This window comes from Streptomyces sp. NPDC029169, from assembly GCF_055563935.1.
In genome coordinates this window covers 93935-142652 of the sequence record NZ_JBVHXA010000022.1, presented here as the reverse complement: position 1 = coordinate 142652, position 48718 = coordinate 93935, and the positions used below count along the sequence as shown (strand labels likewise).

The following is a 48718-nucleotide window of genomic DNA, read 5'->3' as shown; positions in this document are numbered from 1 at the left end:
CACCCACCCCATACGACAACGTCGGCCTTCAAGACCACAACCAGGTCTCGAAGGCCGACGTCACGCACAGGCCCCGGATTTGCCAACAGCATCCCTCGGAAGAGGAGCGGGGCCCGTTCGTCAAGCCGATGGCTGGGCAAGTCAGCTCAGGTCCTGGAAGGACCCCCAGCCGCCGGAGCCGACGACTGTGCCCGCGCCCTGAGCGGTCGGGTAGAAGTACAGCCTGCCGTCGCCGCTGGTGGACCAAATGTCCGAGGTGCCATCTCCGTTGGCATCGGGGACGGACGTGATCAGTGGACGGTTGGTCGTCGTCCAGTTCGTGCCGATGACCGTTGAGGTGGGGCCGGTTCCGAGGCCGTCGCCTTCACGGCTGCCGGGGTAGAAGCGGAGCTCGCCGTTGGTGGTGTTCCGGGCGATCAGGTCGACGTAGCCGTCCTTGTTACGGTCGCCGGGAGCGGCGAGCGTGTAATTGGTCCAGCCGGCGGTACCGACGAGCTTCGGGTCCTTGTAGCTGTCGAGGTAGTGGTTGGCCGACCCGAAATAGAGCCAGAGCAGGCCGCCTTGCTTGACCAGGAGATCGGGGTGCCCGGGGACGTCGATGACGCCGTCGGCATTCGTGTCCAGCGGGCCGTCCACGTCACCGACGGCGAGGATCTCGGAGGCGTCGAACCAGTGGTTGTTGGCCTGGTTGAACACGTCGAGCTTGAACTTGTCGTACTGGCAGGCCTTCGACACGCCGTCGGCTTGCTCGTTGCGCGCGGAGCACGCGTAGCCGAACCCGTTGTTCGGGTGGACCGTCAGGGTCTTCCCGTCGCTCGCGGGGTTGAGCGAGACGAGGTCCTCATAGCCGTCCTGCGTCCAGTCGCCACGGCGCGTGATGTCGGCGCCGTCGAAGGTCTGGTTCGAGGCCACCGTGTTCGGCGCCATGGTGCCCGTGCCATGGCCGCTGTAGAACCACAGGTCACCGTCGGTGCGTACGCCGTAGAGATCGGCGATCCCGTCTCCGTTGAGGTCGCCGGGCTTGTCTGGCGTTCCAGGCCCGTTGGCGTAGAACCAGTAGCGGGTGGTGTCGGAGATGTTGCCGCCCTTGTCGACCGCCCGGATGCTGAGGGCGTGTCTGCCCACGCTGGGGGGCGTGAACTTGAGATCGGCTACGTGGCCGCCCAGGAAGCCGAACGAATGCTTGCGGACGGTCGGGTCCCAGTCGGTCCAGTACTCGAAGGCGGCCACGGGCTCGGTGTCCTTGTTCTGCACCTGGAACGTTCCCTCGGACCGGGCCATGCCGGTGGTCTCCGGCCAGCCGTCCCACCCGTCGGGGAACTGCTCCGAGGTCACGCTAGGCGGGAAGCTCGGCCTTGTGCCGTCGAACTTGAAGATGCAAACGGGGCTCCAGGCACTGGCGAGTTCGCCGTCCTCGGCGCGTGCGTGCCAGGAGAAGCTGCCGGTCCCGGTGATTCCTGCATCCGTGAGGAGTTCCTTCAGCTTCGTCTTGAGGATGGGGAGCCTTGCGCCCCTTCCGGAGGGGACTTGGACTACTTGGTTGACCTCGTTGGTGGGACCACCATGGCCGGTAGGCCACAGGACGAAGCGTGCGTTGACCATGCCGCTGTCGGGGTCGGAGAAGGTTCCATCGAGGGCGAGATCGGTGTTGCCGATTGTCCGGATTAGGGAGCCGTGGCCGATGAGGCAGGACTCGGTGCCCGTGTCCGGAGAGGTGTCAAGGTTGGTGGGAGCGTTGGGGTAGGTGTTGTACTCGGTGGACAGTGTCGCCGTTCCGGCGTCGAACTTCTTCCAGGAGTACACGTCGGCCTCGTCCGTGGCGCGGAGACCGAGCGTGACGTTGTTCCACTTCTTCGTCGCCGCTTCGGTGGCCGCCGAGGTGACGTCGAAGGCGAGGTTGCCGGCCGGACAGCCGGAACCCCAGCCGAGGGATTCGTCGGAGTGGCTCAGCTTCCTTGCCCACATGGTGGAGTTGTCCTGGCTCGTCCAGGTTGTGGACGACGAAATAGTCCCTGTGAGCCAGAGCTCGACCCTTCTATTCTCACAGGACCAGGACCAGGTGTTCTTGATTCTGAAGGTCGATGTCTTGATCTTCTTTCTGGTGTTCCAGAGGTTGTTGGAATCCATGCGGAAGAAGGAGCGGCCGAGGCCGTCGGTGATGTTCTCGTAGCCCACGCGCGCGAGATTGGTTCCGACGCTTCCATCCCCGTTGTGCCAGCCGGCGCCATTGAAGTAGGCCGTGTTCGGGGTCCGCTTGTAGGCGATGGCCCAGGCCTCTCGTGCCCCGCCGATCGCGAAGGTGGGGTCGATGTACACCGGGAAAGCGGTGTCGGCGCCGGTGAGCAGCGGCTGGTCCGGTGCCAGAGTCAGGGAACCCTTGCCAACGGAAAGGCCCATGTCGGCTTCCTTGGCACCGTGCCCGGGCTCGAACCTGTCGGCGGGCGGCGCCGGTGTCCCGCCCCCGGCGGCGGACGTTCGGGCAGCGCCGACCGCAGTGGAGCTGTCCCACATGCGGGGTGTCGGCGCGGTGAAGACCTCCTGGCCGGCTGGGTCGACCGCGGTCAGGTTGCCGTACGAGTCCGCAGAGACCTCCACGCCGTCCGCAGCCATGGAGAACTGAATGCTCTTGAGGGAAGGGTTCGCTGCGGCCTCGGGCGTCTTGACGACGAGGAGCTGGCTGAATCCGGCATTGCCCGCGCGCAGCATCAGGTCGACGCCGGGAAGCACTTCCGGGTACGTCGCGGTGTCGCCTTCGGTCTTCGGCTTCGGCAGGGGGGCCGGCCAGCTGAGTGACAGCTTCCGACCGTCGCGGATGATGCTGACGGCTGGCCCGGTGCCGCCGCCGGAGAACGAGAGCCCGGCCGTGGTGGACTTCGGGCTGATCCGCCCGTCCCCAGTCGGTGCGAGTGCCGTGTCGATAGGGACGAGCTTGTTGTCCTTCCGCGTCCATCGCGGCAGCACGTACTGCTCTTCGGTGTAAGTGCCCGACGGGTTGGCGAAGAGCTGGGACGTCTCGGTGCGGCGAGCCAGGACCTCGACGGGCTTGCCGGTCTCCTTGGCCTTCTTGCTCGCGGTCTCCTCCGGTGGCGGCGGCGGTGAGGCGGTCAGCGCGGGCGCCTCGGCCTCGGCCCCGGCTGCGGTGTGGGGTGCGAGTGCGGTGCCGAACAGGGCGGCTGCCGTGGCGGCCACGATGACGGCGGATCTTCCCGATCTCTTTCTGGTAGTCCGATTCCTCATGATTTCCCCTCCCAGGATTCGGTCGCCACGTAGACTAGATCGTTTTGCGCCTGGATCGCGGAGTCATGCTCGAACCGACCCCCGGTTGGCTTGATTTCCCCTCATGGGCTCGGTGATCGCGGTGGAATTTGCCCCGTTGGTCCGGCGTCGTCCATGCGGCGTGACCGACTATGCGTCAATGTTTTCCGCTCCTGCGGGTTGTGGATGATTCCGCTGTAACTTTCTGTCGGTTAGCGATGTGTATGTGATTCATGTGTTCCATAGGGGTGGGGAGAAGTACACGTGAGTTGGCGGGAAAAGAGCAGAAGTCCTATCGGCAGAAGACGGATCCGAGCAGTCGCCACACTGACCGCGGGTTTCCTGTGTGCAGGTCTGCTTGGGGGGCCGGTGACAGCGGCCGCCGCCGAATGGCTGCCGGGGAAGTCTCGGGAGATCGATCCCGTAAAGGTGGAGCCAATTGCTCCGCATAAGCAGAGTGCTCGCCAGAAGGCGTTGGCTGCGACGGCCTGGCGGACACCCAGCGTGACCTGGCCGGCGCAGGCATCGGCGGACCAGAGCCTCGCCAAGGCGTCCGTTGTGATCCCGAACGCGAAGGCGGGCGCTCAAGCCCCGCCTCTCGTCGATGAGAAGTTGTCGGGCGTGCGCGTGTGGAAGCAGAACGCGACGGCGACCGAGCGGACGCGCGTGAAGGTATTCGGCCGGGACGCAACGCTGCGGCTCGGTGTGGAAGGGGTCGCGCTCTCCGTGCAACCCCTCCAGAAGGCAACCGGTGTGGTGCGCATCGAGGTTGACTATGACGCGTACCGCAACGCTTACGGCGGCGACTGGGCCTCCCGCTTGCGCCTGCGGAAGCTGCCGGCCTGTGCGCTGACCACTCCCAAGGCCCGGGGCTGTGCCGCGGGCACGGAGCTGCCGACGGTCAACGATGTCGAGGCGGGGACGCTCACCGCACCAGTGGCGTTGTCCGCGGTTGCGGGCGAGGCCACCGTCCTGGTGGCCACCGCGGCGGCGTCCGGCTCGTCCGGCGACTTCAAGGCAACCTCGCTCGCCCCGTCCGCGTCCTGGTCAGCCGGCGGTTCCAACGGCGGCTTCTCCTGGAACTACGACATCGATGTCCCGGACGTCCCGGGCGATGTCAGCCCGCAGCTCAAGCTGGGGTATGGCTCGCAGGCCGTCGACGGCCGGACGGCTGCCACCAACAACCAGCCGGGCGGCATCGGCGACGGCTGGTCCATGGAGCCTGGCTACATCGAGCGCCAGTACGTCTCCTGCACAGACGACAAGGTGAACAGCAACAACACCACAGCCAAGGTCGGCGACCTGTGCTGGAAGAAGGACAATGCCGTCCTCAACCTCGGCGGCCAGACCAACCAGCTGATCTGGGACACCGCTGCAAGGACCTGGCACCTGGAGGCGGACGACGGCACCTCGATCGTCAAGCTCACCAGCTCCGCGGGCGACAACTACGGTGACAACAACGGCGACGACAACGGCGAGTACTGGAGGGTGACGACGCCGGACGGCACCCAGTACTACTTCGGCGCCAACCGGATGGACGGCTGGGTCACGGGCAAGACCGAGACCCGTTCCACCTGGACGGTCCCCGTCTACGGCAACCACGAGGGCGAGCCCTGCTACAACGCTGCGTTCAAGGACGCCTGGTGCCAGCAGGCCTGGCGCTGGAACCTGGACGCCGTGGTCGACCCGCACGGTGACGCCATGACGTACTACTGGGGCGAGGAGGCCAACCACTACGGCCGCAACGTGGACCCCAACACGGGCGCCTCCACCGCGACGGCGTACGACCGCAGCGGATACCTGAAGCGCATCGAGTACGGTCTGCGCTCCGCCGGCCTCTACAGCCAGCCGTCCGCGAAGGTCGAGTTCACCAATACCGAGCGCTGCCTCACCGGGTGTACGGTCTTCGACCAGACCAACGCGAAGAATTGGCCGGACGTTCCCTTCGACCAGTACTGCGCATCCGGGACCGAGTGCAAGGACCGCTACTCGCCGTCCTTCTGGACCCGGATGAAGCTGTCCGCCGTCGCCACCTACGTCTGGAGCGCCGGGGCCTACAAGCCGGTCGACAGCTGGGCCCTGGAGCACGACTTCCCGCTGACGGGCGACACCACCGGCTCCGCACCGCTCTGGCTCAAGTCGATCACCCGCAGCGGTCACACCGGCACCGGCACGCTCAAGCTGCCCTCGGTCACCTTCGACCGCGTGGCGATGCCCAACCGCGTCGAGGGCGCGACCACGGGCGGCGCCCCCGACCCGGTCGCGGCCATGTGGCGCTTCCGCGTCTCCGCTATCAACAGCGAGTCGGGCGGCACCATCGGCGTCGGCTACACGCCGCAGGACTGCTCGGCCACGAGCGTCCCGTCGCCGACCTCGAACAACCGGCGCTGCTACCCGGTCAAGTGGTCGCCGCCGGAAGCCCCGGCCGCGAACTATGAGCCTTACCTCGACTGGTTCCACGCCTACGCCGTCAACCTGGTCATCGAGAACGACAACACCGGCGGTTCCCCCGCCAAGCGGACCGAGTACAGCTACCTCGACGGCATGGCTTGGACCAAGGCCAAAGACGACGAGTTCACCAAGGCCGAGCACCTCACGTACAGCGACCGCAAGGGCTTCGGACGGGTCCAGGTCCGGACCGGCGCGTACCCCTTCGAGCGCACGCTCAAGGAGTACCGCTACTTCCGTGGCATCCCCGGCGCCTCGGTCACGGACAGCGAGCAGACCGCTGTCACGGACCACGAGGCCTTCGCGGGGATGACGCGTGAGGAAGCCACGTACAACGGTGAGAACGGCAGGCTGGAGTCGTCGACCAGCTTCACGCCGTGGGTCTCCGCCGCGACCGCGACGGAGACCCGGGCGGAGGGGCTCCCCGCCCGCCACGCCTACATCACCGGAGGGGCGGAGGAGAAGTCCCGCACCGCCGTCGGCCAGAACTGGCGCACCACCGAGACCCACCGCACGTTCGACGCGAACGGTCACGTCCTCACCGAGTCCAGGCTCGGCGACACGGCCAAGTCGGGCGACGAGGAGTGCACCACGACGACCTACGCCTCCGGCGCCCTCCTCGGGCTGCCCGCCGAGGTCAGGACCGTGGCCAAGCCCTGCGGCACCACGCCGAGCCTGCCCGCCGACCTGATCTCCGTCGACCGCCGCTACTACGACGGGGCCACCGCCCTCACCACCGCGCCGGTCAGGGGTGACGTCACCCGCATCGACGAGCAGGACGCGGCGGGCACCGGCTTCCTCACCACGGCGAAGCACACCTACGACCAGCACGGGCGCGAGCTCACCGAGACCGACGCGCTCGGGCAGACCACCACGACCGGATACACCCCGACCACGGGCATCCCCACGTCGATGACGGTGACCAACGCCCTCGGGCACGCCACAGTCACGACGTACGACCCCGTGCGTGGTGTCGTCATCGCGTCCGTCGACCCCAACGGCAAGCGCACGGATGCGGTCCACGACGGCCTCGGCCGTGTGCTCAAGGTGTGGCAGCCCGGCTGGGCAAAGGCCGACCATGCCACGCAGCCGTCCGCGGAGTACGAATACAAGATCTCCGCGACTCAGGCCAACGCGGTCACCACGAAGACCCTCAAGCAGGACGGCACCTACCGCACCACCTACGCCCTGTACGACGGTCTGCTGCGCGAGCGCCAGTCCCAGTCCTCGGCCGTCGGCACGCAACAGGCGCTCATGACGGAGACCCGTTACGACTCGCGGGGCTGGGTCTGGAAGAGCTTCGCGCCGTACTACGCCGACGTCGCCCCGTCGACGACGCTCTATACGGCGAAGGACGCCCACCAGGTCGACAACGTCACGGAGAACGTCTACGACGGCCTGGGCCGGGTCACCGACGCCCTGTCGCTCTTCCGTGGCGACGAGAAGTGGCGAACGACCACGGTCTACGACGGCGACCGGGTCACCGTGACTCCGCCGAAGGGCGGCACGGCCACCACCACCGTCAAGGACGTCCAGGGACGCACCACCGAACTCGTTCAGTACGCGGGTGCCGGGCTGACCCAGCCCCAGTCGACGACCTACACCTACGGGAAGTTCGACGAGCCCACCGCGATCACCGACGCGGCGGGCAACACCTGGACGTACACCTACGACAACCGCGGGCAGAAGACGCAGGTCGACGACCCCGACAAGGGCACGACCGTCCTCACGTACGACGCCAACGGACAGGTCGTCGCAGCCAAGGACGCCCGGAACATCCTGACGACCGTCTACGACAAGCTCGGCCGCAAGACCGAGGTCAAGAACGGCACCACGACGCTCTCCAAGTGGAGCTACGACACCCTCGCCAAGGGGCGGCTCACCAGCAGCACCCGGGTCGCCGGCGGCGCTGAGTACACGACGGCGATCGGCGGGTTCGACGACCGCTACCAGCCGACGTCCACCACCCTGACGGTTCCGACCGCGGCGGGCGGACTCGCCGGCACCTACACCTGGACCTACGGGTACAGCGCGCAGACCGGCGCGCTGCAGTGGACGCTCAACCCGGCGGTCGGAGACATCCCCTCCGAGCGTGTCGTCACCAACTACAACAGTGACGACCAGCCGTACCGCACCACCCGCGCGGGATCCGTACTCGTCGCCAACGTCCAGTACGACGTCTACGGCCGCCCGGTCGGCACCGAGTTCGGCGACGCCCTCGACAAGAAGGTCTTCCGGACCCAGGCGTACGACGAGCACACCGGGCGACTGCTGGAGCGGACGACCGACCGGTTCCTCGCCCCGAGGCGAGTCGACCGCTCCCTGTACGACTACGACCCGGCAGGCAACGTCACCGGGATCACCAGCACCACCGGCCAGGACGCCACCGCGTCAACCGACCGGCAGTGCTTCACCAACGACGCCCTCGGCCGGCTGACCGAGGCGTGGACGGCGGCGACCGCCGACTGTGCGACGGCGCCGTCCGCGACCAGCGTCGGCGGCCCGGACGCCTACTGGCTCACCTACGGCTACGACAAGCTGGGCAACCGCACCGAGCAGAGTGACAGGCTCGGCGGGGTCACGACCACGTACACGCACCCGGCGGCCCAGGCCGACCGGCCGCACGCCGTCCAGCAGGCCACTGTCACCGGCGGTCCTGACAACGGCCGGGTCAGCACCTTCCAGTACGACGCCACCGGCAACACCACCAACCGGACCATCGGCACCAAGGTGCAGGACCTGGCCTGGGACGCCGAAGGCCACCTCGCCACCCTCACCGAGGCCGGCAAGACCACCAGCTACGTCTACGACGCGGACGGCGGCAGGCTCATCGCCAAGAACGCGGACGGCAGCAGCGTGTTGACGCTGCCCAGCGGCGACGAGCTGAAGGTCGCTGCGAGCGGCACCAAGACCGCCACCCGCTACTACAGCCACGGCGGTGAGACCATCGCGGTCCGTATTGGCGCGACCGTCTCCTACCTGATCGGCGACCACCAGGGCACGGCGATGACCGCCATCGACGCCGGCACGCTGGCCGTCACCCACCGCAAGCAGCTCCCCTTCGGCGAGCTGCGCACGGCCCAGTCGGGCGCCTTCGGCACCCGGGGCTTCGTCGGCGGCACGAACGACCCGACGGGCCTGACGCACCTGGGAGCCCGCGAGTACGACCCGTCCACGGGCCGCTTCCTCTCGGTCGACCCGGTCATCGACTTCGACGACCCGGCCCAGATGAACGCCTACGCCTACGCCCACAACAACCCGCTCACGAAGTCGGACCCCGACGGCCTGCGCCCCATCGGCCCGACCGACAGCCCCATCAGCGACTCGTTCTGGGCCAACGACCGAGGTATGAGCGCCGGCTACACCTACAAGAGTGGCAAGTGGGTCTGGTCCCAGACGCCGAGGAAGGACGCCGAATCCCAGCGCCGGTACAAGGCATACCGCGCGAACCCGTCGCACTACATGATCGACGACAGCCATGCGCGCGCCCGCGCGGCCGAGTCTAAGGCACAGATCAAAAAGGCCGCGGACGAGGCAAAAGCCAAGGCCGACGCCGAACGCCGCAAGAAGGAAAGTGTTTGGGGCAGTATTACTAGTGGCCTTGGTAAGGCTTGGGACAACACTGGAGGCAGGGCGGTCTCCTTTGTTTCGGATCACTGGCGGGGAATCGCGCAAATCGGCATAACGGCCGCAGCGGTTCTCGGAGGGGCTTTGTGCATCGCAGCGACTGTAGGTGTTTGTGGTGGGATCATCGCAGGCTATGCGATTGCCGCTGGTATCGGGGCTGCGGGCGGCGCGGCTAGCTATGCCATTGGCGGTGGCGAGCACACTGCGAAGGGGTACGCGCAAGCCTCTGCTGTGGGCGCGGCTAACAATCTCGGTGGCGTTTTCGCTGGCAAGGTCGCTATACGGGTTCATTCGGCCATGCACTACCGCAGCACCTTTTCCGGGATGCTGAAGATCGTATTCACTAAGAAGAAGTACTGGAGGCCGGGAAAGTGATGTGTGATGGGTAGGGATGTGTCATTGAGGGTCAGAGACGTACTCCGACTCCTGACGCGTAGAGGGTCCTTCTACGTTCTGCTGGCGTGCTACGTCGTGCTGGCCGTTCTCGCGAGCCCGCTGGTAGAAAGAAGCCGCTTCTTTCTTGTGATCTTGGCGGTTCTCATCGGAGGTTCGTTTACCTTCTACTTGGGCTCTGTACTCAGACGTGCGGTCGAAGGCGGAGCTCGGTTCGAAGCGAACGAGTAGCCGCATGCGAGATCGTGGCGGCAGGGGGTCTTTCACTGAAGCCAGTGGGCTACCCTCTGCCGCTTGCGACACATGTCTACCAGTTGACCGCTACTCCCTGTGCTCCGAATTCGTGGTCGGTCGTGAGCTCGTCGTTTACTGAGGTTGAACTCGTGATGTCGCTGGGTTGCTCAGGTGGGTCTGACCTCGATTCGTCAGCGGGGTTGGGTCGCTGATCGGTGTGACGGTTCGCCCGTAAATGCAGATCAAAAAGGCTGCGGACGAGGCAAAAGTCAAGGCCGACGCCGAACGCCGAAAGAAAGGCGGCATCTTCGGCAACATTATGAAGGGTGGCCCGGGGGTGAGATTCCCCCGGGCCACCCGACCCCACCAGACGGAAGCCCCTGAAGGCCATCGACCTACGGGGCTTCCGCGTTGTCACGAGGGCAGGCCTCCGGGCTGCCTCAGTGGCTGGATGCGGGGGTCGGGGCGGCTGGCGGTTACGACAAGCTCGGCCGCAAGACCGAGGTGAAACGGCTCCGGCACGCTGGCCAAGTGGCCTTACGACACTCTCGCCAAGGGACAGCTGACCAGCAGCCCCCGCTACGCAAACGGCGCCGAGTACACCACAGCCGTCGGCGGCTACAACGCCGCCGCAGGCGGACTGGCCGGCAGCCACACCTGGACCTGCCCTCCAGGGATGCTCTTACCTCCTGTTCGGATGAGTGCCGCAGAGCCCCAGCCGGAATAGGAAGTTCACTCGGAGCTTGTCAGCCGAGCGAGTCTGGGCGCAGGGCATGGTGCCCGTCGTCCCAGTCCTCTGGGCCATCCACGACATCGAGGTCGTCGTAGGCGGGTGAGGGTAGGCGTGCCCCTCGGCTTACGGCGATGCGGTGGACGTTACCGAGGGCCTCGGTCAGCTGGACGGTCAGGAGGTGGAGTTCGCCGGAGGTCCACTGGAGGCCGGCCAGGATACGCCGTGCGTCCTGGAGGAGGTCGCCGGCCATGCCGAGTTGGGTCGCCTCCATGTTGTCGGCGAGGCGGGAGAGGTATCCGGATCCGTCGCCTGCGAGGTAGCAGGGCTTTCCTTCCGGCCCTGTCCAGGGCAGCAGGCGCGCGCGATCGGTGGGAATCATTACGCGGTCACCTCCATGCCCTCGATCACCCGGGGGTCGATGTCGATGCCGTGCACCGCCAGCCAAAGGGTGCGGCGGCGGGCCCTTTCCCGCTGTGCCTCTCGCTGTTCGTGCGCGATCAGGTACGGGCGGACCAGCCGGGTCTCCTCACCCCGCAGTGGCCGCGTGGCGCGTGTGTTGATGGTGGGGGCGGTGGGCGCGTGGTGGGCCCGTCCTCGATGACAGCCCCGGCCGGGCCGTACAAGCCGCAGCAGCGGCTCGAAGATGTGGGCGATACAGTGCGGCATGTCGACGCTCCTACGAGGCGTTGGCCATGCCCCCGGGCCGTTGACGCGGTCGCGGGGGTCTTCTTAACCCTTGCATCGTGGCGACGTCGAAGGCCGGAACTATCAGGGGTTGCTGATAGCCCAGGCCCCCGCTTGACGTTGCGTCACCCTCGGAGCCACGAGCCGAAGCTTGTGAAGCTCTCCGGCATCCGGCGCCTTGCCGATTCCAGTCCTGCGTACGTCTCGCGCGCCGTGGGGTGGTAGCGCGTCTGCTGCGGCGCCAGCTTCCGGGCGGCGAGCAGGCTCTTGAATGCCGCGTCCGTGCGGCCCGTCCACATCTGGGCCCGCGCCACTTCTGCGTGGTGGTGTGCGAGCCGGGACGCAGGCCAGCCGTCAGGGATCACGGTGTCCTCCGCTGTCTGGACGGCCTCCGCGTACAGGTCGAGTTCGGCCAGGACGCTCACTCGGTGTACGCCGACGTTCGTCGGCCCGAACGAGAGCCAGTGGACCCTCTCGGCGGGCCCGGTCCGAGCCGCCAGGCGGTGTGCCTCGGAGAGGTGAGCCTCTGCGGCGTCGCGGTCCTTCTCCCGGCCTGCGAGCACGGCGGCACCCAGGTGCATCTGCCCGGTGACGACATCGAGAACGCGACCCGCCTCCGCCTGCGCCAGTGTGTCTATGCCCAGCCTGACGAGGCGCTTGCCCGTGCGGTAGTCGCTGGCCCGCAGATAGGCCAGCGCCCGCAGGTACTGCCGCATACCGCCCAGCACCGGGTCGGAAGCGCGCTGTGCGGCCCAGTCCATCCGGTCCAGGGCCACCGTGCACAGGTCGGGGTACCCGAGCTTCGTCGTCACGTCGTAGGCCGTGCGGTATGTGCTGGCCAGCAGCCGCCAATGCCGGTCGTTGGGCGTGGTGTGCGCGGTTGTCGTGGCTTCGTGGATCAGCCCGGGTAGGTCAGCGGCCACCTGCCTGATGTTCGTCGCGCGCACCATCGCGCAGAGCTTCTCGGCGTGCGCCTCCAACTCTTCCACTGGGCGCGGAATCACGTCCGGGTCAGGGCCGAGGTCGTAGATGTTCAACGCCTCGCGAATTGGGTTGATCAGTCCGTCCAACTGGTCCTGGCGCAGCTCCGCCAGGTAGGGCTGTCCGGTCAGCTCGGTCACCGGAACGGAGAGCGCGCGTGCCAGTGCTCCGATCACAGACGGGCTTGCCGGCAGGGCGCCCTGCTCCACCTTTGTCAGTGTGCTGTACGAGACATGTGAGAGATCGGCGAGCTCTCGTTGCGTCAGTCGGCGAACCTTGCGCATATGCGCGATGCGTGCGCCCGTGTGCTCGGCAGTGTGCGGGGGCATACTCGTCTCCGTTCCGCGTCGACACCAGAACCGTACCCCTGCCCAGTTACGGGGGCGCTCACTACAGCCTGCTGAGGGAGGCCGCCCCGAAGAGGACGTCGCGGATTGCCTCGCGGTCGCCGTCCTGGCCCGCCGCAGCCTCCCTTCGGTGGGACGTGTCCCGCGACGAGCAGAAGGCCCCGCTCCTCGGAAGAGGAGCGGGGCCCGTTCGTCTGTTCGTCAGGCGCCGAGGGCGTCGATCAGAACATGAAGCGGTACGTGTTCCAGCCGCCGGAGCCGATCAGGGCACGGGACTTGAACGGGACGGCGGCGTTGCCGGTGCCCGAGTAGCGGTACAGCTTGCCGGACGTGTCACGCGCGATCAGGTCGCTGTAACCGTCCAGGTCCAGGTCGCCCACACCCACGAGGGAGTTGTAGATGCCCCAGCCGCCACCGATCTTGGTGCGGCCGGAGAACGGGGCCTTGTAGTCGCCCGTGCCCTTGTAGAGCCACAGCACGCCGGAGCCGTCGCGCGCGACGATGTCCGCCTTGCCGTCACCGCTGAGGTCGCCGACACCCGCGATCTGGTTGTAGATGTTCCAGCCGGCGCCGACCTTGATACGGCCGGCCAGCTTGCCGTTGCCGTAGCCGAGGTAGATCCACAGCGTGCCGGCCGAGTCGCGAGCGATCAGGTCGGCTGCGGCCGCGCCACCGAGGCTGCCCGGCGACAGGACCTTGTTGTAGATGTTCCAGCCGCCACCGACGGTGATGGCATCGCTGCCCTCGCCGTCCGCGTAGCCCAGGTAGCCGGCTACGTCCCACACCCAGATGTCGTCGGCGACACCGTCGCCGTCGTTGTCGGCCTGCTGGGCGTTCTTGACGCCGTCCCAGCCATCGGTCTGGAACTCGCGCGCCTCGTAACCACCCGAGCTGTTCGGCGCGTAGTAGTAGAGGTTGGAGCCGGAGACGGCGCCCAGCCAGCGGTACTCCGCCTCGGCCGTCGTGGAGGCGATGCTCGCCTTGGGCGCGGGCGCAGGCTTGACCGCGGCGGCGGCCTTCTCCGCGGGCTGCGGGGCGTCGGCCGCGACGGCCGACGTGGTCGTGGCGACCAGGGCCGCGGTTATCGCCGCGACCGTGACACGGGACAGGATGCCCGTGGTGTTCAGGCCAGAAGAATTGGCCACGTAAGACTCCAGTCTCTGGTGGAAACGGGTCCGCCGCGCCCGGTCGAGGGCGCGGCGGGACCACTCATGCCCTTGGATCCTCGCACAGAATCTTCACGGCACAATTGGTTTGTGACAGAACTGTTTCGGTGAAAAGCTCATGTTTGTCTCGTGTCAACGGAGAAGCTCCAGTTCCGCCAACTGCGCCTCCTTGTCGAGGACCAGACGGTAGGTCGTGTACGAGCCCGGTGCCGCGACCGTGAACGCCCGGGTCTGGCGGTCCCAACCGAAGGTCTCCCCGGCCCTTTTGTCCACGTCCGTCCAGGTCTGACCGTCCGTCGAGCCCTGCAACACCCACGCATCAGGCGCCGATTCCGCCGCCGCCGACGTCAGCGTGTACTGCACCACCCGCGTCCTCTCCGCGACCGGCAGCTTGACGGAGGTCAAGGCCGCCGACGTGGCCGAGGTGTTGTCCACGAGCGCGCCCGTGCCCGTCGTCGCGTCCGTGCGCGGGGACGGCGCCTTGCCGTACGGGGTGATCGAGACCGGGCCCGCCTGCGTGCCCGTGCCCCAGGACGAGGGCCTCGGGCCCATGTCGAACTTCAGGGTGCCGCCCCTGGCCAGCAGGTCGTGCGGCAGTGCGGTGGAGTTCCAGTGGACGCCGTTGACCTTCACGCCCTGGACGTACAGGTTCCGTGGGCTGTTCCTGGGGGTCTCGACCACCAGCGTGCGGCCGCCCTCCATCCGTACCGTCGCCTTGGTGAAGAGCGGCGAGCCGATCGCGTACTCCCCGCTGCCCATCACCAGCGGATAGAAGCCCAGCGCGGAGAAGAGATACCAGGCGGACTGCTCGCCGTTGTCCTCGTCGCCGTGGTAGCCCTGCCCGATCTCGCTGCCGGTGTAGAGCCTGGAGAGCACCTCGCGGACCTTCTCCTGCGTCTTCCAGGGCTGCCCCGCCGCGTTGTACATGTACGGAACGTGGTGCGCGACCTGGTTGGAGTGGCCGTACATGCCCATCCGGACGTCGCGGGCCTCGGTCATCTCGTGGATGACGCTGCCGTACGAGCCGACGAACTCCGGGCTCGCCGTTTCCGGTGTCGAGAAGTACGTGTCCAGCTTCTTGGCGAGACCGCCGCGCCCGCCGTACAGCTGCGACAGGCCGCGCGAGTCCTGCGGGGCGGTGAAGGCGTAGCCCCAGCCGTTGGTCTCGGTGTAGTCGTGACCCCAGATCCTCGGGTCGTACCGCTCCGAGGGCACCCGCCAGTCGCCCTTGAGGTCACGGCCCTGGAAGAAGCCGGCCTCGGCGTCGAAGAGGGAGACGTAGCTCTGCGCGCGGGAGAGGAAGTACGCCGCCTCCTCCCGGTAGCGCTTCTTGCCGGTCTTCTTGTGCAGCGCCTGCGCCATCTTCGCGATGCCGTAGTCGTTGAGGTACCCCTCCAGGGACCAGGAGAGGCCCTCGTGGGTCTCCGTCGACGCGTAGCCGAGGAAGGGACTCGTCTCCATGCCCTTCCGGCCCACGCCCCGGCTCGGCGGCACGACCGTGGCGTTCTTCAGCGCCGCCTCGTACGCCGCCTCCGCGTCGAAGTCCACGCCCTTGACGTACGCGTCGGCGAACGCCACGTCCGAGGAGGTGCCGGTCATCAGGTCGGCGTAGCCGGGGGAGGACCAGCGGGAGATCCAGCCGCCGTCCTTGTACTGCTGCACGAAGCCGTCGACCAGCTCACCGGCCTTCTTCGGGGTGAGGAAGGAGTAGGCCGGCCACGTCGTGCGATAGGTGTCCCAGAAGCCGTTGTTGACGTACACCTTCCCGTCCACGACCTTCGCCCCGGTATGGGTGGGGGTGTCCGGGCCCGTCATCGGGGAGAAGGGGCTCGCGTACTTGTACGTCGTACCCACCTTCTCGAAGCCCGAGTTCGGGTACAGGTAGAGGCGGTACAGGCTGGAGTACAGCGTCACCAGCTGGTCGTGGGTCGCGCCCTCGACCTCGACCCGGCCCAGGATCTCGTCCCAGGCGTCCTGCGCCCGCTCCTTCACCTGGTCGAAGCCGGTGCCGGCCGGGAGCTCGTCCGCGAGGTTCGCCTTCGCCTGGTCGACGGAGATCAGCGAGGTCGCGATGCGCAGGGTGACCGTGCGGTCGGCGCCCGCGTCGAAACGGAGCAGCCCCTTGACGCCCTCGGCCGCGGAGGCGGTGACCGGCGCGTCGAAGACGCCGTACACGAACATCCGGGTGGCGCCCGTCGACAGACCGCTCTTGACGTCCGAGAAGCCGGTGAAGGAGCTGTTCGCCGCGTCGAGGGTCAGGCCGCCCTCCGCCGTGACGTTGTCGAGGACGACGCTCGCGTCCTGACCCGGATAGGTGAAGCGCATCAGCGCCGCGTGGTCCGTCGGGGTTATCTCGGCCTTCAGGCCGTTCTCGAAGGTGACGCCGTAGTAGTGCGGGCGGGCCGTCTCCTTCTCGTGGCGGAAGGCGAGCGCCCGCTGGACCCGGTCCGTCGGCGGAGTGCCGGCCGCCGCCGACGGCATCACCTGGAAGGTCTGCCGGTCGCCCATCCAGGGACTCGGCTCATGGCTCGCGGCGAAGGCCTGCACCGTAGGCAGGTTGTCCGCGTTGTTGCCGCGCGCGTACTCGTACAGCCAGCTCTTGGAGGCGGAGTTGGTCACCGGCGTCCAGAAGTTGAAGCCGTGTGGGACGGCGGTCGCCGGGAAGGTGTTGCCGCGCGAGAAGGAGCCGCTGGAGTTCGTGCCCCGGGTGGTCGAGGCGTAGTCGGAGAGCCGGTCGAGGCGCTTCTCCGGCGCCTTCGCCCTGAGCGCGATGTCGTCGATCCAGCCCTGGAACTTCGCCGGACCCTTGGGGGAGTCGTACGCCAGCAGGATCCGGTCCACGGTCTTGCCGGCCGCGACCGTGCCGATCCGCGAGGACACCTGGTTCCACTGGTTGACGTAGAGCCGCCTGGCCGCGCCCTGGCCCTGCGGGGACAGCAGCCCGCCGTGGGAGTCGGTGGCGCGCAGGTCACTCAGATAGGTGCCGTCGGTGAAGGCCAGGTCCACCGACACGTTCGTGGCGGGGTAGGTGAGGTCCGTCTCGGGGAGGGACGGGAAGATCCGGTACGACAGCTCGGTGTCGCGGGCGATCCGGGTGTCCACGTCGAAGATCCTGTTGTACGAGTACGCCCGGCCGTCCGGCTTGTGCGTACCGGCGTAGCGCAGCGCCCGCTTTCCGGTGAAGCCGGCGTTCGCCTTGGCGGTCGGCGAACCGCCGGGGCCCCGGTCGACATGGCTGCGCATGTCCTCGGGCACGGGGGCGGAGGTGTCCCCGTTCGAGAACTGAACGTCCGCCAGCTGGGTGAGACCCGCGCCGGCGTTCTTCGTGATCTCGAGTCGGTAGTGCGCGTACGCCGTGCCGCCCGCGAAGTCGTACGTCTTCGTCTCGAAGCGCTTGGTGAAGCTCTGGGCCTCCCGCGTGTCGAGGACCTTCCACTCCTTGCCGTCCGCCGAGCCCTTGAGCGTCCAGTCACGCGGGTCGCGCTCGGCCGCGTCGTTCGCCGACGTCATGGCGTAGGTGACCACCTTGACCGGCTCGTCGAGGTCGAACTCGATCCAGGCGGTCGGCTCGAAAACCAGCCATTTCGTGCCGGGCTGGAGGTCGACCAGATTCTCCTTGGTCTCTCCGGCGCTCGCGTGCTCCCCGCTGGCCCGCAGCGTGGCGACCTTGTCGGTGACATTGCCCGGTATTCCACTGGCGAAGCCGCCGTCGACCCCCGACGCCCGCTTGGCGCCGTCCACTCCGACATCCACCGCGTTACGCCAGGTGGGCGGAGTTTCGTCCGGTTCGAAGGAGGTGGAGAACTCCTGGGCGGATGTGTCTGTTTGGCCCGGAAGTGCCTGTGCCACCGAGGGCGCGGAGGTCAGTACCAATGCCGTCGACGCGACCAGCGCGGCGGTTCTGAAGCGGGGGTTCCGGGACCGTGATCGGGTGCGAATTCTGTGCTCCATGCCGTGTCGCCGCTCCTGCCACTGGATTTGGACAACGTTGTCAAGCGAATGGCGCAGGCTCCAGTAGGGGGTCAAGTGTCAGAGGGTGTCAAGGGTGTTGACGGCAAGTCGAGGGATGAATCGGCACAGATACGCCGTCATAATCCGCGAGGTCTCAACTAGGGAAAGACTGCCCCGCAAACCTGCTTTCGATCTTGCTCCGAAGAAGGGAAGTGGACTATACCTGTCGGCGTCCGGACCGTCGTACCACTGACCCCGACGGCACGACGCCTGTACGTGTACGACCCAAGCTGCATTCGAATGCGGTGGCGGGGCCCTTCGCCTGTGGCGAGCAGATAACGGGCGACCGGTACACCGCCTGAGTCCTGAATGAAGGCGAGGACTTGAGCATGGGATCCACCTCCGCGCACGACACCTCCGCGCACGACACCTCCGCGCACAACGACGAGGGCCTCGGCCGCCGCGATCTGATCAAGCGCTCCGCCGCTCTCGGTCTGATCACGGTGCCGACGATGGGCTTCCTTTCCGCCTGTGCCACCGGTGGCGGTGGCGGCGAGAAGAGCCCCAAGGCCGCCGGCGGCGAGAAGACCGCGAAGAACCCGCTCGGCGTGAAGCAGGGCGCACCGCTGGAGGCGTTCATCTTCAAGGGCGGCCTGGGCGACCAGTACGCCAAGGACGCGGAGGCCGACTACAAGGCCACCTACGGTGCCGAGGTCAAGCACACCGGCACCCAGCAGGTCGGCCCCAAGCTGACCCCGCGCTTCGCGGGCGGCAACCCGCCGGACGTCATCGACAACTCCGGCGCCGACCACCTGGACATGAACAAGCTCTCCACCCAGGGCCAGCTCCAGGACCTGAACGAGCTCCTCGACGCCGCCTCCATGGACGACCCGGCGAAGAAGATCCGGGACACCATCCACCCGAGCACGATCGAGAAGGGCAAGCACGGCGACAAGTTCGACGTGCTCTACTACGCCTTCACGATCTACGGCACCTGGTACTCGCAGAAGCTGCTCGAGTCCAAGGGCTGGGCGTACCCCAAGACCCTCGACGAGATGGTCACGCTCTGCGGCGAGATCAAGAAGGCCGGTATCGCCCCCTGGACGTACGCCGGCAAGTACCCGTACTACGTCCACTTCAACCTCTTCGCCCAGATCGCCAAGATCGGAGGCATGGAGAAGTGGATCTCGATCGACAACCTCGAGCCCAACGCCTGGACCAGCAACGACGCGGTCAAGGAGGTCGTCGAGCACTACGAGGAGCTGGCAGCCAAGAAGTACTTCCTCGAGGGCAGCCAGGGCCTGACCCACATCCAGTCGCAGACCGCCTGGAACAAGGGCAAGGCCGTCTTCATCCCGAACGGCTCCTGGGTCGAGAACGAGGCCGCCCCGACCACCCCGGCCGACTTCGGCATGGCGGTCGGCGCCCTCTTCGACGGCACCGGCGACAAGATGCCGCACGGCACCCTGCGCGCCGAGCCGAGCGAGCCGTACCTGGTCTCGGCCAAGGGCCAGAACCCGGCCGGCGGCATGGAGCTGCTGCGCATCATGCTCTCCAAGAAGCACGCGCAGAACTTCGCGACCAAGGTGAAGTCCCTGACCTGCGTCATGGACGCCACCGAGGGCATGACGCTCTCGCCCGGTCTCGCCTCCGCCAGCAAGGTCTTCAAGGAGGCCGGCACCAACCTGATCAGCCTTCAGCTGCAGGAGTGGTACCCGGCGCTGACGGACGAGAAGATCGGTGGTCTGACCGGTCAGCTGCTCACGGGTGAGCTGAAAGCTGCCGACTGGATCAAGAAGACCCAGGAGGAGTGCGACAAGGTGGCCAAGGACAGCTCCGTGGCCAAGTTCAAGCGCACCGCCTGACCAGCTGGTTCCGCAGCACCCGCACCATAAAGAGGGGAAGGGCCGGGGAGCACCATGCAACACGGCAAATACCGATTCATCGTGGGCTTCCTGGCCCTGCCTCTGATCATTTACGCACTCTTCGTGATCTCGCCGTTCGTCCAGGCGTTCCAGATCTCCATGACCGACTGGTCCGGGCTCGTGGGCACGGCGCAGTTCGTCGGCCTGGACAACTTCCAGAAACTCTGGGACAGCGACGACTTCTGGAACGCGCTCCGCCACAACATCTACATGCTGGCGCTGGTCCCGGTCGTCACCCTCGGCCTCGGGCTCTTCTTCGCCTTCATGCTCAATGTCGGCGGCCGGCGCAGGAAGAACGAAGTCGTCACCGGTGTGGCCGGTTCCAAGCTGTACAAGTTCGTCTTCTTCTTCCCGCAGGTCATCTCCATCACGATCATCGCGGTCATCTGGTTCAACATCTACAACCCGGACCCGAACGACGGCATGCTCAACTCGCTGCTCGGCGCGGTGGGCCTGGAGGGCCTGCAGAACTCCTGGCTGGGCGAGAAGAGCCTCGCGCTCTGGTGCATCAGCGCGGTCATGGTCTGGGGCCACGTCGGCTTCTACGTCGTGCTCTTCTCCGCGGCGATGGCCTCCATCCCACGGGACATCTACGAAGCGGCCCTGCTCGACGGCGCCAACCGCTTCCACACCTTCTTCAAGATCACCCTGCCGCTGCTGTGGGACACGGTCCAGACCGGCTGGGTGTACATGGGCATCATCGCGCTCGACGCCTTCGCCCTGGTCCAGATCATGTCGGTGAACATGGGCGGACCGGACGGCGCCACGGACGTCATGCCGCTGAGGCTCTATCTGACGGCCTTCCGTGACAGCCAGTTCGGCTACGCCTCCGCCATGGGCATCGCGATGCTCATTGTCACGATGACCTTCGCAGTGCTCACGATGCGCTTCGCGCGCCGTGAGCGGATCGAGTACTAGGGGTACGGCGGATGACGACCGAAGAGATCGAGACGACCGACGAGGTCGAGAAGGTGGCGGGCGAGCCCGCCACCCCCACCGCGAAGCTCGGGCCGACGACCGGCCGCTCCTCCGAGGGTGGCGGCGTCCTCAACGTCTTCTCCCACGGCATCCTGATCGTCTGGGCGCTGATGGTCGGCGTCCCGCTGCTGTGGGTGCTGTGGAGCGCCTTCAAGGACAGCAACGGCATCCTGACCGACCCGTGGGGCCTGCCGACCGTCCTGCACTGGGAGAACTGGTCCAACGCGTGGAACGACGCGAACATGGGCCAGTACTTCATCAACACCGTGATCGTGGTCGGCGGTTCGGTGATCGGCACGATGGTGCTCGGCTCCATGGCCGCGTACGTCCTGGCCCGCTTCACCTTCCCGGGGAACAGGTTCATCTACTACCTGTTCGTCGCCGGCATGTCCTTCCCCGTCTTCATGCTGGTGATCCCGCTCTTCTTCGTGCTGCGGGACTTCCCGGGCAGCTCGCTCCTCGCGACGTACCACGGTCTGATCCTGGTCTACATCGCCTACTCGCTGCCGTTCACCGTCTTCTTCATGACGGCGTTCTTCCGCACCCTGCCGACCTCGGTGGCGGAGGCGGCGATGATCGACGGCGCCTCGCACACCCGGACGTTCTTCCAGGTGATGCTGCCGATGGCCAAGCCCGGCCTGATCAGCATCGGCATCTTCAACTTCCTGGGCCAGTGGAACCAGTACCTGCTGCCGATGGTGCTCAACCAGCAGGAGGACAAGTACGTCCTGACCCAGGGCCTGGCGATGATCGCGCTCCAGCAGGGGTACGAGAACGACTGGGGCGCGCTCATGGCGGGCATGATGATCGCAATGCTGCCCGTCCTGGTCGTGTACACGATCTTCCAGCGCCAGGTCCAGTCCGGCCTGACGGCGGGAGCGCTCAAGTAGCCCGTCCGCGGCCGGTCCGAAGGGCCGCCGGGCGAAGGCTCCGACGGCCCTGCTCCCCGCCTACTTCGCGGACCAGTGCCCGAGGTTGTTCTCACCCGCGTCGGCGGCGCGCCGGAGGGCGTCCGAGCGGCCCACGACGCCGTGCGGCAGGTACGCGGAGCGGACGTCAAGGTCCCAGCCGTGCACCTGGACGGCGAGCGCCGCCAGGGTGAGGGCGTCGAGCGGCAGCAGCGTGCGCGGGGCCGGGTCCGTGCCCACGCTCTCGCGGTGGACGACGAGCCGGGCCGCCAGGGCCTGCTCGAAGGCGCGCCGGTCGTCGTCGAGCAGGACGCGCAGCAGTCGCTGATCCGGTGTCAGCGCCGCGGCCGCGTCCAGCCGCTCGACGGCCTCGGCGCGCTCCTGCGGGTCCGGCTTGCGCAGCGGCACGGTCGGCCAGTCGCGGGGCAGGTGCCCGCCTGCCTCGGTCAGGTAGGGACAGAGCGCCTCCATCGCGGCCAGGTCGGCCGGCTCCGACGTCGGGGTCAGCTTCGAGTACGGGACTCCGTCGCGGATCGCGGGGGCGAAGTCGCCGCGCAGGAGCAGTCCCGTGACCCGCTGCCAGTCCCACACGAGTCCGCTGACCACGACGGCTGCGAACGTGTCCAGCCACGTACGGGCCGTGGGAGCCTCGTCGACGACGTCCTGGAACGCCATCTCCTCGCTGGTCAGCTCCTGGCGGACGAGCGGGAACGTGATCTCCTGATCGCCGTTGGGGTAGCAGCCGAGGCTGATCACGCCGAACGAGCACTCCGCAGCCGTCAGCAGCGCGAGGCGCGAGCCTTCGTCGAGCCCGGGCTCCGTCAGCGAGCGAGCGGCGACGTGATCGAGCAGCTCGTCGCCCATCTCCCGCAGCCGGTCGAGGCGGAAGCTGCCGTAACGCATGCTGTGCCACCGCCCGAAGGTCCGCCCGTGGATGTCGTCGAGCGCCTGGGCTATGCGCCCCTCGCTCACATCGTGATGCGCCACTTCCTGCACGAGTGCCGTCCTTCCAAGATCGATTCGCCGGAAGCGGACGCTATCAGCGGCCTCGGACACCCTTAGTCGTACGTCCGGCTACGCGTACGTCCGGCCCCGCGCGCGACGGTGCGTGGCGCCACGCGGCCGAGGCGTCACACGGAGTGATCGGTGAAGCGTATGAAGAAGCCGCAGGCGCAGGTGGGCACGGAGAGGTGCCCCCGTAGGTACGGTGAAAAGGAGACCGGAGCCGGTATCGCCGCGGGGCTCATCCGAGCCTCCGCTTGCTCAAGGTCTTGACGGGGGACAAGCCGAAAGGCTCATCTTAGAGTTCACAAGTTGGAGCAAGCTGGGGTCTCACAGGCGCGGCCCCGGCCCGGGGGCGGTGATCACACCGTCCGTCGCAGGCGGGAGTGGATGAGTCGATGGAGACTCCGGGGTCGCAGACATCTCTGCACAAGGCCAATCTCGAACGGGTCGTCCGTGCGGTACGCATGGCGGGCTCGCTCACCCAGGCGGAGATCGCCCGGGCGACCGGCCTGTCCGCCGCCACGGTCTCCAACATTGTGCGGGAGCTGAAGGACGGCGGAACCGTCGAGGTCACCCCCACCTCCGCGGGCGGCCGCCGGGCCCGCAGCGTCTCGCTCTCCGGCGACGCCGGCATCGTCATCGGCGTCGACTTCGGCCACACCCATCTGCGCATCGCCGTGGGCAACCTCGCCCACCAGGTGCTCGCCGAGGAGTCCGAGCCACTGGACGTCGACGCCTCCTCCGCCGAGGGCTTCGACCGGGCGGAACGCCTGGTCATGCGGCTGATCGAGGCCACCGGCATCGGCCGCGACAAGGTCGTCGGCGTCGGCCTCGGCGTACCCGGACCGATCGACGTCTCCTCCGGCACCCTCGGTTCCACGTCGATCCTGCCGGGCTGGAGCGGCATCAACCCGGCCGACGAGCTCTCGGGGCGCCTCGGCGTGCCCGTGTACGTCGACAACGACGCCAACCTGGGCGCGCTCGGTGAGCTCGTCTGGGGCAGCGGCCGCGGGGTCAGGGACCTGGCCTACATCAAGGTGGCCAGCGGCGTCGGAGCGGGACTCGTCATCGACGGGCGGGTCTACCGGGGGCCCGGCGGCACGGCGGGCGAGATCGGGCACATCACCCTCGACGAGTCGGGCCCGGTCTGCCGCTGCGGCAACCGCGGCTGCCTGGAGACCTTCGCGGCCGCGCGCTACGTCCTGCCGCTGCTCCAGCCGGGCCACGGCCCCGATCTGACCATGGAACGGGTCGTCCAGCTGGCCCGCGAGGGCGACCCCGGCTGCCGCCGGGTGATCGCCGACGTCGGCCGCCACATCGGCAGCGGCATCGCCAACCTCTGCAACCTGCTCAACCCCAGCCGGGTCGTCCTCGGCGGCGACCTCGCCGAGGCCGGCGAGCTGGTGCTCGCCCCGATCCGCGACTCCGTCTCGCGGTACGCGATCCCCAGCGCCGCCCGCCAGTTGTCGCTGGCGCCCGGGGCGCTCGGCGGCCGCGCCGAAGTGCTCGGCGCGCTGGCTCTCGTACTGAGTGAAATGGGCGATTCGACCCTTCTGGAGAGCACTCCGCCCAGCGCCGTGCGGGCTTCGAGTCCTGCCTTCACTTAGATAACGAATGGCACCGTTGCCATCTCGTTAAGGATTTACTTCTTGACGATGTCTCTGCGGCCGAGTTGACTTCCAGCCACCTCGGCCGCAAAGTCGCGGCCTCGTCAGGGAGGCAACCCCACATGAACGCAGTGACGCGTCGCATCGTCATAGGCACGGCCGCGGTTTCCATGGCCCTCTCCGTCGCCGCCTGTGGCAAGGCGGGCGACAGCGACTCGGGTAGCGGGAACGGCGGCGACAGCAAGACCATCGGTCTGCTGCTGCCGGAGAACAAGACCACGCGTTACGAGACCTTCGACCGCCCCATCATCGAGGCGAAGATCAAGGCTCTCTGCTCGGACTGCGAGGTCAAGTACAACAACGCCGCGCAGGACACCGAGACGCAGAAGAAGCAGTTCGACGCGCTGGTCACGCAGGGCGTGAAGGTCATCATCCTGGACTCGGTCGACTACAAGGCCACCAAGTCCTGGGTCCAGCAGGCCGAGAAGAAGGGCGTCAAGGTCGTCGCGTACGACCGCCTGGCCGAGGGCCCGATCTCCGCCTACGTGTCGTACGACAACGAGAAGATCGGCCGTCTCCAGGGCGAGGGCCTCGTGAAGGCGCTCGGCGACAAGGCCAAGGACGCCAACGTTGTCATGATCAACGGCTCGCCGACCGACCCGAACGCCCCGCTGTTCAAGAAGGGCGCCCACAGTGTCCTCGACACGGGCGTCAAGAAGGTCGTCTACGAGCAGGACATCCCGGACTGGTCCCCGGACGAGGCCAACAAGAAGATGGGTGCCGCCATCGACTCGCTGGGCAAGGACGGCTTCCAGGGCGTCTACTCGGCCAACGACGGCATGGCCGGCGGCATCATCACCGCCCTCTCCAAGCAGGGCGTCAAGGTCCCGGTCGGCGGCCAGGACGCCGAGCTCGCCGGTCTGCAGCGGATCCTGAAGGGCGACCAGGCCTTCACGATCTACAAGCAGATCAAGCCCGAGGCCGAGACCACCGCCGAGATCGCCGTCCGCCTGCTCAAGGGCGAGAAGATCGACGACCTGGTTCCCACCAAGGTCACCAGCCTCACTGGTGAGTTCAAGGACATCCCGGCGAAGCTGTACGACGCCCAGGTCGTGACCAAGGAGAACATCGGCTCCACGATCATCGCCGACGGCGTCTACGAGGCCGAGGCTCTCTGCACCGCCGAGTACAAGGCGGCCTGCGAGGCGGCGGGCATCAAGTAACACCCGCTGCCGGTACGGCCCTTCGGACTCCGCCGACCTCCCGGCGACCTCCCCCGAACGGCCCCCCGGTCCGGTCCGGCGCACCCGCCCCGTTCAACGCCCCGCAAGCGGGGGCGGGGCGCCGGACTCCTCTCACAGCCCCCCTCAGTGCTCTCTCGCACCACCATCCCCGCCGGTCAGGCGGCGAAGGAGATGATTCACGTGTCCGCTACGCCCGTGCTGGCGTTGCGCGGAGTCTCCAAGCGGTTCGGCGCCGTCCAGGTGCTCACCGACGTAGAACTGGAGATCCACGCCGGTGAGGTCGTCGCCCTGGTCGGCGACAACGGCGCCGGCAAGTCGACTCTCGTCAAGACGATCTCGGGTGTCCACCCGATCGACGAGGGCGTGATCGAGTGGGACGGCCGGCCCGTCCAGATCACCAAGCCCCACGACGCCCAGAACCTCGGAGTCGCCACCGTCTACCAGGACCTGGCGCTCTGCGACAACCTCGACGTCGTCGCCAACCTCTTCCTCGGCAGCGAGCTGAGCTCCGGCTCGGTCCTCGACGAGATCGCCATGGAGAAGCGCGCCAAGGAGCTCCTGGACACCCTGTCCATCCGGATTCCTTCGGTCCGCATCCCGGTCGCGGCGCTCTCCGGCGGTCAGCGCCAGGTCGTGGCCATCGCCCGCGCCCTGATCGGCGACCCGAAGATCGTCATCCTGGACGAGCCCACCGCCGCCCTCGGCGTCGAGCAGACCGCACAGGTGCTCGACCTCGTGGAGCGGCTGCGCGAGCGCGGCCACGGAGTCATCCTCATCAGCCACAACATGGCCGACGTCCGCGCCGTCGCGGACCGCGTCGCGGTCCTGCGCCTCGGTCGCAACAACGGCGACTTCAAGGTCGCCGACACCAGCCACGAGACGATCATCGCCGCCATCACCGGTGCCACGGACAACGCCGTGACCCGCCGGCAGGCCCGTACGGCCTCGGCCACGGCCACGAAGGAGGACGCGAAGTGAGCGACCTCGCCAAGACCCCCGAGACCACCCCCGAGGCGCCCGAGGTCACGGAGACCTCCGCCGCCCCCGTCCCCGCCGTCGACCCGCGCCTGCTGGTCCGCGAGGAGGGCATCAAGGGTTACTGGACCGAGTTCACCCGCAAGATCCGCGGCGGCGAACTCGGCTCCCTGCCCGTCGTCCTCGGCCTGATCGTCATCGCGATCGTCTTCCAGGTCCAGAACGAGAACTTCCTCTCCGCGAGCTCCGTCGCCAACATCGCGGTGTACGCCTCCGGCCTCGGCATCATGGCCGTCGGCATCGTCTTCGTCCTGGTCCTGGGCGAGATCGACCTGTCGATGGGCTCGGTGGCCGGTGTCGGCGCGGCCGTCTGGGCCGGATTCCAGGTCAGCAACGGCATGAACGAGTGGCTGTCCATCGTGCTCGCCGTGCTCACCGGCACGCTCATCGGCGCGCTGCACGGCTTCTTCTTCGCCAAGGTCGGCGTCCCGGCCTTCGTGGTCACCCTTGCCGGCTTCCTCGGCTGGATGGGTTTCCAGGAGTGGCTGATGGGCGGCGAGGGATCGATCAACACGCCCTCGGGCAGTGTGGTGGAGAACCTCACCAACTACTTCTTCGCCGACAAGGCCGCCGCGTACGGCCTCGCCCTGGTCGCGGTCCTCGTCTACCTCGCCTCGCTGCTGCGCGACAGCAGCCGCCGCAAGGCCGCGCTCCTGCCGGCCCGCCCGGTCAGCGAGATCGTGCTGCGCACGGCCGTCGTCGCGGTCCTCGTCTTCGTCGTCGCCTTCGTCATGAACGAGCCCGCCGGCGCCCGTGGCCTGCCCCTCGCCCTGGTCCTCTTCCTGGCCGTTCTCGTGATCGCCGACTTCGTCGCCCGCCGCACCCTCTTCGGCCGCAAGGTCTTCGCGGTCGGCGGCTCCGCCGAGGCGGCCCGCCGCGCCGGCATCAACGTCGACGGGATCCGCATCGCCGTCTTCGCGATCTCCGGCACGCTCGCCGCGTTCGGCGGACTCTTCATCGCGAGCCTCTCCGGCGGCGCCACCAAGAGCCTGGGTGGCGGCAACACGCTGATGCTGGTGATCGCGGCCGCCGTCATCGGTGGCACCAGCCTCTTCGGAGGCCGGGGCAAGGTCTGGTCGGCCCTGCTCGGCATGATCGTGATCCAGTCCATCCAGCAGGGACTGAACATGATCGGCATGTCGAACTCCATCCAGAACATGATCACCGGCGCGGTGCTCCTCGCCGCCGTCGTGATCGACTCCGTCTCGCGCCGTACGCAGAAGACGGCGGGCCGCGCGTAACGCCACCGCGTTACCAAGCCCACAGTGTCCGGCGCCGGAGAACCGGTGCCGGGCACTGCTGCGTCTGGCCCTGTGTACCGCCCGAACGCCCAGCGGTGCGTCGGCCACACGGGTGACACGCACCCCGCCGCCCGATGACGACGGCCGGGGGCGGAACATTAGACTCGACAAATCGGCAAGCTCGACCAGCTCAATGGCAAGGAGGCACGGGTGGCATTGCTGACCCGTATCAGGGGACCGCGCGATCTGGACCGGCTCTCCCCGGAACAGCTGGACCAGCTGGCCGAGGAGATCAGGACGTTTCTCGTGGACGCCGTCTCCAAGACCGGTGGCCACCTCGGGCCCAACCTCGGCGTGGTCGAACTGACCATCGCCCTGCACCGCGTCTTCGACTCCCCGAAGGACAAGGTCCTCTTCGACACCGGCCACCAGAGCTACGTCCACAAGCTGCTCACGGGCCGCCAGGACTTCTCGAAGCTGAAGATGAAGGGCGGCCTGTCCGGCTACCCCTCGCAGGCCGAGTCCGAGCACGACATCATCGAGAACTCCCACGCCTCCACGGTCCTCGGCTGGGCCGACGGCCTGGCCAAGGCCAACGAGGTCCTGAAGAAGGACGACCACGTCGTCGCCGTCATCGGTGACGGAGCTCTCACCGGCGGCATGGCCTGGGAGGCGCTGAACAACATCGCCGCCGCCAAGGACCGCCCGCTGGTCATCGTCGTCAACGACAACGAGCGCTCCTACGCCCCGACGATCGGCGGGCTCGCCAACCACCTGGCCACCCTCCGTACGACCGACGGCTACGAGCGTTTCCTGGCCCGCGGCAAGGACATCCTGGAGCGCACCCCCGTCGTCGGGAAGCCGCTCTACGAGACCCTGCACGGCGCCAAGAAGGGCCTGAAGGACTTCATCGCCCCGCAGGGCATGTTCGAGGACCTCGGCCTGAAGTACGTCGGCCCCATCGACGGCCACGACATCGAGGCGCTGGAGTCCGCCCTGACGCGCGCCAAGCGCTTCGGCGGCCCGGTGATCGTCCACTGCCTCACCGAGAAGGGCCGCGGCTACCAGCCCGCCCTCCAGGACGAGGCCGACCGCTTCCACGGCATCGGCCCCATCCACCCCGACACGGGCCTGCCGATCAAGGCCTCGGGCGCCGACTGGACCTCCGTCTTCGGCGAGGAGATGGTCAAGCTCGGCAAGGAGCGCGAGGACATCGTCGCGATCACGGCCGCGATGCTGCAGCCGGTCGGCCTGAAGAAGTTCGCGGACGCCTTCCCGCACCGCATGTACGACGTCGGCATCGCCGAGCAGCACGCCGCCGTCTCCGCGGCGGGCCTCGCCACCGGCGGACTGCACCCCGTCTTCGCGGTCTACGCGACCTTCCTCAACCGCGCCTTCGACCAGGTCCTCATGGACGTGGCCCTGCACAAGTGCGGTGTCACCTTCGTCCTGGACCGGGCCGGCATCACCGGCACCGACGGCGCCTCCCACAACGGCATGTGGGACATGTCCATCCTCCAGGTGGTCCCCGGCCTCCGGCTCGCCGCCCCGCGCGACGCCGAGCAGGTACGGGCCCAGCTGCGGGAGGCCGTCGAGGTCACCGACGCCCCGACCGTGGTCCGCTTCTCCAAGGGCGCCGTCGGCCCCGCCGTACCGGCCCTGCGCCGCATCGGCGGTATGGACGTGCTCCGCGAGCCGGGCACCGACACGCCCGACGTCCTGCTCGTCTCGGTCGGCGCGCTCGCGCCGATGTGCCTGGAGATCGCCGGTCTCCTCGACAAGCAGGGCATCTCCACCACCGTCGTCGACCCCCGCTGGGTCAAGCCGGTCGACGAGGCGCTCGCCCCGCTCGCCGACCAGCACCGGGTCGTCGTGACCGTCGAGGACAACAGCCGCGTCGGCGGTGTCGGTTCGGCCGTCTCCCAGGCCCTGCGCGACGCCGGCGTGGACGTACCGCTGCGCGACTTCGGCATCCCGCCGCGCTTCCTCGACCACGCCTCGCGCGCCGAGGTGATGGCCGAGATCGGTCTGACCGCGCCGGACATCGCCCGTCAGGTCACCGGCCTGGTCTCGCGCCTCGACGGCAGGTATGAGGACAGCGCCCGGGCTGTGGAGCCCGCACGCGACTGACGCAGGCGACACAGCGTCACCATTGGGCCGGTCGGACCACCCCACGGGGTGACCGACCGGCCCATTCGTGTGAATCCCGTTCCGTCGACAGGCGCCACTCCTTCGGGGTCTCGATCATGGGTCTGGAACCGACGGCACGGAGGTACGACGGTGAGCACGGACCAGCAACCACGCGCGAACTCCGGAATGTTCCGGACGAAAACGGTCGAGCAGTCGATCCGTGACACGGAGGAACCGGAGCACGCGCTCAAGAAGTCCCTCTCCGCCTGGGACCTGACGGTCTTCGGCGTCGGCGTCATCATCGGCACGGGCATCTTCGTGCTCACCGGCAAGGTGGCCAAGGAGAACGCCGGACCGGCCACGGCGCTGGCGTTCGTCGCCGCCGGCATCGTCTGCGCGCTCGCGGCCCTCTGCTACGCCGAGTTCGCCTCCACGGTGCCGGTCGCCGGATCGGCGTACACCTTCGCGTACGCCTCCATCGGCGAACTGCCCGCCTGGATCATCGGCTGGGACCTCGTCCTGGAGTTCGCGCTCGGCACGGCCGTCGTCGCGGTCGGCTGGTCCGGCTACGTGCGCTCGCTCATGGACAACGTGGACTGGCATCTACCTGCCGCGCTGAACGGACCGGACGCCGCCGGCGGCACCTTCGACCTCCTGGCCTTCCTGCTGGTCCTGGTGCTGACGGTGATTCTGGTCCTCGGCATGAAGCTCTCGGCCCAGATCACCGCCCTCGTCGTCGCCATCAAGGTGACCGTGGTCATGATCGTGATCATCGCGGGTCTGTTCTTCATCGTCGGCGACAACTACCAGCCGTTCATCCCCGACGCGGTGACGCCGACCGACGGCGCATCGGCCTGGGACGCGCCGCTGATCGAGACGATCTTCAACTACGAACCGACCAACTTCGGCGTCATGGGCATCTTCACCGCCGCCTCCGTCGTCTTCTTCGCCTTCATCGGCTTCGACGTGGTGGCCACGGCCGCCGAGGAGACGAAGTTCCCCCAGCGCGACATGCCGCGCGGCATCCTGGGCTCGCTCTTCATCTGCACCGTGCTCTACGTGGCCGTCGCCCTCGTCGTGACCGGTATGCAGCACTACACCGAACTGTCCGTCAGCGCCCCGCTCGCGGACGCCTTCAAGGCCACCGGGCACCCCTGGTACGCGGGTGTGATCAGCTTCGGCGCGGCCGTCGGCCTCACCACCGTCTGCCTCATCCTGCTGCTCGGCCAGACCCGGGTGTTCTTCGCGATGAGCCGCGACGGGCTGCTGCCTCGGTTCTTCTCCGTCACGCACCCGCGGTTCCGGACCCCGTACCGGCCGACGATCCTGCTCGGTGTGCTCATCGCGATCATCGCGGGCTTCACCAGCATCAACGAGCTCGCGACGCTGGTGAACATCGGCACGCTCTTCGCGTTCGTGATGGTCGCCGTCGGCGTGATGGTCCTGCGCCGCACCCGCCCGGATCTGCACCGCGCGTTCCGCACGCCGTGGGTGCCGCTGCTGCCGATCGCCTCCATCGCCGCGTCGCTCTGGCTGATGCTGAACCTGCCGGGCGAGACCTGGTTCCGCTTCGCGGTCTGGATGGTCATCGGCATCGTCGTGTACTTCCTGTACGGCCGCTCCCACAGCCGCCTCGGCAAGGCCGGCCCGGACGCGCTGTACTAGGGCATCACCGCGCGCGGGCCCACGCACCGGGCCCCGTGCTCGCCCACCCGCCGCCGCAGCTCACGGTCGGCCGTGACCACCAGGCACGGCCGGCCGGCCGCGTCCCGGGCCAGTTCCACGATGAGGTCGTCGCCGCTGCCGGGCGCCTCCTCGACCCGTACCTCGGGCACCGACTCCACGCCGCGGGCCCGGCCCTCCACGACGAGCACGGTCTCGAAAGGCCCGCCCTCCGGCCCGCCCCCGGCCGCGAGCAGGTCGCGCAGCCGCTCGGCGGCGGCGCGACGGTCCCGCCACCAGCCGTCGGGCTTGGAGCCCACCACATTGGCGCCGTCGACGATCAGCAGAGGCAACTCCTGGTCCATGCGGACAGGATGTCACCCGCCGGTCGCGGGGGACTGCTTCGCCGACTCCGCCGCGCGACCGCGGCGCAAGGCGCTCCCGGCACCCACTAAAGTCGACGAACAGCAGTCCGAGCGGACCTGCACATTCCACTGCTGACCTGTCGACCGGAGCGCTGGACCCCATGGCATATCGATCCGAGGACCCGACCCACCGTCCCCACGGGCCGTTCACCGTCCCGACCCTGCGCGGGGGCTGGCTCACCCGTGGCGCGGAGGGCCGCTTCAGCGCGTACCTGCTCCGCGACGGAGAGGTGGTGCGCTGGACCGAGGGCACCGACGGCCGGTGGAGCGGCCCGGTCTCTCTCGGCGGCGACGGACTCCGGCCGATCCTCGCGGTCGGACAGGGCGCCGACCGCTACGTCCACCTCGTGGGGCTGCGCCCGGTGCCCGGCACGGAGGACCACGTCGAGCTGGTCCACTCCACCCAGTACCAGACGGGCCGCCCGAACGTGGAGTGGCGCTCGATCACCCACTCCAACGGCAAGAGCTTCAAGTGGACCGGCAACCCGAGCATCGCGGTCGACGCCGAAGGACGCGCGTACGTCTTCACCAGGAACGGCGGTGGCGGACTCAGCGTGCGGGCCCAGAAGCAGGGCGGCGGCTGGCACCCCTGGTGGGACCTCTTCGGCAACGGCACCGACCCCTCGCCGGTCGCCGTCACCAACGGCGCCGGCCTCGTAGAGCTGTACACGGCGACCGCCAAGGGGCTGCTGCGTTACGTCCAGGAGGAGCCCGGCGCCAAGCCGGTACGGCAGGACGTGGTGCCCGCGGAGGTGACCTTCGGCAGCCTCGCCGCCGTGACCGGCCCCTCCGGCCACGTCACGCTCTTCTACTGCGACAAGGACGGCCGCGTCTGCGTCTGGTCCCCGGGCCGCTTGCCCGAGGCGACCCCCTTCGTCGACGCCGTGGGCACGGGACCGCTCGCCGCGACCCAGTGCCGGATCGACGGCGTCGAATGCACCGTCCTGGCCCAGCAGTCCACCGACGGACGGCTCGCCCTGGCCTCGTACCCCGCCGAGCAGGAGAACGCCGGCGCCAAGTGGACCGAGACGGGCGCCCCCCAGGGCCCCCTCACCACCACCCTTACGCAGGCCCTGGACGGCGGCCTGGTGACCATGACGGTGGCTGACGGCCCCGTACTGCTCACCATGCGCCAGAAGACGTCTGCCGACGGCTTCCAGCTGGGCGGCTGGCACTCTTTGGTGTGATCCGAACGAGAACGTGGAACGGCCCCGGCACCTTCCCAAGGTGCCGGGGCCGTTCCGCGTGCGATCCGGAAGTTACGCCGGGACGCTCGCGACGCCCTGCGCGAGGAACGGCTTGCCGTTCACCCGCTGGGAGACGCCCTCACGGTCCAGGTACGGCGTGATGCCGCCCAGGTGGAAGGGCCAGCCCGCGCCCGTGATCAGGCAGAGGTCGATGTCCTGCGCCTCGGCGACGACACCCTCCTCCAGCATCAGGCCGATCTCCTCCGCCACCGCGTCCAGGACGCGGGCCCGCACCTGCTCCTCGGTCAGGACGACATCGCCCTGCTTCAGGAGCGCGGCGACCTCGGGGTCGAGCTCCGGCTTGCCGGAGTCGTACACGTAGAAGCCGCGCTTGCCGGCCTCGACGACCGCCTTCAGGTTCGGGGAGACCTTGAAGCGCTCCGGGAAGGCGCGGTTCAGGGTCTCGGATACGTGAAGTCCGATGGCCGGGCCGACGAGCTCCAGGAGGACCAGCGGGGACATCGGCAGACCGAGCGGCTCGACGCCCTTCTCGGCCGTCTCGACCGGGGTGCCCTCGTCGATGACGTTCTGGATCTCGCCCATGAAGCGGGTCAGGATGCGGTTCACGACGAACGCCGGGGCGTCCTTGGTGAGGACCGCGGTCTTCTTCAGCTTCTTCGCGACACCGAACGCGGTGGCGAGGGAGGCGTCGTCCGTCTGCTCGCCGCGCACGATCTCCAGGAGCGGGAGGATCGCGACCGGGTTGAAGAAGTGGAAGCCGACCACGCGCTCCGGGTGCTGGAGCTTCGAGGCCATCTCCGAGACGGACAGCGAGGAGGTGTTGGTGGCGAGGATCGCGTGCGCCGGGGCGACCGCCTCGACCTCCGCGAACACCTGCTGCTTGACGCCCATCTCCTCGAACACGGCCTCGATGATGAAGTCCGCGTCCGCGAAGCCCTCGGCCTTGTCCAGGACACCGGAGACCAGGCCCTTCAGGCGGTTGGCCTTGTCCTGGTTGATCCGGCCCTTGCCGAGCAGCTTCTCGATCTCGGCGTGGACGTAGCCGACACCCTTGTCGACGCGCTCCTGGTCGATGTCGGTCAGGACGACCGGCACCTCCAGGCGGCGCAGGAAGAGCAGGGCCAGCTGAGAGGCCATCAGACCCGCGCCGACGACACCGACCTTGGTGACCGGGCGGGCCAGCGACTTGTCCGGGGCACCGGCCGGCCGCTTGGCGCGCTTCTGCACCAGGTTGAAGGCGTAGATGCCGGAGCGCAGCTCGCCGCCCATGATGAGGTCGGCCAGCGCCTGGTCCTCGGCGTCGAAACCGGCCTGGAGGTCGCCGTCCTTGGCCGCCTCGATGATGTCCAGGGCGCGGTACGCGGCCGGGGCCGCGCCGTGCACCTTGGAGTCGGCGACGAACCGGCCCTTGGCGACGGCCTGGTCCCAGGCCTCGCCGCGGTCGACCTCGGGACGCTCGACGGTGACGTCGCCCTTGAGGACGGAGGCCGTCCAGATCAGCGACTGCTCCAGGAAGTCCGCGCCCTCGAAGATCGCGTCGGCGATGCCGAGCTCGAAGACCTGCTTGCCCTTGAGCTGCTTGTTCTGGTTCAGCGAGTTCTCGATGATGACCGAGACGGCCTTCTCCGCGCCGATCAGGTTCGGCAGGATGGCGCAGCCGCCCCAGCCGGGGACCAGACCGAGGAAGACCTCGGGCAGCGAGAAGGCCGGCAGGGCCTTCGACACGGTGCGGTAGGTGCAGTGCAGACCGACCTCGACACCGCCGCCCATCGCCGCGCCGTTGTAGTACGCGAAGGTCGGCACGGCGAGCGACGAGAGCCGCTTGAAGACGTCGTGGCCGCCCTTGCCGATGGCGAGCGCGTCCTCGTGGCGCTTCAGCAGCTCGACGCCCTTGAGGTCGGCGCCGACGGCGAAGATGAACGGCTTGCCGGTGAGACCGACGCCGACGATCTCACCGTTGGCGGCCTCGGCCTCGACCTGGTCGATCGCGGTGTTGAGGTTCGCCAGCGACTGCGGACCGAAGGTGGTCGGCTTGGTGTGGTCGAAGCCGTTGTCCAGCGTGATCAGCGCGAACCGGCCCGCACCCGCGGGCAGTTCGAAGTGCCGTACGTGCGCGGTGGTGACGACCTCGTCCGGGAAGAGCTCGGCGGCGCCCTTCAGAAGCTCGGCGGTGGTGCTCACTTGCCCTCCCAGTGGGGGTTTTCCCAGATGACCGTGGCGCCCATGCCGAAGCCGACGCACATGGTGTTGAGGCCGTACCGGACCTGCGGGTTCTCCTCGAACTGGCGGGCCAGCTGCGTCATCAGACGCACGCCGGAGGAGGCCAGCGGGTGACCGTACGCGATCGCGCCGCCGTACTGGTTGACGCGCGCGTCGTCGTCGGCGATGCCGTAGTGCTCCAGGAACGCCAGGACCTGGACCGCGAAGGCCTCGTTGATCTCGAAGAGGTCGATGTCCTCGATCGAGAGACCGGCCTTGGCCAGCGCTTTCTCGGTCGCCGGGATCGGGCCGTAGCCCATGACCTCGGGCTCGACGCCGGCGAAGGCGTACGAGACGAGACGCATCTTCACCGGGAGGTTGTTCTCCCGGGCGAAGTCCTCGGAGGCGATGATCGAGGCGGTGGCGCCGTCGTTGAGACCGGCCGCGTTACCGGCGGTGACGTTGCCGTGGACGCGGAACGGCGTCTTCAGGTTGGCCAGCGACTCCAGGGTGGTGCCCGGGCGCATCGGCTCGTCGGCGGTGACCAGGCCCCAGCCTGTCTCGCCGGCCTCGGCGTTGGTGCGGCGGACCGAGATCGGCACCAGGTCCTGCTGGATCTTGCCGTCGGCGTACGCCTTGGCGGCCTTCTCCTGCGAGCGCACGGCGTACTCGTCGGCGCGCTGCTTGGTGATGCTCGGGTAGCGGTCGTGCAGGTTCTCGGCGGTCATGCCCATGAACAGGGCGGACTCGTCGACCAGCTTCTCGCTGACGAACCGAGGGTTCGGGTCGACGCCCTCGCCCATGGGGTGACGGCCCATGTGCTCGACACCGCCGGCGATGACGGCGTCGTACGCGCCGAAGGCGATGGACCCGGCGACGCTCGTCACGGCGGTGAGGGCACCGGCGCACATGCGGTCGATGGAGTAGCCCGGGACGGACTGCGGCAGCCCGGCGAGGATGCCGGCGGTGCGGCCGAGGGTCAGACCCTGGTCACCGATCTGCGTGGTCGCGGCGATGGCGACCTCGTCGATCTTCGCGGGGTCGAGGCCGGGGTTGCGGCGCAGCAGCTCCCGGATGGCCTTCACGACGAGATCGTCGGCGCGGGTCTCGTGGTAGATGCCCTTCGGGCCCGCCTTGCCGAACGGGGTGCGGACGCCGTCGACGAAGACGACGTCCCTGACGGTACGAGGCACGATGGCTCTCCTCCAGGGTGCGGGATGGCACTGCTGCGGCACGCGACTAAGCGCGCGCTTGCTCCCCCCATGCTACTTGCGGGTAACCAAGCTGCCCAGCCCCTGGGGCGGGAGCGGCGAAGGTCACACCTCGCGCACCGCACCGGACCGTGCGCGCGCCCCCTCCGTGCGCCCGTCCGATCGGAGGGTCCCACAACTCGATGGGCCCAGTCCCGCAGCCGTGCCGTGGCGACGGGCGCACGGCGAGCCGAGGCTGGCCGGGCCGGGGCGCGAGCCCCCGGACCGAGCGCACAGAACGGATTCCCATGGCAGCGATCATCACCAAGGACCACGAGGTCACCCACACGTCCACCGTCCCCGCGAACAAGGGCGAAATCGTCAAGCTCTTCGTGCGGGAGCGGGACGGTACGCCCCTGGGGCATCTACCGGAGCGCAAGGCCGTTCTCATGCTGCACGGCCGGAGCACTCCGGTGCTCGCGGGCTTCGACCTCCAGCACGCCTCCTACAGCTGGGCGGAGCACCTGGCCAAGGCCGGCTACGACGTCTTCATGATGGACCTCCAGGGCTCCGGACGGTCGCCACGCCCCAAGATGGACGACCCGCGCAACGTCAACCCCGCCAACCAGAACCTGCTGAAGCCGAGACCACCGGGATTCACCCCGGGAACGCCGAACTACGCGTTCCAGCTGAGCAACTCGAACAGCGACCGGGACGAACTGAACACCGTCGTGGAGTACATCCGCACCGAGCGCAAGGTGGACAAGGTCGCCTTCGTCGGCTGGTCCGCGGCAGCGGTCACCATGGGGCCGTACGCGGTGAACAATCCCGCCAAGGTGGAGAGTCTGTTCCTGCTGGCGCCGATGTTCCCTCCCAACGGCACGTCGACCCCGCCGAGCCCGCTGCCGCAGCCAGGCTTCCCGACCTTCCTCGGCACGAGATGGGGTCTCGAGTCGGGGTGGAACACGGAACTTCGCTGCGAGGGCCAGCGCGAACCCGGCATGGTCGAGAAGGTGTGGGCCGCGATCATGGAGAGTGAACCGGTAGGCAGGACATGGGGACCGCCGGAGGGCCTCAACCGGATCCGGAACTTCGTCCGGTGGGGCTGGAACAAGACGACGGCGGCGCAGGGCGGTGTCCTCGGCGGAAGCGTGCCCGTGCTGATCGTGTACGGGGAGCACGACTCCCAGGTGAACACGTCACCGCCCAACCCCAACCCGGAACTCAATTTCTCGGTACCCGCGCTCTACAACGCCATCGCGGGCGCCCACAAGGTGATGGTCAAGCTGGCGTGCGCGGGGCATTCGGTGGTGTGGGAGCTGCAGCACAAGAACGTGCACAACCTCTCGAAGCACTGGCTCAAGCAGCTCAAGGTCGACGGCAAGACCCAGGGCGTCTTCGACATGAACACGAACGGCGACATCAGCCCGGCCCCGTAGGACGGCGAAGCCCCCGGCCGCGGCGGGGCGGTCGGGGGCCTACGTCGTGCGTGCCGGGCTCAGGTCAGGCGGTCTGCCGGTTGGCCGGTTTGCCGGCAGCTCAGGCGGTTGCCAGCAGCGCCGTCACCAGGAGCGGGGTCACCAGCTCCACCTGCCACGGCCGGGCGCCGTAACCCGTGAGCACGGCCGAGACCGCCTCCGGGGTGCCCGGGGCCGGCGGCTCCCAGCAGACCCGGCGGACCGTGTCCGGGGTGATCAGGTTCTCCTGGGGGAGGTTCAGCTCCTCCGCGAGGGCGGAGACCGCCGTGCGGGCCGCAGAGAGGCGGGCGGCCGCCGCCGGGTCCTTGTCCGCCCAGGCACGCGGCGGGGGCGGGCCCGCGACCTGCTGGCCGGGCTGGGGGAGCTCGCTGTCCGGGAGGGCCTTCGCCCGGTCCACGGCCGCCTGCCACTGCTCCAGCTGGCGCCGGCCCATGCGGTGGCCGAAGCCCGGCAGCGCGGTGAGCGCCGCGAGGTTCGCCGGCACCGCGAGCGCGGCCTCCACGATCGCCGCGTCGCTCAGCACCTTGCCCGGCGAGACGTCCCGCCGCTGGGCGATCCGGTCCCGGGCCGTCCACAGCTCCCGTACGACCGCCATCTGGCGACGGCGCCGCACCTTGTGCATGCCGGAGGTCCGCCGCCACGGGTCCTTGCGCGGCGGCGCGGGCGGGGCCGAGGCGATCGCGTCGAACTCCTGCAGGGCCCACTCCAGCTTGCCCTGCCGGTCGAGCTCCTTCTCCAGCGCGTCACGCAGGTCGACGAGAAGCTCGACGTCCAGCGCGGCGTACCGCAGCCAGGGCTCGGGCAGCGGGCGGGTGGACCAGTCCACCGCGGAGTGCCCCTTCTCCAGGGCGTAGCCGAGCACGGACTCGACCATCGCCCCGAGCCCGACCCGCGGGAAGCCCGCGAGCCGGCCGGCCAGCTCGGTGTCGAACAGCCGGGTCGGCAGCATGCCTATGTCCCGCAGGCACGGCAGATCCTGGGTCGCCGCGTGCAGGATCCACTCGCTGCCGGCGAGCGCCTCGCCGAGCCCCGAGAGGTCGGGGCACCCCACCGGGTCGATGAGCGCGGAGCCCGCGCCCTCGCGGCGGAGCTGGACGAGATAGGCGCGCTGGCCGTAGCGGTACCCGGAGGCCCGCTCGGCATCGACGGCGACGGGCCCCCGGCCCGCGGCGAACGCGGCGATCACCTCGGCGAGCGCCTCATCGGTCTCGACGACGGGCGGAATGCCCTCGCGGGGCTCCAGCAAGGGGATCGGCAGCCCATTCGCAGGAACATCGTCGTCCGGAGGGGCGCCCCCGGTGGTTCGCAGTGCTGTGTCTGCTGCGGTCTCTTGGGCGTCGGTCACGTGTCAAGGGTATCTGCCCGTACGACGCCCTGACCTGCACCTTCGGGAGATGAGGTGTCTGACCTGCGGAAACGTCTCTCAATGACTCTCATCGTTTCGCAGCTCTTGCCATTCGCAAGTGCCCTGAATGTGCCCTCGAACGGCGTCCCCCACACTGGACCTGTACCGCCGAAAGTTGTGATCAGCATGGTCATGAACAGTGAGACCACCAATCCCCTGCGCGAGGACCTGGACGCGGACGACGTCATCGCGGCGTACACGATGATCATCGCGGCCATGGTCGGAGACGCACAGACCTACGACCAGATCAACGGCGACAACGGAGAGAACCTGATTCCCGCGCTGGTCAAGGTGGCGGGATCCCTGATGTTCGAGGCGTACACGCCGCTGGTCGAGACCCTTCGCTCGGGAACACCGGAAGTAGCGTTCGGGGACGAGGGTGATCAAAGTGCCTGACGGGGGTGTGGTGAAGACCGCCCCGGGTCATGACACTCCGACCCCTTTGCCTCACTCTTCCCGGGTCACGCGGGCGTGGTCCGTGAACACCCGCCGGAAGAGACCATGCCCCGTGAGGCCCGTGTGTTGCAGCGCCCAGTCCTGCGCGGTCTCCTGTTTGGCATGAGGGCCGGACTCCTCGCCACAGCCCGCCGTCATGCAGAACGCCTCGTACGTGATTCCGCCCTCTGGCGCGTGTCTGATCGTGTGCAGCATGAACCGCAGGACTCGGGTCACGACACGCTCCCTCGGTGCGGGTGGCTGCGTACCGTCCGGGCAGCGGCGAAGCGGGCAGAGGCGTCACCGCGTCTGCGCGCGGCCTCAAGCGCCCCCATTGCCTCGGCGCACTCGATGCAGCCTTCCACCGGATTCGCCGCGTACAGCCAGTCATCCAGCGGCAGCTCAACGGGTGCCGTGGAGTATCGCGTGGGCTCACTCATGAACGAGACGCTAAGGACGGCGGCCTGGGGCGACCACGCCATGTTCTCCGATGTTCGCGCCCACCGGAGGGCTGGTCTCTGATGTTCTCGCGTCGCTCTCGAAACGCCGGTCCACGCGAGCCGGGTCTCGTGAATGCTGTGGGGGACCAGCTCCGGAGGGGAAGGACGCGATCGATGGCGCGGCAACTGCGGTTCAACGGCACGGGCTCGGGTGGCGGGGGCTGCCCCTCGATCCACGAGGACCTGGACAGTGGCGAGATCATCGTCCACGGGCCGCCCCTCACCGACCAGAAGGACGTCAGCCAGCTCCAGCACATCAACGACGGCGAGGTCGCGGTCGTCGTACCGCGCGAACTGCTCGTCGACTTCGGGCCCAAGGAGGTAACCCGAGTGCCCCGCATCATCGACCTGGACGCGTTCGGGAAGCTCTTCGAGACGTTCGAGCACACGGCGTGGCGGCTGGAGACCCGTAGGCGGTTCGCTTCCGACGAAGCCACCGACACCTGGGCGCAGTTCTCCGCCAGCCTGCCGATCGAGTGGGACTACGAAGACGACTGGTGCACGAACGTCCGCGCCCAGACCGCCCAGGGCAAGCGGTTCGAGCGGGTACGGATCATCGACAACCCGCCTACCCCGGGACAGCTCTACCTCCTCGACAACGCCAAGCGGAACTGCGCCGTCGGCGAAGACATCCGCAACCTGTGGCGAGCCGACGCCGACCGGCTGCGGCTGCCCGCCGAAGACTTCTGGATCTTCGACACGCGGCTGGTCGCCCTGCTCAACTTCGACGACGCCGACAACCTCGTCGACGTCGAACTGATCACCGAACCCGTCGAGGTCAACCGCTACGCTCAAGTCCGGGACGCGGCCTGGCACTACGCAGTCCCTTACGAGAGGTTCACGGCAGACCTGACTGCCTAGGACAGAGCACGAAGTAGCGTTGACCGGTGAGCACAGACTTCCAGCAGGCGAGGGCTGCCCTCGGGGCGAGACTCCGCGACCTCTGTATGTCCGCCCCTCAAAGTCGGCTCACCGGCACGACGCTGGCCCAGCGCCTCGGCTGGCCGCACTCGAAGGTCTACAAGCTGGAGGGCGGACGCCAGACTGCGACCGCCGGCGACCTGATCGCATGGGCTGAAGCGACCGGGCAGCCGGAGGCCGCCGACGAACTGCTGTCCCGTCTGAAGGGGATGGAGTCCCAGATCCGTTCGTGGCGGCGCCAGCTGTCCTCCGGGCACAAGCCCGTCCAGGACGCGCTCACCGCCGAGCATGATCGGACCACCACCCTGAGGATCTGGGAGAACTGCCTCATCGCAGGCATGCTCCAGACCCCCGACTACGCACGTGCGGTCTTCACCAGGCATGCGGACTTCATGCAGTCCCCCCGGGACACAGAAGCGGCCGTGCGTGCCCGGATCCGCCGCCAGGAAGCGCTCTACACCCCCGGCAAGCGGTACAAGATCATGATGTGGGAAGGCGCGCTGCGTGCCCTCGTCTGCCCGCCCGTCGTGCTCGCCGCCCAGCTTGACCGGCTCCTCGGCGTCATCGGCCTGGACACGGTGACGTTGCCATCGTTCCGTTCGACGCAGCCCTGAAGATCCAGCCGGCCAACGGATTCTGGATCTACGACGAGAGGCTCGTGATCGTCGAGGACTGGCACGCGGAACTGTGGATCGACGACCACGACGCCATCGCCACCTACGTGCGAGCGTGGCGGACACTGAAGGAGTCAGCCGTGTTCGGCGCCGATGCCCAGCGGGTCATCCACGAGGCCCGGCAATGCCTTTAACCCCTTCCACGGCGACTCTGGGCGCGTTCACAATGCCGGACGCCGTCCCGGACGGGTCGACCGCCTGCTGGCGTAGCTCTTGATGGCACTCTCCGACCAGAGCCTGACGCCGCCCTCGAACTCGTACAAAGGGCTGGGGAAATCGTCCCGCTCTCGAAACAGCTGGTGGACGCGCTGCCTCTGGACGCCAAGGATCTCGGCAGCCTCATTGACAGACACGAGCTGAGGGAGGTTCGAGGTCTCGGCACGCCTCTGAAGCTCGGCCAGCGTCGCCACCTCCCAGGATGCGACGCGCGCACGTCGTACACGCTTGAGAACCCGGGCCTCAATCTCGCTCACAACTGCGGCCAGCTTCTCAGGCCCTCCATCGTCACTCGCCACAGCAACTCGGAACTGCTCGGCACTGGGGTTATTGGAGACGAAACACTCGCCCCCCACTCCATGCCAGTCGTCGCGGATCTCGGCAGCCGTCTCGGGAGTGAGCTGACCAGCGAACACGACCTCTACATTCCACTCGTTCACTGCTGATCCTTTCGGCGGCGGCGCATGGAGCGCTGCTCCGACTTGCTGGGAGGCGGCCATGGGAGCCCCACGCCTCTAAGGGCTGAGACTAGGTTGTTCCAGCGTCTCTGGCTGGAGGGGGTAGCCGGGTAGTCAGCGATGTAATTGCCCTCTGGGTCGAAGAACCGTGTGTACCCCTTGGCATCTTTAGGGCAATCCCACCCTTGATCCTCTGCCCACTTCACGAGTTTCTTCAGGTCACTGTCCACAGTGCGCCTTTCCTTGACAGCCGTCAAGGTTTGAGTGCGGATCACCAGTGATCAATAGCCTCCACCATGGACGCCCGCCCGGTCTCGCTGTGCTGACCTCTTCGGGCGATTAGCGAGTGGAAGATCATTCCCAAAAATTTCGCCCGGGGAGAGAAACGGTCGAGACGGGGGGTCGACCGCCTGCCACGCGAACACGTCCCGCACCCCCCCCGGGGTCTCCCTGACGCAAGCCTTGTGCCACTCAGCTGAGCTGCTGGGTCCACCCGCCCTCGCTGAGTCTTGTCGACCCCCGGCCTGGCGACAGCAACGGGGACGCCTTGGTCCCCGGCCACGCGACGCGAGGCGGCCACTGGCCGAGGACGGAAACCGACGGCTGGAGGGCAGGACTCCTGCAACAATCAAGCCATGGACGAGGGGTGGGCGACCGTCGTTGGCGCGGTGACGGGCTTGGTGGGCGCCGCCATGGGCGCGGTGTTCGGATACTTCAGCGGGAAAGCACAGGCGCGCGGAACGGTCGAGGGCGTACAGCTACAGCTGGTCGGCCAACGGGCCGATTCACTTTGGCAGGCTGAGATCGATGCCTGCGCTCAATTCGTGGACTCTTGCAATCGAGGGTTGTTCAAGCTAGGTCAGCTGCTCGCCACAGCAGAGTTGGATCACGAACAGGAGCAACATCTAAGCACTGCTTTTGGCGTTAGTTCTCGCGACGAGCTTATGAGGGAGCTGCGAGAGCTTCAGGATGAGTGCACCTTGCGTGAGGTGACGTTGCGGCTACGTATGACGTCGACGGAAGCCGAGGGTGCCAGGACCGTCGGCCATGCGCTGACCGTGGCGTGCGACAGGACATATCGCTGGAGCGCTGCACGAACAGGTCAGACCAACGACGAGCTGGATCGGCGTCGAGACGCTACAGAGAAGGTGGTCGAGTACAGAGAGCTGCTGAGGCGGTTCACCACCATTGCACAGGAGCGCTTCTCACAGCCACATCCTGCGTCTGTCATGGCTACGCAGCGACGACGAGGGCTCGGCGGGATTCGGCGTCGGGCCTGACGGGCGCAGGGCCCGTTGCCGCAGAACCTCCTACCCTTCGCCGGGCGAGTCGGGCAGAGCACGCCACTGTTCGAGCGGGATACCTTCCCGCGTCGGGGCCTCCATCGTGTCGTCCATCGCTTCCTCGGCTGCCTGGGCGTTCTCGGCAGCGGCGTCCACGAGGACCTCGAAGCCGCCCATCTGGACCGCACTCCGGTGTCGACGACAAAGGCCGAGGCTGGAACAGCTGCACGTCCGCACGCAGGTGGGGCGATGAATGCGACCTGCCCGTTGTCGGAACCACAGCGCGAGACGTCCCGGTTCGCGCAACCGGGCCTGACGCCCGACTGGGTTCTGGAGGAAGGCGAACCCGACTGGTATTCGGAAGGTGATCAAGATGGCGATAGTGGTTGATCGGTGGCACCTGTCCCGGCCCTCTCGGGACGGCAAGCCGTGTGCGGAGCATTTGAGCCGCACGCGTGTGTTCGTGCCCAGCGCAGACCACGGGAAGGGCAAGCGATGGCAGGTCCGGTATCGCGATGCCAACGGTGAGCAGCGCAAGGAGAGCTTTGCCAGGAAACCAGACGCGGACGCCCGGGCCGCAGCCATCGAGACGGATCTGAATCGGGGGCGAGTACATCGACCGCAAGGCTGGGCGGGAGACGTTCCGCGCCTTAGCCGAGCGGTGGCGGACGTCGGCAGTCCACCGCCCGTCGACTGCGGCCAGCGTTCGGCAGCGGCCCGAGACGCACATCTACCCCGTGCTCGGCGACCGGCCGATAGCCGAGATTCGTCCGTCCGAGATTCAGGCCTGGATCAAGGGGCGGTCGGAAGTTCTCGCGCCGGTGAGCCTCCGCAACACGTACGCCATCGTCAAGACGGTCATGAGGTCGGCGGTGCTGGACGGTGTGATCCGGTCGTCCCCGTGCGACGGCGTGAGGTTGCCTTCCCGTCGGCAGCCCGAGATCGTCCCGCCCAGTGATCTTGCGGTTCGGGCGCTGATCGATGCGGCGCCGACGATGCGGGAACGGGCTCTCGTGCTACTCGCAGCTTCTTCCGGACTCAGGCAGGGTGAGCTGTTCGGCCTAGAGGTGCAGCACGTCGACTTCCTGCGGCGTGAAGTCCACGTGGAGCAGCAGCTCGTCAACGTCACTGGCAAGGGCACGGCAGGGCTCCACATCGGCCCACCCAAGACGCATGAGGCCCGGCGGGCTGTGCCGCTCGCGAAGGCGCCGTGGAGGCCGTAGCGGCCTGCCTCGCGCAGTTCCCGGCGGGAGACGTGGCTGTGATGGATCGCACAGACCTTCGCAAGCCGGTGGAGCGGATAGTGCGACTGATCTTCCCGAACGCTGAAGGGCGGCCCATCCAGCGCTCCCCGTGGGCTCGAACGTGGGCGGGTATGGTTCGACGCGCGAACGCAGCCCTCGAAGCCTCCGGCGTCGACGATCGGGTACCGCCGGGAACGACGCTGCATGACCTGCGGCACTACTACGCGAGCGTGCTGATCAAGCACTGCAAGTCCGTGAAGACAGTCCAGAAGCGCCTGGGGCACTCCAAGCCCAGCATCACGCTCGACACCTACACCCACCTGTGGCAGGACGACGAGGACACCACGCGCGCTGCCGGGGAGACAGTACTCGGTGATGTGCCCCCGATGTGCCCTGTGAGGGAGGCTGGTTAGCTCGTTCGCAGGTCAGGGGCTGTCTGGAACAGATCAAGGGTATCTCGGAAAGTGATCACGATGACCCGCAAGGTGCGCCATCTGCCGCCCCGGACCCAGCCGGGTGCGGCGGGGCCGGACCGGATGTCATGCAGCCCTGGCGCCCCGGACGAGCAGGGTCCCAGGGCGAACGGCAAGCGCCTGTCGACGGAACGTTCCGTCGACAGGCGCCGGTCTTTCGTCAACCGCGCGGGGGGCCCGTTCGGGGACTGTGGGGGCTTGGCGGGGTCAGTGGATGATCCCGGTGCGGAGGGCCACCGCGACCATGCCTGCGCGGTCGCCGGTGCCCAGCTTGCGGGCGATGCGGGCCAGGTGGCTCTTCACGGTGAGGGCCGACAGGCCCATGGAGACGCCGATCGCCTTGTTCGACTGGCCCTCGGCCACGAGGCGGAGCACCTCGACCTCGCGACCGGAGAGCTCGCGGTAGCCGCCCGGGTGGCTCGGGGCACCCGGGGGGCGGCGGTGGCCGAGGCGGGCGGCCGCGGAGCCGATGGGGGCGGCTCCGGGGCGGGTGGGGTGCCCGATGTTGGTCCGCGTACCAGTGACGACGTAGCCCTTGACGCCACCGGCCAGCGCGTTGCGCACCGCGCCGATGTCGTCGGCCGCGGAGAGGGCGAGGCCGTTGGGCCAGCCCGCCGCGCGGGTCTCGGACAGCAGCGTGAGGCCGCTTCCGTCGGGGAGGTGGACGTCGGCCACGCAGATGTCGCGGGGGTTGCCGACGCGGGGACGGGCCTCCGCGATGGACGACGCCTCGATGACGTCGCGTACGCCGAGGGCCCACAGGTGGCGGGTGACGGTGGAGCGGACGCGCGGGTCGGCCACGACGACCATGGCCGTCGGCTTGTTCGGGCGGTAGGCGACCAGGCTTGCGGGCTGCTCGAGGAGAACGGACACACGGCCTCCTGGGGAGATGCGGGACGGAGCCGGCTCGGGGAAGAAGCCGGGGGCGAACCCGTGCGGTGAAGGGGTCATTCACCTCTTCGGCAGCTCTGCCGCCCGCCTTTAGGGAAAGATCACGATTTGCTGAGTAACAATTCGGGCAATTCGGACGCGTGATCGATCATCCTACGAGTGAGCCTCCGTCCGGGCGACGCAGGCGGCTCTCCCTAAGGCTGCTGAGGACCCCTGCGCTGCGGCAGCGAGACGATCCCCGCGCCCGAGATCGTCCCCGCCCCGGGGTCGGGCGGCGACGGCGGCAGACCCGCGATCTGGCACAGCAGATCGCACCAGGCCTCCAGGTGCGCCCCCGTGTCCGGCGCCCCCGCGAGCCCCTCCGCCGGCGTCCAGGACGCCCGGATCTCGATCTGCGTCGCCGGGCGGCGCTCCGCGAGCCCCCCGAAGTAGTGGGAGCCCGCCATCGTGACGGTCCCGCTCGCCTCCCCGTACGCGAGCCCGCGCGCCTCCAGCGCGCCGGTCAGCCAGGACCAGCAGACCTCCGGAAGCAGCGGGTCCGCCGCCATCTCGGGCTCCAGCTCCGCCCGGACGAGCGTCACCAGCCGGAACGTGCCCTTCCAGGCGTCGTGCCCGGCCGGGTCGTGCAGCAGCACGAGCCGGCCGTCGGCCAGATCCTCCTCGCCGTCGACGACGGCCGCCTCCAGCGCGTACGCGTACGGGGCCAGGCGCTGCGGCGGCCTGGTCGGATCGATCTCCAGCTCGGGCCGCACCCGCGCCGCCCGCAGGGCGTCGACCGCCCGCCGGAAGGCGGGTGGCACCGCGTTCGCCTCCGTGTCGTCCGTACCTCCGTCACCGTCGGAATGATCGGAAAAATGTCCCTGAGCCGCAGCCATGCGGGGAAGAGTAGGCGGAACGGGGGCCTCGCGCAGGGAGGGACACCCGGCCCGGGCGAGCGGCTTCCCGCCACATGCGAAGATTCTGGTCGTGAGTGCCAATGACAGCCCCGTGGGCCAGCAGACGAATCAGCAGTCGCGGACGCACGACTCCGCGTTCCTCAAGGCGTGCCGGCGCGAGCCCGTGCCGCACACGCCGGTCTGGTTCATGCGGCAGGCGGGGCGCTCGCTGCCCGAGTACCTGAAGGTCCGCGAGGGCATCCCGATGCTCGAGTCCTGCATGCGGCCCGAGCTGGTCACCGAGATCACGCTGCAGCCGGTACGCCGCCACAAGGTGGACGCGGCGATCTACTTCAGCGACATCGTGGTCCCGCTCAAGGCCATCGGCATCGACCTCGACATCAAGCCCGGCGTCGGCCCGGTCGTCGCCGACCCGATCCGCACCCGCGCCGACCTCGACCGGCTGCGCGACCTGACCCCCGAGGACGTCCACTACGTCACCGAGGCCATCGGGATGCTCACCGGCGAGCTGGGCTCCACCCCGCTCATCGGTTTCGCCGGCGCGCCTTTCACCCTCGCGAGCTACCTCGTCGAGGGCGGCCCGTCCCGCAACCACGAGCACACCAAGGCGCTCATGTACGGCGACCCCCAGCTGTGGGCCGATCTGCTCGACCGCCTCGCCGAGATCACCTCGGCCTTCCTGAAGGTCCAGATCGAGGCCGGCGCCTCCGCCGTCCAGCTCTTCGACTCCTGGGTGGGTGCCCTGGCCCCCGCCGACTACCGCCGTTCGGTGATGCCCGCCTCCACGAAGGTCTTCGACGCGGTCGCCTCGTACGGCGTCCCGCGCATCCACTTCGGTGTCGGTACGGGTGAGCTGCTCGGCCTCATGGGCGAGGCGGGCGCCGACGTGGTCGGCGTCGACTGGCGCGTCCCGCTGGACGAGGCCGCCCGGCGCGTCGGCCCCGGCAAGGCGCTCCAGGGCAACCTGGACCCGGCCGTGCTGTTCTCCACCCCGGAGGCCGTCGAGGCCAAGACGGACGAGGTCCTGGCCGCCGCGAGAGGCCTTGAGGGGCACGTCTTCAACCTCGGCCACGGGGTGCTGCCGACGACCGACCCGGACGCGCTGACGCGGCTGGTGGAGTACGTCCACACCAGGACCGCTGTCTGAGCCGTGGGCTCATGCGCCGCTGTGGGGGGGGGGGGGGGGGGGGGGGGGGGGGGGGGGGGGGGGGGGAGGGGGGGGGGGGGGGGAGGGGGTGGGGGGGGGGGGGGGGGGGGTGACCGCACCC

General features: G+C 68.3%; 35 protein-coding genes and 1 pseudogene. 19 read left to right on the top strand and 17 right to left on the bottom strand.

Features of this window, described 5'->3' with window-relative positions:
* Nucleotides 1–141: 141 nt before the first annotated feature.
* Nucleotides 142–3189, bottom strand: coding sequence for an FG-GAP repeat domain-containing protein (locus ACZ4VI_RS31905; protein ID WP_468004927.1), 3048 nt, complete (start codon nucleotides 3187–3189; stop codon nucleotides 142–144).
* A 570-nt stretch (nucleotides 3190–3759) separates the two neighbouring features.
* Here ACZ4VI_RS31905 and ACZ4VI_RS31900 point away from each other — a divergent pair.
* The gene (locus ACZ4VI_RS31900; RefSeq protein ID WP_468004925.1) at nucleotides 3760–9705 is read left to right on the top strand and encodes an RHS repeat domain-containing protein; all 5946 of its coding nucleotides are present in this window, start codon (nucleotides 3760–3762) and stop codon (nucleotides 9703–9705) included.
* 998 nt (nucleotides 9706–10703) lie between these two features.
* Here the strand turns inward: ACZ4VI_RS31900 and ACZ4VI_RS31895 are convergent.
* The 5 genes from ACZ4VI_RS31895 to ACZ4VI_RS31875 all read right to left on the bottom strand — a co-directional run bounded on the left by ACZ4VI_RS31895 (nucleotide 10704) and on the right by ACZ4VI_RS31875 (nucleotide 17819).
* The gene (locus tag ACZ4VI_RS31895; protein WP_468004923.1) at nucleotides 10704–11069 is read right to left on the bottom strand and encodes a hypothetical protein; all 366 of its coding nucleotides are present in this window, start codon (nucleotides 11067–11069) and stop codon (nucleotides 10704–10706) included.
* Nucleotides 11069–11356 (bottom strand): hypothetical protein, encoded by a 288-nt coding sequence (locus tag ACZ4VI_RS31890; protein ID WP_468004921.1) that lies wholly within the window; start codon nucleotides 11354–11356, stop codon nucleotides 11069–11071. Before ACZ4VI_RS31890 ends, ACZ4VI_RS31895 begins: the two co-directional genes overlap by 1 nt.
* Nucleotides 11357–11499: 143 nt before the next feature.
* Nucleotides 11500–12684 (bottom strand): helix-turn-helix domain-containing protein, encoded by a 1185-nt coding sequence (locus ACZ4VI_RS31885; RefSeq protein WP_468004919.1) that lies wholly within the window; start codon nucleotides 12682–12684, stop codon nucleotides 11500–11502.
* A 239-nt stretch (nucleotides 12685–12923) separates the two neighbouring features.
* Nucleotides 12924–13847, bottom strand: a complete 924-nt coding sequence (locus tag ACZ4VI_RS31880; RefSeq protein WP_468004918.1) for an FG-GAP repeat domain-containing protein — start codon at nucleotides 13845–13847, stop codon at nucleotides 12924–12926.
* A 153-nt stretch (nucleotides 13848–14000) separates the two neighbouring features.
* Nucleotides 14001–17819, bottom strand: coding sequence for a GH92 family glycosyl hydrolase (locus ACZ4VI_RS31875; protein WP_468004916.1), 3819 nt, complete (start codon nucleotides 17817–17819; stop codon nucleotides 14001–14003).
* Between the two features lie 389 nt (nucleotides 17820–18208).
* On the opposite strand from ACZ4VI_RS31875, the gene ngcE reads away from it, so the two are divergent.
* The 3 genes from ngcE to ACZ4VI_RS31860 are packed head-to-tail and all read left to right on the top strand — an operon-like array spanning nucleotide 18209 to nucleotide 21612.
* The gene (gene ngcE / locus ACZ4VI_RS31870) at nucleotides 18209–19684 is read left to right on the top strand and encodes an N-acetylglucosamine/diacetylchitobiose ABC transporter substrate-binding protein (protein ID WP_468004914.1); all 1476 of its coding nucleotides are present in this window, start codon (nucleotides 18209–18211) and stop codon (nucleotides 19682–19684) included.
* Nucleotides 19685–19738: 54 nt separating this feature from the next.
* Nucleotides 19739–20662: a carbohydrate ABC transporter permease gene (locus ACZ4VI_RS31865; protein WP_468004912.1), complete on the top strand. Its 924-nt coding sequence runs from the start codon at nucleotides 19739–19741 to the stop codon at nucleotides 20660–20662.
* Between the two features lie 26 nt (nucleotides 20663–20688).
* Complete coding sequence (locus ACZ4VI_RS31860; protein ID WP_468004944.1) at nucleotides 20689–21612, top strand: carbohydrate ABC transporter permease; 924 nt, start codon at nucleotides 20689–20691, stop codon at nucleotides 21610–21612.
* 60 nt (nucleotides 21613–21672) lie between these two features.
* On the opposite strand, the gene ACZ4VI_RS31855 is transcribed toward ACZ4VI_RS31860, so the two are convergent.
* Nucleotides 21673–22626: an immunity 49 family protein gene (locus ACZ4VI_RS31855; RefSeq protein WP_468004910.1), complete on the bottom strand. Its 954-nt coding sequence runs from the start codon at nucleotides 22624–22626 to the stop codon at nucleotides 21673–21675.
* A 404-nt stretch (nucleotides 22627–23030) separates the two neighbouring features.
* Here ACZ4VI_RS31855 and ACZ4VI_RS31850 point away from each other — a divergent pair, with 404 nt between their 5' ends.
* From ACZ4VI_RS31850 to ACZ4VI_RS31825, 6 genes are all read left to right on the top strand, one after another.
* A complete protein-coding gene (locus tag ACZ4VI_RS31850; protein WP_468004908.1) occupies nucleotides 23031–24242 on the top strand; it encodes an ROK family transcriptional regulator in 1212 nt (403 codons plus the stop codon).
* A 122-nt stretch (nucleotides 24243–24364) separates the two neighbouring features.
* A complete protein-coding gene (locus tag ACZ4VI_RS31845) occupies nucleotides 24365–25465 on the top strand; it encodes a substrate-binding domain-containing protein (RefSeq protein WP_468004906.1) in 1101 nt (366 codons plus the stop codon).
* 192 nt (nucleotides 25466–25657) lie between these two features.
* Nucleotides 25658–26464, top strand: a complete 807-nt coding sequence (locus ACZ4VI_RS31840; RefSeq protein ID WP_468004904.1) for an ATP-binding cassette domain-containing protein — start codon at nucleotides 25658–25660, stop codon at nucleotides 26462–26464.
* Nucleotides 26461–27762: a sugar ABC transporter permease gene (locus tag ACZ4VI_RS31835; protein WP_468004902.1), complete on the top strand. Its 1302-nt coding sequence runs from the start codon at nucleotides 26461–26463 to the stop codon at nucleotides 27760–27762. The genes ACZ4VI_RS31840 and ACZ4VI_RS31835 overlap by 4 nt, the downstream gene beginning before the upstream one ends.
* Before the next feature lie 210 nt (nucleotides 27763–27972).
* Nucleotides 27973–29892 carry a 1-deoxy-D-xylulose-5-phosphate synthase gene (gene dxs / locus ACZ4VI_RS31830; protein WP_468004900.1) on the top strand — a complete coding sequence of 640 codons (1920 nt, stop codon included), beginning with the start codon at nucleotides 27973–27975 and terminating at the stop codon, nucleotides 29890–29892.
* 186 nt (nucleotides 29893–30078) lie between these two features.
* Nucleotides 30079–31557 carry an amino acid permease gene (locus ACZ4VI_RS31825; protein WP_468004942.1) on the top strand — a complete coding sequence of 493 codons (1479 nt, stop codon included), beginning with the start codon at nucleotides 30079–30081 and terminating at the stop codon, nucleotides 31555–31557.
* Here ACZ4VI_RS31825 and ACZ4VI_RS31820 read toward each other — a convergent pair.
* Nucleotides 31554–31919 (bottom strand): NTP pyrophosphohydrolase, encoded by a 366-nt coding sequence (locus tag ACZ4VI_RS31820; protein WP_468004899.1) that lies wholly within the window; start codon nucleotides 31917–31919, stop codon nucleotides 31554–31556. The two genes, ACZ4VI_RS31825 and ACZ4VI_RS31820, sit on opposite strands and share 4 nt — an antisense overlap.
* Nucleotides 31920–32080: 161 nt before the next feature.
* Between ACZ4VI_RS31820 and ACZ4VI_RS31815 the strand changes: the two genes are divergently transcribed.
* Entirely contained in the window at nucleotides 32081–33166 is a 1086-nt protein-coding gene (locus ACZ4VI_RS31815) for a PLL family lectin (protein WP_468004897.1), read from the top strand.
* 72 nt (nucleotides 33167–33238) lie between these two features.
* On the opposite strand, the gene ACZ4VI_RS31810 is transcribed toward ACZ4VI_RS31815, so the two are convergent.
* Nucleotides 33239–35368, bottom strand: coding sequence for a 3-hydroxyacyl-CoA dehydrogenase NAD-binding domain-containing protein (locus tag ACZ4VI_RS31810; RefSeq protein WP_468004895.1), 2130 nt, complete (start codon nucleotides 35366–35368; stop codon nucleotides 33239–33241).
* Nucleotides 35365–36579: a thiolase family protein gene (locus tag ACZ4VI_RS31805; RefSeq protein ID WP_385152838.1), complete on the bottom strand. Its 1215-nt coding sequence runs from the start codon at nucleotides 36577–36579 to the stop codon at nucleotides 35365–35367. Before ACZ4VI_RS31805 ends, ACZ4VI_RS31810 begins: the two co-directional genes overlap by 4 nt.
* A 389-nt stretch (nucleotides 36580–36968) precedes the next feature.
* Between ACZ4VI_RS31805 and ACZ4VI_RS31800 the strand changes: the two genes are divergently transcribed.
* Nucleotides 36969–38015, top strand: a complete 1047-nt coding sequence (locus ACZ4VI_RS31800) for an alpha/beta fold hydrolase (RefSeq protein WP_468004940.1) — start codon at nucleotides 36969–36971, stop codon at nucleotides 38013–38015.
* 100 nt (nucleotides 38016–38115) lie between these two features.
* Here ACZ4VI_RS31800 and ACZ4VI_RS31795 read toward each other — a convergent pair whose 3' ends face one another.
* Nucleotides 38116–39399, bottom strand: coding sequence for a ribonuclease D (locus ACZ4VI_RS31795; protein ID WP_468004893.1), 1284 nt, complete (start codon nucleotides 39397–39399; stop codon nucleotides 38116–38118).
* Between the two features lie 192 nt (nucleotides 39400–39591).
* On the opposite strand from ACZ4VI_RS31795, the gene ACZ4VI_RS31790 reads away from it, so the two are divergent.
* Nucleotides 39592–39855, top strand: coding sequence for a hypothetical protein (locus tag ACZ4VI_RS31790; protein ID WP_468004891.1), 264 nt, complete (start codon nucleotides 39592–39594; stop codon nucleotides 39853–39855).
* Nucleotides 39856–39906: 51 nt separating this feature from the next.
* Here ACZ4VI_RS31790 and ACZ4VI_RS31785 read toward each other — a convergent pair whose 3' ends face one another.
* The gene (locus ACZ4VI_RS31785) at nucleotides 39907–40131 is read right to left on the bottom strand and encodes a DUF7848 domain-containing protein (RefSeq protein ID WP_468004889.1); all 225 of its coding nucleotides are present in this window, start codon (nucleotides 40129–40131) and stop codon (nucleotides 39907–39909) included.
* Entirely contained in the window at nucleotides 40128–40334 is a 207-nt protein-coding gene (locus tag ACZ4VI_RS31780; protein ID WP_468004887.1) for a hypothetical protein, read from the bottom strand. Before ACZ4VI_RS31780 ends, ACZ4VI_RS31785 begins: the two co-directional genes overlap by 4 nt.
* A 174-nt stretch (nucleotides 40335–40508) precedes the next feature.
* Here ACZ4VI_RS31780 and ACZ4VI_RS31775 point away from each other — a divergent pair, with 174 nt between their 5' ends.
* Together ACZ4VI_RS31775 and ACZ4VI_RS31770 are read left to right on the top strand one after the other, a co-directional pair.
* Nucleotides 40509–41255: a DUF6879 family protein gene (locus ACZ4VI_RS31775; RefSeq protein ID WP_468004885.1), complete on the top strand. Its 747-nt coding sequence runs from the start codon at nucleotides 40509–40511 to the stop codon at nucleotides 41253–41255.
* A gap of 26 nt (nucleotides 41256–41281) precedes the next feature.
* A pseudogene (locus ACZ4VI_RS31770) lies at nucleotides 41282–42123 on the top strand (helix-turn-helix domain-containing protein).
* A 27-nt stretch (nucleotides 42124–42150) separates the two neighbouring features.
* Here ACZ4VI_RS31770 and ACZ4VI_RS31765 read toward each other — a convergent pair.
* On the bottom strand, nucleotides 42151–42645 hold the full coding sequence (locus ACZ4VI_RS31765; RefSeq protein ID WP_468004883.1) for a hypothetical protein: 495 nt from the start codon (nucleotides 42643–42645) through the stop codon (nucleotides 42151–42153).
* A 653-nt stretch (nucleotides 42646–43298) separates the two neighbouring features.
* On the opposite strand from ACZ4VI_RS31765, the gene ACZ4VI_RS31760 reads away from it, so the two are divergent.
* Complete coding sequence (locus tag ACZ4VI_RS31760) at nucleotides 43299–43943, top strand: hypothetical protein (RefSeq protein WP_468004882.1); 645 nt, start codon at nucleotides 43299–43301, stop codon at nucleotides 43941–43943.
* Between the two features lie 30 nt (nucleotides 43944–43973).
* Here the strand turns inward: ACZ4VI_RS31760 and ACZ4VI_RS31755 are convergent, their stop codons facing one another.
* Nucleotides 43974–44123, bottom strand: coding sequence for a hypothetical protein (locus ACZ4VI_RS31755; RefSeq protein ID WP_468004880.1), 150 nt, complete (start codon nucleotides 44121–44123; stop codon nucleotides 43974–43976).
* A gap of 422 nt (nucleotides 44124–44545) precedes the next feature.
* Here ACZ4VI_RS31755 and ACZ4VI_RS31750 point away from each other — a divergent pair, with 422 nt between their 5' ends.
* Entirely contained in the window at nucleotides 44546–45169 is a 624-nt protein-coding gene (locus ACZ4VI_RS31750; RefSeq protein ID WP_468004938.1) for a site-specific integrase, read from the top strand.
* Nucleotides 45157–45603, top strand: a complete 447-nt coding sequence (locus tag ACZ4VI_RS31745) for a tyrosine-type recombinase/integrase (protein ID WP_468004878.1) — start codon at nucleotides 45157–45159, stop codon at nucleotides 45601–45603. The genes ACZ4VI_RS31750 and ACZ4VI_RS31745 overlap by 13 nt, the downstream gene beginning before the upstream one ends.
* A gap of 267 nt (nucleotides 45604–45870) precedes the next feature.
* Here the strand turns inward: ACZ4VI_RS31745 and ACZ4VI_RS31740 are convergent, their stop codons facing one another.
* Together ACZ4VI_RS31740 and ACZ4VI_RS31735 are read right to left on the bottom strand one after the other, a co-directional pair.
* On the bottom strand, nucleotides 45871–46536 hold the full coding sequence (locus ACZ4VI_RS31740) for a response regulator transcription factor (protein ID WP_017242457.1): 666 nt from the start codon (nucleotides 46534–46536) through the stop codon (nucleotides 45871–45873).
* Nucleotides 46537–46748: 212 nt separating this feature from the next.
* Nucleotides 46749–47429 carry a DUF3000 domain-containing protein gene (locus tag ACZ4VI_RS31735; RefSeq protein WP_468004876.1) on the bottom strand — a complete coding sequence of 227 codons (681 nt, stop codon included), beginning with the start codon at nucleotides 47427–47429 and terminating at the stop codon, nucleotides 46749–46751.
* Nucleotides 47430–47520: 91 nt separating this feature from the next.
* On the opposite strand from ACZ4VI_RS31735, the gene hemE reads away from it, so the two are divergent.
* The gene (hemE, locus tag ACZ4VI_RS31730) at nucleotides 47521–48597 is read left to right on the top strand and encodes a uroporphyrinogen decarboxylase (protein ID WP_468004874.1); all 1077 of its coding nucleotides are present in this window, start codon (nucleotides 47521–47523) and stop codon (nucleotides 48595–48597) included.
* Nucleotides 48598–48718 lie beyond the last annotated feature (121 nt).

Bases quoted from the DNA above. Each gene is read 5' to 3' on its own strand.
- ACZ4VI_RS31895 (WP_468004923.1), bottom strand. From the start codon at position 11,069: ATGATTCCCACCGATCGCGCGCGCCTGCTGCCCTGGACAGGGCCGGAA.
- ACZ4VI_RS31850 (WP_468004908.1), top strand. From the start codon at position 23,031: ATGGAGACTCCGGGGTCGCAGACATCTCTGCACAAGGCCAATCTCGAA.
- ngcE (WP_468004914.1), top strand. From the start codon at position 18,209: ATGGGATCCACCTCCGCGCACGACACCTCCGCGCACGACACCTCCGCG.
- ACZ4VI_RS31760 (WP_468004882.1), top strand. From the start codon at position 43,299: ATGGACGAGGGGTGGGCGACCGTCGTTGGCGCGGTGACGGGCTTGGTG.
- ACZ4VI_RS31815 (WP_468004897.1), top strand. From the start codon at position 32,081: ATGGCATATCGATCCGAGGACCCGACCCACCGTCCCCACGGGCCGTTC.
- ACZ4VI_RS31845 (WP_468004906.1), top strand. From the start codon at position 24,365: ATGAACGCAGTGACGCGTCGCATCGTCATAGGCACGGCCGCGGTTTCC.
- ACZ4VI_RS31890 (WP_468004921.1), bottom strand. From the start codon at position 11,356: ATGCCGCACTGTATCGCCCACATCTTCGAGCCGCTGCTGCGGCTTGTA.
- ACZ4VI_RS31885 (WP_468004919.1), bottom strand. From the start codon at position 12,684: ATGCCCCCGCACACTGCCGAGCACACGGGCGCACGCATCGCGCATATG.
- ACZ4VI_RS31790 (WP_468004891.1), top strand. From the start codon at position 39,592: ATGAACAGTGAGACCACCAATCCCCTGCGCGAGGACCTGGACGCGGAC.
- ACZ4VI_RS31755 (WP_468004880.1), bottom strand. From the start codon at position 44,123: ATGGGCGGCTTCGAGGTCCTCGTGGACGCCGCTGCCGAGAACGCCCAG.
- ACZ4VI_RS31775 (WP_468004885.1), top strand. From the start codon at position 40,509: ATGGCGCGGCAACTGCGGTTCAACGGCACGGGCTCGGGTGGCGGGGGC.
- ACZ4VI_RS31780 (WP_468004887.1), bottom strand. From the start codon at position 40,334: ATGAGTGAGCCCACGCGATACTCCACGGCACCCGTTGAGCTGCCGCTG.
- ACZ4VI_RS31825 (WP_468004942.1), top strand. From the start codon at position 30,079: ATGTTCCGGACGAAAACGGTCGAGCAGTCGATCCGTGACACGGAGGAA.
- ACZ4VI_RS31865 (WP_468004912.1), top strand. From the start codon at position 19,739: ATGCAACACGGCAAATACCGATTCATCGTGGGCTTCCTGGCCCTGCCT.
- ACZ4VI_RS31735 (WP_468004876.1), bottom strand. From the start codon at position 47,429: ATGGCTGCGGCTCAGGGACATTTTTCCGATCATTCCGACGGTGACGGA.
- ACZ4VI_RS31875 (WP_468004916.1), bottom strand. From the start codon at position 17,819: ATGGAGCACAGAATTCGCACCCGATCACGGTCCCGGAACCCCCGCTTC.
- ACZ4VI_RS31820 (WP_468004899.1), bottom strand. From the start codon at position 31,919: ATGGACCAGGAGTTGCCTCTGCTGATCGTCGACGGCGCCAATGTGGTG.
- ACZ4VI_RS31840 (WP_468004904.1), top strand. From the start codon at position 25,658: ATGATTCACGTGTCCGCTACGCCCGTGCTGGCGTTGCGCGGAGTCTCC.